Source organism: Cupriavidus sp. 2KB_3, assembly GCF_052115685.1.
Lineage (GTDB): Bacteria > Pseudomonadota > Gammaproteobacteria > Burkholderiales > Burkholderiaceae > Cupriavidus > Cupriavidus campinensis.
This window is the reverse complement of the sequence record NZ_JBFRHD010000018.1, coordinates 1-56,954: the sequence shown is the minus strand read 5'-3', so window position 1 is coordinate 56,954 and position 56,954 is coordinate 1. Positions and strand designations below refer to the sequence as shown.

Annotated in this window: 47 protein-coding genes and 1 pseudogene (1 of these 48 running past the window's edge); 37 read left to right on the top strand and 11 right to left on the bottom strand. The window is 69.5% G+C overall.

Annotated features, from left to right (window positions below):
• The 8 genes from AB4120_RS19490 to AB4120_RS19455 all read left to right on the top strand — a co-directional run.
• Positions 1-1,110: the 3' portion of an undecaprenyl-phosphate glucose phosphotransferase gene (locus tag AB4120_RS19490; protein ID WP_149138550.1), read on the top strand. Its footprint begins 297 nt before the window's first position; only the last 1,110 of its 1,407 coding nucleotides appear in the window; the start codon falls outside the window, past its left edge; it ends in the stop codon at positions 1,108-1,110.
• A gap of 175 nt (positions 1,111-1,285) precedes the next feature.
• Positions 1,286-1,528: an acyl carrier protein gene (locus tag AB4120_RS19485; protein WP_144201067.1), complete on the top strand. Its 243-nt coding sequence runs from the start codon at positions 1,286-1,288 to the stop codon at positions 1,526-1,528.
• Positions 1,528-2,721, top strand: a complete 1,194-nt coding sequence (locus AB4120_RS19480; protein WP_149138551.1) for an acyl-CoA dehydrogenase family protein — start codon at positions 1,528-1,530, stop codon at positions 2,719-2,721. The genes AB4120_RS19485 and AB4120_RS19480 overlap by 1 nt, the downstream gene beginning before the upstream one ends.
• Positions 2,722-2,745: 24 nt before the next feature.
• Complete coding sequence (locus AB4120_RS19475; protein ID WP_149138552.1) at positions 2,746-3,711, top strand: amino acid--[acyl-carrier-protein] ligase; 966 nt, start codon at positions 2,746-2,748, stop codon at positions 3,709-3,711.
• On the top strand, positions 3,712-4,692 hold the full coding sequence (locus tag AB4120_RS19470) for a DUF1839 family protein (RefSeq protein WP_149138553.1): 981 nt from the start codon (positions 3,712-3,714) through the stop codon (positions 4,690-4,692).
• Positions 4,689-7,238: a glycoside hydrolase family 2 protein gene (locus tag AB4120_RS19465; protein WP_149138554.1), complete on the top strand. Its 2,550-nt coding sequence runs from the start codon at positions 4,689-4,691 to the stop codon at positions 7,236-7,238. Before AB4120_RS19470 ends, AB4120_RS19465 begins: the two co-directional genes overlap by 4 nt.
• A gap of 377 nt (positions 7,239-7,615) precedes the next feature.
• Entirely contained in the window at positions 7,616-8,338 is a 723-nt protein-coding gene (locus AB4120_RS19460; protein WP_092294220.1) for a Crp/Fnr family transcriptional regulator, read from the top strand.
• Between the two features lie 86 nt (positions 8,339-8,424).
• Positions 8,425-10,089, top strand: a complete 1,665-nt coding sequence (locus tag AB4120_RS19455) for a glucosamine inositolphosphorylceramide transferase family protein (protein ID WP_441642719.1) — start codon at positions 8,425-8,427, stop codon at positions 10,087-10,089.
• Between the two features lie 63 nt (positions 10,090-10,152).
• On the opposite strand, the gene AB4120_RS19450 is transcribed toward AB4120_RS19455, so the two are convergent.
• Together AB4120_RS19450 and AB4120_RS19445 are read right to left on the bottom strand one after the other, a co-directional pair.
• On the bottom strand, positions 10,153-12,129 hold the full coding sequence (locus AB4120_RS19450) for a serine aminopeptidase domain-containing protein (protein ID WP_441642718.1): 1,977 nt from the start codon (positions 12,127-12,129) through the stop codon (positions 10,153-10,155).
• Entirely contained in the window at positions 12,116-13,132 is a 1,017-nt protein-coding gene (locus tag AB4120_RS19445; RefSeq protein ID WP_262389713.1) for a DUF1839 family protein, read from the bottom strand. The genes AB4120_RS19450 and AB4120_RS19445 overlap by 14 nt, the downstream gene beginning before the upstream one ends.
• Positions 13,133-13,542: 410 nt before the next feature.
• On the opposite strand from AB4120_RS19445, the gene AB4120_RS19440 reads away from it, so the two are divergent.
• The 14 genes and pseudogenes from AB4120_RS19440 to AB4120_RS19375 all read left to right on the top strand — a co-directional run bounded on the left by AB4120_RS19440 (position 13,543) and on the right by AB4120_RS19375 (position 33,264).
• Complete coding sequence (locus tag AB4120_RS19440; protein WP_187645210.1) at positions 13,543-14,028, top strand: GNAT family N-acetyltransferase; 486 nt, start codon at positions 13,543-13,545, stop codon at positions 14,026-14,028.
• A gap of 31 nt (positions 14,029-14,059) precedes the next feature.
• Positions 14,060-15,634, top strand: coding sequence for a mannose-1-phosphate guanylyltransferase/mannose-6-phosphate isomerase (locus tag AB4120_RS19435; protein ID WP_441642717.1), 1,575 nt, complete (start codon positions 14,060-14,062; stop codon positions 15,632-15,634).
• Between the two features lie 12 nt (positions 15,635-15,646).
• A complete protein-coding gene (locus AB4120_RS19430; protein WP_149138560.1) occupies positions 15,647-17,038 on the top strand; it encodes an undecaprenyl-phosphate glucose phosphotransferase in 1,392 nt (463 codons plus the stop codon).
• A gap of 96 nt (positions 17,039-17,134) precedes the next feature.
• The gene (locus tag AB4120_RS19425; protein WP_149138561.1) at positions 17,135-18,241 is read left to right on the top strand and encodes a glycosyltransferase; all 1,107 of its coding nucleotides are present in this window, start codon (positions 17,135-17,137) and stop codon (positions 18,239-18,241) included.
• Positions 18,235-19,425, top strand: coding sequence for a polysaccharide biosynthesis/export family protein (locus AB4120_RS19420; RefSeq protein ID WP_149138562.1), 1,191 nt, complete (start codon positions 18,235-18,237; stop codon positions 19,423-19,425). Before AB4120_RS19425 ends, AB4120_RS19420 begins: the two co-directional genes overlap by 7 nt.
• A gap of 21 nt (positions 19,426-19,446) precedes the next feature.
• On the top strand, positions 19,447-21,756 hold the full coding sequence (locus AB4120_RS19415) for a polysaccharide biosynthesis tyrosine autokinase (protein ID WP_441642716.1): 2,310 nt from the start codon (positions 19,447-19,449) through the stop codon (positions 21,754-21,756).
• 64 nt (positions 21,757-21,820) lie between these two features.
• On the top strand, positions 21,821-23,257 hold the full coding sequence (locus AB4120_RS19410) for an O-antigen ligase family protein (RefSeq protein ID WP_441642729.1): 1,437 nt from the start codon (positions 21,821-21,823) through the stop codon (positions 23,255-23,257).
• Positions 23,254-24,477, top strand: a complete 1,224-nt coding sequence (locus tag AB4120_RS19405) for a glycosyltransferase family 4 protein (protein ID WP_262389714.1) — start codon at positions 23,254-23,256, stop codon at positions 24,475-24,477. The genes AB4120_RS19410 and AB4120_RS19405 overlap by 4 nt, the downstream gene beginning before the upstream one ends.
• A 104-nt stretch (positions 24,478-24,581) precedes the next feature.
• Positions 24,582-25,751, top strand: coding sequence for a glycosyltransferase family 4 protein (locus AB4120_RS19400; protein WP_149138566.1), 1,170 nt, complete (start codon positions 24,582-24,584; stop codon positions 25,749-25,751).
• A 28-nt stretch (positions 25,752-25,779) separates the two neighbouring features.
• Positions 25,780-26,958: pseudogene (locus AB4120_RS19395) on the top strand (glycosyltransferase family 4 protein); the annotation flags it as partial.
• Between the two features lie 76 nt (positions 26,959-27,034).
• Entirely contained in the window at positions 27,035-29,314 is a 2,280-nt protein-coding gene (locus AB4120_RS19390; RefSeq protein WP_441642715.1) for a hypothetical protein, read from the top strand.
• Positions 29,311-30,831, top strand: a complete 1,521-nt coding sequence (locus tag AB4120_RS19385; protein WP_441642714.1) for an oligosaccharide flippase family protein — start codon at positions 29,311-29,313, stop codon at positions 30,829-30,831. Before AB4120_RS19390 ends, AB4120_RS19385 begins: the two co-directional genes overlap by 4 nt.
• Complete coding sequence (locus AB4120_RS19380) at positions 30,828-32,009, top strand: glycosyltransferase (RefSeq protein WP_149138570.1); 1,182 nt, start codon at positions 30,828-30,830, stop codon at positions 32,007-32,009. The genes AB4120_RS19385 and AB4120_RS19380 overlap by 4 nt, the downstream gene beginning before the upstream one ends.
• On the top strand, positions 32,002-33,264 hold the full coding sequence (locus AB4120_RS19375) for a glycosyltransferase family 4 protein (protein ID WP_149138571.1): 1,263 nt from the start codon (positions 32,002-32,004) through the stop codon (positions 33,262-33,264). Before AB4120_RS19380 ends, AB4120_RS19375 begins: the two co-directional genes overlap by 8 nt.
• Before the next feature lie 25 nt (positions 33,265-33,289).
• Here the strand turns inward: AB4120_RS19375 and AB4120_RS19370 are convergent, their stop codons facing one another.
• The 3 genes from AB4120_RS19370 to AB4120_RS19360 all read right to left on the bottom strand — a co-directional run bounded on the left by AB4120_RS19370 (position 33,290) and on the right by AB4120_RS19360 (position 36,455).
• Entirely contained in the window at positions 33,290-34,234 is a 945-nt protein-coding gene (locus tag AB4120_RS19370) for a glycosyltransferase family 2 protein (RefSeq protein WP_149138572.1), read from the bottom strand.
• Between the two features lie 174 nt (positions 34,235-34,408).
• The gene (locus AB4120_RS19365) at positions 34,409-35,299 is read right to left on the bottom strand and encodes a helix-turn-helix transcriptional regulator (RefSeq protein WP_149138573.1); all 891 of its coding nucleotides are present in this window, start codon (positions 35,297-35,299) and stop codon (positions 34,409-34,411) included.
• Between the two features lie 856 nt (positions 35,300-36,155).
• Positions 36,156-36,455 (bottom strand): YXWGXW repeat-containing protein, encoded by a 300-nt coding sequence (locus tag AB4120_RS19360; RefSeq protein ID WP_149138574.1) that lies wholly within the window; start codon positions 36,453-36,455, stop codon positions 36,156-36,158.
• 748 nt (positions 36,456-37,203) lie between these two features.
• On the opposite strand from AB4120_RS19360, the gene AB4120_RS19355 reads away from it, so the two are divergent.
• From AB4120_RS19355 to AB4120_RS19345, 3 genes are all read left to right on the top strand, one after another.
• Positions 37,204-37,341 (top strand): hypothetical protein, encoded by a 138-nt coding sequence (locus AB4120_RS19355; RefSeq protein ID WP_177219904.1) that lies wholly within the window; start codon positions 37,204-37,206, stop codon positions 37,339-37,341.
• Between the two features lie 51 nt (positions 37,342-37,392).
• Positions 37,393-37,836: a cyanase gene (cynS, locus tag AB4120_RS19350; RefSeq protein ID WP_092294258.1), complete on the top strand. Its 444-nt coding sequence runs from the start codon at positions 37,393-37,395 to the stop codon at positions 37,834-37,836.
• Positions 37,837-37,959: 123 nt separating this feature from the next.
• On the top strand, positions 37,960-38,643 hold the full coding sequence (locus AB4120_RS19345) for a class I SAM-dependent methyltransferase (RefSeq protein ID WP_244845123.1): 684 nt from the start codon (positions 37,960-37,962) through the stop codon (positions 38,641-38,643).
• 21 nt (positions 38,644-38,664) lie between these two features.
• Here the strand turns inward: AB4120_RS19345 and AB4120_RS19340 are convergent, their stop codons facing one another.
• On the bottom strand, positions 38,665-38,829 hold the full coding sequence (locus tag AB4120_RS19340; protein WP_187645211.1) for a hypothetical protein: 165 nt from the start codon (positions 38,827-38,829) through the stop codon (positions 38,665-38,667).
• A 311-nt stretch (positions 38,830-39,140) separates the two neighbouring features.
• Here AB4120_RS19340 and AB4120_RS19335 point away from each other — a divergent pair, with 311 nt between their 5' ends.
• Positions 39,141-39,887, top strand: coding sequence for a phosphoribosyltransferase (locus AB4120_RS19335; RefSeq protein WP_149138576.1), 747 nt, complete (start codon positions 39,141-39,143; stop codon positions 39,885-39,887).
• On the opposite strand, the gene AB4120_RS19330 is transcribed toward AB4120_RS19335, so the two are convergent.
• The 4 genes from AB4120_RS19330 to AB4120_RS19315 form a co-directional block, all read right to left on the bottom strand.
• On the bottom strand, positions 39,822-40,346 hold the full coding sequence (locus AB4120_RS19330) for a LeuD/DmdB family oxidoreductase small subunit (protein ID WP_149138577.1): 525 nt from the start codon (positions 40,344-40,346) through the stop codon (positions 39,822-39,824). The genes AB4120_RS19335 and AB4120_RS19330 overlap by 66 nt on opposite strands.
• 96 nt (positions 40,347-40,442) lie before the next feature.
• Positions 40,443-41,765, bottom strand: coding sequence for a 3-isopropylmalate dehydratase large subunit (locus tag AB4120_RS19325; RefSeq protein ID WP_149138578.1), 1,323 nt, complete (start codon positions 41,763-41,765; stop codon positions 40,443-40,445).
• Positions 41,762-42,832, bottom strand: coding sequence for a tripartite tricarboxylate transporter substrate binding protein (locus tag AB4120_RS19320; protein WP_149138579.1), 1,071 nt, complete (start codon positions 42,830-42,832; stop codon positions 41,762-41,764). Before AB4120_RS19320 ends, AB4120_RS19325 begins: the two co-directional genes overlap by 4 nt.
• Before the next feature lie 82 nt (positions 42,833-42,914).
• Positions 42,915-43,694, bottom strand: a complete 780-nt coding sequence (locus AB4120_RS19315) for a GntR family transcriptional regulator (protein WP_144201126.1) — start codon at positions 43,692-43,694, stop codon at positions 42,915-42,917.
• 694 nt (positions 43,695-44,388) lie between these two features.
• On the opposite strand from AB4120_RS19315, the gene AB4120_RS19310 reads away from it, so the two are divergent.
• From AB4120_RS19310 to AB4120_RS19275, 8 genes are all read left to right on the top strand, one after another.
• On the top strand, positions 44,389-45,981 hold the full coding sequence (locus AB4120_RS19310; RefSeq protein ID WP_149138580.1) for a hypothetical protein: 1,593 nt from the start codon (positions 44,389-44,391) through the stop codon (positions 45,979-45,981).
• 169 nt (positions 45,982-46,150) lie between these two features.
• The gene (locus AB4120_RS19305; RefSeq protein WP_149138581.1) at positions 46,151-46,606 is read left to right on the top strand and encodes a hypothetical protein; all 456 of its coding nucleotides are present in this window, start codon (positions 46,151-46,153) and stop codon (positions 46,604-46,606) included.
• Complete coding sequence (locus AB4120_RS19300) at positions 46,603-47,301, top strand: C39 family peptidase (protein WP_149138582.1); 699 nt, start codon at positions 46,603-46,605, stop codon at positions 47,299-47,301. The genes AB4120_RS19305 and AB4120_RS19300 overlap by 4 nt, the downstream gene beginning before the upstream one ends.
• Positions 47,302-47,315: 14 nt before the next feature.
• Positions 47,316-48,467: a hypothetical protein gene (locus tag AB4120_RS19295; protein WP_441642713.1), complete on the top strand. Its 1,152-nt coding sequence runs from the start codon at positions 47,316-47,318 to the stop codon at positions 48,465-48,467.
• 78 nt (positions 48,468-48,545) lie between these two features.
• The gene (locus AB4120_RS19290) at positions 48,546-49,997 is read left to right on the top strand and encodes an acetate kinase (RefSeq protein ID WP_149138583.1); all 1,452 of its coding nucleotides are present in this window, start codon (positions 48,546-48,548) and stop codon (positions 49,995-49,997) included.
• 180 nt (positions 49,998-50,177) lie between these two features.
• Complete coding sequence (locus tag AB4120_RS19285; protein WP_092294277.1) at positions 50,178-50,690, top strand: DUF1269 domain-containing protein; 513 nt, start codon at positions 50,178-50,180, stop codon at positions 50,688-50,690.
• Between the two features lie 323 nt (positions 50,691-51,013).
• Entirely contained in the window at positions 51,014-52,162 is a 1,149-nt protein-coding gene (locus AB4120_RS19280; RefSeq protein ID WP_149138584.1) for an ABC transporter substrate-binding protein, read from the top strand.
• A gap of 68 nt (positions 52,163-52,230) precedes the next feature.
• Positions 52,231-53,016, top strand: a complete 786-nt coding sequence (locus tag AB4120_RS19275; RefSeq protein WP_149138585.1) for an SDR family oxidoreductase — start codon at positions 52,231-52,233, stop codon at positions 53,014-53,016.
• Here the strand turns inward: AB4120_RS19275 and AB4120_RS19270 are convergent.
• Complete coding sequence (locus tag AB4120_RS19270; RefSeq protein WP_092294283.1) at positions 52,998-53,888, bottom strand: LysR family transcriptional regulator; 891 nt, start codon at positions 53,886-53,888, stop codon at positions 52,998-53,000. The two genes, AB4120_RS19275 and AB4120_RS19270, sit on opposite strands and share 19 nt — an antisense overlap.
• A 113-nt stretch (positions 53,889-54,001) precedes the next feature.
• Between AB4120_RS19270 and AB4120_RS19265 the strand changes: the two genes are divergently transcribed.
• From AB4120_RS19265 to AB4120_RS19255, 3 genes are read left to right on the top strand one after another with little or no spacing between them, the layout of a single operon-like run.
• Positions 54,002-55,363, top strand: a complete 1,362-nt coding sequence (locus AB4120_RS19265; protein WP_149138586.1) for an acyclic terpene utilization AtuA family protein — start codon at positions 54,002-54,004, stop codon at positions 55,361-55,363.
• Between the two features lie 12 nt (positions 55,364-55,375).
• On the top strand, positions 55,376-55,726 hold the full coding sequence (locus AB4120_RS19260; RefSeq protein ID WP_149138587.1) for an AtuA-related protein: 351 nt from the start codon (positions 55,376-55,378) through the stop codon (positions 55,724-55,726).
• A gap of 58 nt (positions 55,727-55,784) precedes the next feature.
• Positions 55,785-56,753 carry a Bug family tripartite tricarboxylate transporter substrate binding protein gene (locus AB4120_RS19255; RefSeq protein ID WP_149138588.1) on the top strand — a complete coding sequence of 323 codons (969 nt, stop codon included), beginning with the start codon at positions 55,785-55,787 and terminating at the stop codon, positions 56,751-56,753.
• The last annotated feature ends 201 nt before the right edge of the window (positions 56,754-56,954 follow it).

The following is a 56,954-nucleotide window of genomic DNA, read 5'->3' as shown; positions in this document are numbered from 1 at the left end:
TCCGCCTTCCTGCTGCACCAGGTGGCCGGCGTATCGCGGCTGTGGTCGGTGCTCTGGGTGGCGTGGTCGGCGGTCGGCCTGGTGGGTTCGCGCGTGGTGCTCTACGGCACCCTGAGCAGCGTGCGCCAGCAGGGCATCAACGCCAAGCGCGTGGTGATCCTCGGCTACGGGCCGCTCGGGCACGACATGTTCCGCCGCGTGGCGCAGATTCCCGGCGCCGGCTACGAGGTGGTGGGCATCTATGACGAAGCCGGCACCGACGATCTCCCTGAAGGCGTGGCCCCGCTGCGCTCGCTCGACCAGGTCTGCACCTTCGTGCACGCCCACCGCGTGCGCGAGATCTGGCTGACGCTGCCGATGGCGGCCTGCCGCGACCTCTACGACGTGGTCTTCCACTTCCGCAACGACCTGGTCGACATCCGCTGGGTGCCGGACATCATGTCCGTGGAGTTGCTCGGCCATCGCTTCTCCGAATTCATGGGCCTGCCCGTGATCGACCTCAACAGCCCGCCCGATTCCGGCGTGACCGGCCTGGTCAAGGCCAGCTTCGACCGCGTGTTCGCGCTGGCGGTGCTGCTCGGGCTGTCGCCGCTGCTGCTGGCCATCGCCCTCGCCGTGCGGTTGTCCTCGCCAGGTCCGATTCTGTTCCGGCAGGCACGGCTTGGCATGGACGGCCAGCCGTTCCATGTCTACAAGTTCCGGTCGATGGTGGCGCACACGGATGCCGGCGTGACCCAGGCCACGCCCGGCGACCCCCGCGTGACGCGCGTGGGCGCCTTCCTGCGCCGCACCAGCCTGGACGAGCTGCCGCAGTTCCTGAACGTGCTGCGCGGCGAGATGTCCGTGGTGGGCCCGCGCCCGCATGCCATCGAGCACAACGAGCTCTACAAGGAGATCGTGGACCGCTACATGCTGCGCCACCGCGTGAAGCCCGGCATCACGGGCTGGGCGCAGATCAACGGCTGCCGGGGCCGCACCGACACGGTGGAGAAAATGCGCCGGCGTACCGAGTTCGACATCTTCTACATCCGCAACTGGTCCTTCGTGCTGGACCTCCGCATCATCGTCCACACCGCCGTGCACGGCTGGACCGGCCGGGACGCCTACTGACGACTGACCCAGCCCGGCAATGTGACCTGTCGCGCGTGCCCCAGGGCGTTTGTTGGACACCGCACCGAAGCCGTACCCCCGCTGCGGCCCAATGGCACCGTGAGCAGGAAACGATCCGAAACAGGCGCCCGGCAAGGCCAGCGCCACACCCTGCCTTCTGACCAGGAGATACGCCATGAAGGAAACCATCCGACAGATCCTTGCCGAAGTGGCCCGCCTCGACGTCCCCATCGAGACGCTGGACGATCAGGCTGACCTCTACCAGGCGGGCCTGTCGTCGCTGGCCACGGTGCATGTGATGCTGGCCCTCGAGAACGCGTTCAACATCGAGATTCCCGATCACATGCTGACCCGTCAGCTCTTCAAGAGCGTGAACTCGCTCGCGGCGGCAGCCTCGCAACTGCAGGAGGCTGCGTAATGAACCCCGTTCTCGCCGCGGTGGACCAGGCGTCGCCGCATCCCGCGCCAGCGGACTCCGCCACCCTGATCGCTGCCGCCCAGGCCGCTGCCGCCGTCGCCGCCACGCATGCCGATGCGGTGGACCGCGACGCGCGCTTCCCGGACGAAGCCTTCGTCACGCTGCGTGAGCACGGCCTGCTCGGCGCGATGATCCCGACGCACCTCGGCGGCGCTGGCGCCGCGCTGGATACCGTGGCCGCCATCTGCCGTGTGCTGGGCGGCGCCTGCGCCGCCACGGGCATGGTCTACGCGATGCACCAGATCCAGGTGGCGTGCGTGCTGGAGCACGGCATGGGCAGCCCATGGCACGAGGGCCTGCTGTCCCGCGTGGCCGGCGAGCAGCTGCTGCTGGCCTCGGCCACCTCGGAGGAAGCCATTGGCGGCGCGCTGCGCAACAGCGGCTGCGCGGTCAACGCCGAGGGCGAGCGCTTCCACCTGCTCAAGATGGCGCCGACGATCTCGTACGGCGCGCACGCGGACGGCATCCTGATTACCGCGCGCCGCAGCGCCGACGCCGCGCCGTCCGACCAGGTGCTGGTCTGTGCGCTGAAAGCCGACTACACCCTCCAGAGCCTGAACACCTGGGACACGCTGGGCATGCGCGGCACCTGCAGCAACGGCTTCCGCCTCGAAGCGGCGGGCGATGTGGCGCAGATCCTGCCGGTGCCGTTCGGCCAGATTGCCGACGAGACCATGACGCCGGTGTCGCACATCGTCTGGAGCGCGCTCTGGCTCGGCATTGCCGGCGACGCCGTGCAGCGCGCCAAGACCTTCTTCCAGGGCCAGGCGCGCGCGCGTCCGGGCTCGATGCCGCCGTCCGCGCCGCGTGTGGCGGAGGCCGTGAGCCTGCTGCAGATGATCGAAGGGCGCCTGGACCTCGCGCTCGCGCACCAGCGCGAGCGGCATGTGGCCAAGGCGGTGTCGTCCTTCACGCTGGCCGCCGAGATGAACGGGCTGAAGACGGCCGTCTCGACCATGGCGCTGGACGTGGTGCAGCAGGCGATGCTGGTCTGCGGCATGGCTGGCTACAAGCACGGCACGCCGTTCAGCCTGGGACGCCATCTGCGCGACCTGTGGTCGGCGCCGTTGATGATCAACAACGATCGCATCCTGTCCAACACGGCCAACCTGCTGCTGGCCGACCGGACCTGAGAGCGGTCGGAACAAGGAGCTTCCATGGACGCCCAAACCGTAACGGCAGACGCGCACGCCCTCGGCGGAGCCGGTGGCAGCGCTGCCGCGCCCACCTTCCTCGAACAGCTGATCGAGGCCGGGCTGCTGATTCCCAGCGGCGTGCTCGGGCTGTATGGCCGCAGTGAGACCTTCGAGGCCATCGCCGAAAGCCTCAACCGCATGGTGAAGCGCCTGGGCGCCGATCACCAGGCCGAGACGCTGCGCTTCCCGCCGGCCATCGGCCAGCATGACTTCGAGACCAGCGAGTACCTGAAGAGCTTTCCGCAGCTGGCCGGCACCATCCACAGCTTCTGTGGCGATGACCGCGGCCATCGGCGCCTGCTGGCGCGGCTGGAGGACAAGGAAGACTGGACCGACCAGCAGCAGCCCACCGGCGTGGTGCTGACGCCGGCCGCCTGCTATCCGGTGTATCCGGTCATCGCGCGGCGCGGCCCGCTGCCGCCCGAGGGCAAGATCATCAACGTGATGTCGTACTGCTACCGGCACGAGCCCTCGCTGGAGCCCACGCGCATGCAGCTGTTCCGCCAGCACGAGTTCGTGTGCATCGGATCGCCCGAGCAGATCATCGCGTTCCGGGAGATGTGGATGGGGCGCGGGCAGGCCGCCGTGCAGGCGCTGGGCCTGCCGATGGAGCTGGACGTGGCCAACGACCCGTTCTTCGGGCGCGGCGGCAAGATCGTGGCGGACAGCCAGCGCGAGCTGAAGCTCAAGTTCGAGTTGCTGATTCCGGTGAACGACGGGCTGGGGCCCACCGCCTGCATGAGTTTCAACTATCACATGGACCACTTCGGCGCGCTGTGGGGCATCCGTACCGCCGATGGCGGCACGGCGCACACCGGCTGCGTGGGTTTTGGCATCGAGCGTCTCACCTTGGCGCTGCTCAAGCATCACGGGCTGGATCCGGCCCGTTGGCCGCAGTCGGTACGGGATACGCTCGGAGGCCAGTAAATGTACGGTGACGGCAGGCTTCGGCCGCGGGGCGGCCCGGCATTGCATGGTGGCAATCCGGTGTGGGCACACGCCAACCGCCATATCGATCTCTGGGTCGAGCTGCTGCATGGATGGGAACTGGAACCCGTGGCGGCCCTGCCGTTCGCCGTGACACAGGATTTCGAGGGCGACCAGTTCACGCTGGCGAGCTTTCCGCCCGGCGATCTTGAGCGCCTCTACGGCATTCACACCCACGAGCTGTCCACCTACGACAAGCTCGAGACCCACGTGGCCGCGCAGACCTGCCGGGGCAACGTGGTGCTGTTGGAGGTGGACGGCTTCTACCTGCCCCAGCCGCCCAATGCCTACCGCCGCCAGCACACGCGCTCGGCCATCGGCATCGACGTGCTGGTGCCGGAGGCCAACGCCGTGGGTTTCTATCATGGCGATGGCTACCACACCGCCAGCGGGGACGACTACGCGGCCATCTTCCGGCAGGCGAGCATCGCCCCCGAGTGGGAGGCGCCCGCGTTCCCCCACGCCGAGGTCGTGCGCCGGCGCTTTCCGGCGCAGGCGGGCGAGGCACTGGTCGCGGCCTCGCTGGAACTGCTGCGCCACCACCTGGCCTGCCGGCCCCGCCAGAACCCGATCACCGCGTTCCGCAGCGCCTTTCCCGGGCACCTGGAGCAGCTGATGGCGCGCGGCGAGCCCAACTTCCAGGTCTACGCGGCCAGCGTGTTGCGGCAGCTGGGCGCCAACTTCGAGCTGCTGGGGCGCTATCTGCGCTGGCTCTCGGAACACGGCCAGCCGTTGCCGGATGCGATCTGCGAAGCCTGCTACACGATGGCGTCCGAGGCGATGGTGATGCAGTTCCGCCTGATGCGCGCCGTCATCAGCCACAAGCCGGACCCGTGCCAGGACTGCCTCGACCAGCTCGAACTGTCGTACGAGGGCACCGTGCCGGCGCTGGCCGCCTATTTCGGGGAGACTGTCACATGACCGCGCGTGATCCGGAACCGGCGCTGCAACCCGTCCTGTGGTCCGGCGTGGCCGTGGGCGATGCGCGCCTGGAGGGCGACTGGACCTTCCTGGAGACGCTGGCCGGCGCGGCCACGCATCCGCGCGAACTGGGCGAGGACGGGCACTGGCTGCCCGCGCCGGTGCCGGGTACGGTGGCCAGTGCGCTGCGCGTTGCCGGCCGGTGGGACGATTCCGCCCCGCCGCCGCTGCACCAGCACGACTACTGGTACCGCCTCCATTTCGCCGGCAGCGGCCGCCGCGTGCTCCGCTGCAACGGGCTGGCCACGCTGGCCGAGGTCTGGCTCAACGGCGTGCAGGTGCTCACCACGCGCCATATGTTCGTCGCGCACCAGGTGGCGGTGCAATTGCAGGGCGCCGACAACGTGCTCCATATCTGCTTCCGCGCGCTGCATCCGTGGCTGCGCACGCAGCGCGGCGCGGTGCGCTGGAAGCCGCGCATGATCCAGCCGCCCACGCTGCGCGCGGTGCGCACCACGCTGCTCGGCCACATGCCCGGCTGGTGCCCGCCCGTGCACGCGGTGGGCCCGTGGCGCGATATCGAGCTGCTGCACCCCGAGGGCGCGGATGTCGTGCATGGCGCGCGCGCCGTGCTGGCCGGCCATCTCGATGGGCGCGACGGCGTGGTGGCGCTGCAACTCCACTTTCCCGGCCCGGCGCCGATGCAGGGCAGCTTCCGGGCCGAAGGGTCCGATGGCGGAGTCTGGCACGGCGAGCTGCGCCGCGTGGGCGCACACTCGCTGGCCGGCACCCTGCGCGTGCCCGATGCCCAGCGCTGGTGGCCCCATACGCACGGCGAGCCGGCGCTGTACCGCGTGCAGGCCGAGGTGGGCGGCCATGCCATCCCCTGCGGGCAGACCGGCTTCCGCACCATCACCGAAGACCGTGACGGCGAGCCCGGCGCGTTCGCGCTGCGCGTGAACGGCGAGCGCGTATTCTGCCGGGGCGCCTGCGTCTCCAGCCACGACCTGCCGGGTCTGGCCGACACCGACGAAGCCGTGGCCAGCTGGCTGCAACTGGCGCGCGACGCCGGCGCCAACATGGTCCGCGTCAGTGGCGTGACCTGCTATCCCGGCGAAGCGTTCTACCGCCAGTGCGACGCCCTCGGCCTGATAGTCTGGCAGGACTTCATGTTCGCCAATTTCGACTATGGCAGCGAGACCAGCGCCACGCCGGCCCTGATGGACGACGCCGCGCGCGAGGTGGCCCAGTGGCTCGCCGGCACACGCGCCCATGCCAGCCTGGCCGTGCTGTGCGGCGGCAGCGAGGCCGAGCAGCAGGCCGCCATGCTCGGCACGCCGCGCGGCGCGTGGCGCCAGCCCCTGTTCGACACGCTGATTCCCGCGCTCGTGGCCGAGCATCGCCCCGACGTGGTCTATGTGCGCAATTCACCCAGCGAAGGCGCCTGGCCGTTCCAGCCCGATACCGGCATCACGCACTACTACGGCGTGGGCGCCTACCAGCGCCCGCTGGCCGACGCCCGGCTGGCCAACGTGCGCTTCACCTCCGAGTGCCTGGCCTTCGCCAACGTGCCGTGCGCGCGCACGCTCACCGAGGCCGGGCTCTCGCAGCCGCTGCACGACCCGCGCTGGAAGGCACGCGTGCCGCGCGACGCCGGTTCCGCCTGGGATTTCGAGGACATTCGCGATTTCTACCTGCGGGCGCTGTTCGAGGTCGATCCGCCCCGCCTGCGCTACGAGCAGCCTGCGCGCTACCTGGCGCTCTCGCGCGCGGTGGTGGCCGAGATCATGACCGACGTCTTCAGCGAGTGGCGCCGCGCCGGCTCCACCTGCATGGGCGGGCTGGTCTGGCAGTTGCAGGACCTGTTGCCGGGCGCCGGCTGGGGCATCGTCGATGCCCGGGGCCGGCCGAAATCGGCCTGGCATGCGCTGCGGCAGGTCTGGCAACCGCTCCAGGTGCTGATCACCGACGAGGGCTTGAACGGGTTGCACGTGCACGTGGTCAACGAATCGGCCACGCCGCGCACGGTGCAACTGACCTTCCGCTGCCTGCGCGATGGCGAATTCGCCACCGTGCACGCCACGCAAACGCTCACGCTGGCCCCGCGCGAGACGCGCCGGCTCGTGGCGGCGGAGTTGATCGATCACTTTTTCGATTTCACCTACGCCTATCGCTTCGGCCCGCCCGCGCATGACGTGGTCCTGGCCAGCCTGCACGACCCGGCGGACAGCAACGCGTTGCTCAGCCAGGCGGCGTACCTGCCGGACCGCCGCGCCGCCGCGTTGCGCGCGCCAGGGCTGAGTGCCAGGGTGGAACAGGTGGATGGTGCGTGGTGGCTGACCGTCAGCGCCCAGCGGTTTGCGCGCTGGGTGCATATTGAGGACCATGCATTTCGCCCGGAACTCGACTGGTTCCACCTCGGCCCGGGGGAATCGCGCCGTATCCGCCTGATGAATGAGGGAGGGGGAGGAGGTGGGGGAGACGCCATTCCTTCAGGCGAGATCTCCGCCCTGAATGCGGAGCGCGCGCTCTCCTACGACGCCTGATCTCATCCTCTCAACCCCTGCCCGCTGCGCCATATGCGGCGCGGCAGGGCGCCATATCCGCCGGGCCCGGCCCGTTGCGCGTCATCTCCGCCTCTCCGCCGTTTGCCTCCCTCCTTCCCTCCCAAAGCATGACCGCCGCACCAGCCGTCTGCCTACTGTCGATTCTGATCTGCATGGCCCTTAATGGAGTCAACAACGAGACAGCAATACCCGGGGCCCGCCAGGCACCGGGAATAAGAGGGTGGCAGCTACGGGGCTGCCGGAGATCGCCAAAAACGCAAACGGGTGGAGCGGCGAGATCGGGTCACATCCCACACGGAGATTGCCGTGCGGGTGAGGACCGATGCTGCTCCCGGGTCAGAGGGAGGAGAATCACCATGATTACGCATCGGTCAGACTTGCATGTCAATCACCTGCTCAACGCGTTGCCGCGTCACGAATGGGAAACGCTCTCGCGGCATTTCGAACTGGTCCGGCTTCGCGCCGGTGAGCTGCTGACCGACTCGGGCCAGCGCATCGTCCACGTGTACTTCCCGACCACGTCGGTGGTCTCGCTGCTGTCGCTGCTCGAGGACGGCGCCACGGTGGAATTCGCGGCCGTCGGCAACGAAGGACTCGTCGGCATTCCCGTGGTCACCGGCGGCGACACCATGCCGAGCCGCGTGGAAGTGCGCAGCCCCGGCTTCGCCTACCGCATCCCCGCCCGTGCCCTGCGTGCCGAACTGGCCCACATGCCCGCCCTGCAACGCGTGACCCTGCTCTACGTGCAGGCCGTGCTGACGCAGATCGCGCAGACCGCCGCCTGCAACCGCCACCATTCGCTCAACAAGCAACTGTGCCGCTGGCTGCTGTTGGCGATCGACCGCATGAGCTCCAACGAACTGGTGATCACGCAGCAGGTCATCGCCAACATGCTCGGCGTGCGCCGCGAGGGCGTGACAGAAGCGGCCGGCAAGCTCGAAGACCTGGGCCTGATCCACCACAGCCGTGGCCACATCACGGTGCTGGACCGCTGCGGGCTGGAGAAGCACTCCTGCGAGTGCTACAAGCTCGTCAAGCGCGAGTACGACCGCCTGCTGCCGGCGCTGGTGCAAGCCTGATTCCCGCCAGGGCGATGCGGCGCGGTGTGATGCCGCGCCGCGCGCATTCCTGCCGAAGGATCCTTGCGCCAACCGGAGAGCCCGCCATGACGGTCACCTCGCTTGACCTGCCCGAACTCGATGCCAAGCCGGGCGGCGACGCCCAGGCAGCGGTCGTCCCGCTACGCATCGGCCTGCTGCTGGACAGCCCGCAGGCGCTGCACCACCTCTACCAGCTCGTGCTCTGGGCCCGCAAGCAGCCGGGCCTGGCCATCACCCATTTGATCGTGCACGCGCCCGTGCAGGGCGGTACCCCGCCGTGGGACCGCATGCTCGCGGCCATGCTGCGCGGCCTGATGCGGGCCGAAGGCATGGTGCTGCGCCGCACCTATCGCGGCCACCTGACCCGCCACGACCTCGCGCGCTCGATTCCCGAGCGCCTGGACATTGCCGCGCCCATGCCCGGCGCCAACGGCCATATCCAGTTCGACGTCGCCGCGGTGGACCAGGTGCGCGCCCTCGGGCTGGACCTGCTGCTCGGCTTCGGCCCCGCCACGGTCGATGCACGCATGGCGGCTGCCGCGCGCATCGGCACGCTATGGATGCGCTATGGCCGGGGCGGCGTGGCGCCAGCCGCCGGTTTCGACGAATGCCGGCACGCCGAGCCGGCCACCGGCTTTGCCATCGAACGTATCGACGGTACGCGCCGTGTGCTGCGCGCGGGCCGGGTGGGCACGCGCGTGAGCTACCTGGAAAACCAGGCCCACCTGTACCGCAAGGCCGATGTGCACCTGCGCGCGTTGCTCACGGGCATCGCTACGACGGGTACGCTGCCCTCGCCGGCCGGCGCGCCGGTTCCCGGGCTGGCCCGGCCCGCTGCGCGCGACCTCCTCGGCTACGCAGGCCGCCTGTTCAAGCGCGCGGCGATCAAGGGCACCCAGCGCGCGCTGCACATGCGGCGCAAGTTCGGTATCTCGATCCTGCAAGGCTCCTGGCGCAACGCCGACCTGCGGCAGGCCGTGGAGGTGACCGCGCCGCGCGGCCGCTTCTGGGCCGATCCGTTCCTGTGGACCGGCCCCGATGGCCGCGTGGTCTGCTTCGTGGAGGACTACCGCTACGCCACCGGCCGCGCCCATATCTCGGCGCTGGAGATCGTCGGCCATCGCGCGGTGGATCTTGGCGCGGTGATCGTGGAGCCGTACCACATGTCGTTCCCCTACCTGTTCGCGTACGAGGGGGCGCTGTATATGTGCCCCGAATGCTCGGGGTCCGGACAGATCCGCGTATATCGGTGCGCCGAATTCCCGCTCAAGTGGGAGTTGGCGGCTGTGCTCATGGACAACGTCTCCGCCGCCGACACCGTGCTGTTCCCGCGCGACGGCAAATGGTGGATGCTGACCAGCATGGACCCCGCCGACGTGAAGGACCATTGCAGCGAGCTGTACCTGTTCTCGGGGCCGTCCCCGCTCGGTACGGACTGGACGCCCTGCACGGCCAACCCGGTGCGGATCGACCCGGCGGGCGGGCGCAACGCTGGCCTGATCATGGACGGGGGGCGCATCTACCGGCTGGCGCAGCGCCAGGGCTTCGACCGCTACGGCGAGGGGCTGATCGTCAACGAGGTGCTGGCGGTCTCCGACGAGGCGTACCGTGAACGCGAGGTGCGCCGCATCGACCCGGACTTCGGCCGGCGGCTGATCGGCTCGCACCACATGACCAGCACCGGCACGGTCACCGTGGTGGACCACGTGCGGCGGGAGTTCGTGTTCTGAGTAACTTGGGCGCCCGGCTTCGGGCGCCCGTTCGACCGCCGTCTCCCTGCGATCCAGCGCAGTTCAGCGCAGCGCCGGCTCCGGATCGATGCCGGCGACGAGGGCGGCGATGGTGTCCGCATCCTCGCAGAAATGGGTACGCAGGTACTGGTCGAGCAGCGCGTAGACCGCCTCGCGCGCCGCGTAAGACCGCAGCGCGTGGTCCACTTCATCCGAAATCACACACTTCACATGACGATAGCGCCGCAGTTGCCGCCCGCGCGCGCCGAAGTGCGTGGCGAGTTCCCCAAGGCCCGGATCGTAGCCGCCGAAGACCAGCCACACCGGCACGCTGCGTTCATCGAGCCGACGAATGAGACCATGCACCTGACGCACCGGCGTATCAGCGTGAGTAATCCATGCGGCCAGCGTCTGCGCCCGCGTGCGCATACGGGCCATGATGCGGCGGCCCAGCTCCCATGCAATCGAGCCGATTTCCGCGTCGCCCTTGAAGACGCGTACCCATTTCTGCGTGTCCAGCGCAGCGGTCAGATACACACGCGTGGCGGCCTGGCGTGGGCTGGGGCGCTGCTGCACCACGTCCTGGATGCCGAGCCCTTCGGGCCACAGGAACTTCTGTACGTTGACCAGCACCGCACCGGCCACGTGTTCGCTGCCGGTGGCGGCGTGCAGGCCCACGAAGGCGCCCGAGCAGATGCCGAACAGCACCACGCGGCCAAAGCCCTGCGCGGCCAGCCATGCGGCGGCGGCGGTCACGTCGCGGCGCAGGTGGCTGCCGTAGGGCTGGAAGGCATAGCGGGGCAGCGCCAGCGAGACGCTGTCGCCAATCCCGCCCAGGTCCATCCGCATCGACGCAATGCCGCGCCGGGCGAGGTAGCGCGCGCAGAGCACGCCCATGCGCGCATCGCCCACATGATGGCCGGCGCCGGTGTTGATGATGAGCACCACCGGCGCGCCGTCGCCGCGCGCGGCCGCGGGCGGCTCGCACAGGATGCCGAACAGGCCGTCGGCGCCGTAGTGCGCGCGGCGCTCCACGAAGCGGTCACCGTGCAGCACGGGCGCGTCGTCGGCGGCCAGGCGGCGCACGCGCGCACTGTCGGGCTCGCGGACATCGGTCTCGGGCACGCCGGCCAGCCACGCCGTGGTGTGCCGGAACGCCTGCCAGGGCAGGTCGTTCAGCTCGGGATAGCTGACGTAGGTCTCGTATTCGTCGAACGGCGCCTGCGTTACGTCGCAGCCGAGTGCGGCGGCGGTCTCGGCCAGCCGGCCGGCGCCGTCGAGCGTGCTGGCCGACAGGATCAGCATGCGCGCGGCAGGGCGCTGGCGCAGCTGTCCGGGTTTGCCGAGGTCGCACGCCTGGATCGCGTCGATGGTGTCGCGGTAGAAGCGGTTGCCGACCACGGTCATGAAGTCTTCGGTCTCGGCCGGATCGAGCTGGTCCGCCGGGGACGACCGCGCGGTGCTCTGCAACGCGCGCAGTTCGCGCAGATGGTCGCGCCCCCGTACCACCGGGGCCAGCAGCACCAGCGCGTCGATCGCCTCCACCTCCATCTCCTGCGTGGCGAGGACGGCCAGCAGCGCGCCGAGGCGGATGCCGCACAAGGCCACGCGCGTCACGCCGGTACGCTCGCGCAGCACGCGCACGGCGGCCACGACGCTGGCCGTCCACGCCTGCAGCCGGGCGGGATCGCTCTCGTCGCCATCGGAATCGCCGGTGCCGTGATAGTCGAATCGCAGCGCCGGCATGCCGTTGGCGGACAACACCGTGGCGAGGTAGCGCCAGCCACGGTGCGTCATGATCGCTTCCTGCCCGAACGGGTTGCACAGCACCACGCCGCAGGCATCGGGCGAAAGTGGGGAACGGGGCACGATAGGCCGGTGCAGCCAGCCGTAGCACCCGTCGAACAGCAGCGGTTCCATCACGGCGTGCACCATCCCCGGGCCGTGCGGCCCGTGGCCGCCGTGTCCGTCCCCGTGTCCGTCCTCGTGCGGACCCTCGCCCGCGCCGCCCATGGCGCCGCCGCCCTCAGGCGCCCGCATGGACATGCACCGGCCCCGCCGCGCCGAACGTGGCCACCAGGCCAGACAGCGTGCGGTCGTAGGCGGACTCCAGCACATCCAGGCAGTCCGAGCAGGGGTCCTGCCGGCCCCGGGCCACCGCGCGCGCCAGCCGGAACTGCAGCACCTTGGCTTCCGTGGCGATGCTGTGTGTCGCGTCCACCACCGGCTCGGGCACCTTGTGGCCCTGCCGCGCCAGCCACGTCAGGTAGTGATGCAGCATCTCGAAGTTGGCGCCCAACTGGCGCGGCACGTTGAACGTGTACTGGTGGAAGTAGGCGTCGCCGCGCGCCAGCATCCGCTCCATATGCGACGGAAACACCGCACGCAGCCGGCTCACCGGGTTGGCGGCGGGGCGCCGCGCCAGATGCTCGCGCAGCAGCCGCACCGAGGCATCGGCCAGCATGCCCGGCGCCACCGGTGCGCGCACGCGCTTGGCGCACTCGGCGTAGGGGAACAGCAGGTCCGGGTTGCCGGAGAGTTCGGGCGTCAGGCGCAGCAGGCCCTCGTAGTCGTCGCCATTGACGGTGTGGTAGCCCAGGCCGTGGTAGTAGCCCAGCCGGCGCGCCTGCGCATCGATCATGTCCACGCCGATCGACGTCTTGACGTGTTTCTGCCGATAGGCGGTGGCCTTGGTGTCCGGCAGGTAGTAGCTGTCCACCTCCACCAGCACCGTGTGGCCGCGCCCGACCTGTTCGACGAGATGCGTCTCCAGCGCATCGTAGAGCGCCATCTCCTGCACCACCGTGCCGTACAGCCGCTCGATGTCGTTGGTCGGGTATTTGAAGAAGGTGAAGTGATCGCCCTCGAAATCCTGCGTGACGGTGAAGGGCAGCGCAGCGCGCGGCTCGAGCCCCCAGCCGTTGAGCAGTTCGATCCACAGGTCGATGTAGCAGTTGGTCTCCTGCCAGATCACGTCTTCGCCATGCAGCGCGTGCGGCGCGGGCTGTGGCGTGCTGCGTGCCAGGGTCGCCGTGACATTCATATGGATTCTCCTCCGCTGTGTAGGCATGCCGCGCCGTGCCGGGCGCGGCCAGACGGTCTCCATTACAGCCCCAACCGCACCAAAGATTGGTGCGCGAGGCAACACAGGCGACGCAGCAAGGTGCACGTTTGCGCGCATGCTGGCGGAGCACCGGCAGAGGGCAGGCCGCGTGCCGGCCGTCGCACTTTTCCCTGTTTTTTTGCGCTCTGATGGGCACGCCACCGCACGCCGGGCAAGGTGTGCGGAAGCGTACAGAGACGGCGAGGGGCCGTTCCTACACTGCAACTCATGGATTGGGACGCGTGCCGCCAGCGTTGCGGCGCGCGCATCGAGAGACAGCGGTGAGCACGGGGAGCGTGAGCGCGGCGCGCAGCGCCGTCCGTGCCTTTGGACAGACCAGGAAGACGGGCATGAACTGGGTGGACAAGGAATTCAGCGAGCTGACCACGCGGGAGCTGTATCAGATCCTGCGCGTGCGCAGCGAGGTCTTCATCGTGGAGCAGGGCAGCCTGCTGCTCGACGTCGACGGCAAGGACATCGTCGGCACGCACGTGCTTGGCGTGGAGCCGGCGGAGGACACACAGCAGGTGGTGGCCTACGCCCGCCTGCTCAAGGGGGAGGGCAGTGAGATCCGGATCGACAAGTTCCTCACGCGTATGTCGCGTCGCGGCGACGGCACGGCCGAGGCATTGATGCGCAGCGCGCAGGAGGCCATCCAGACGCGCTGGCCCGGTGCGCCGGTGGCCATCCAGGTGCCGTTCTACCTGCGCGAGTTCTGCGAGGGGTTCGGCTTCAGCAAACGCGAGGGCCCGTACCTGGAACACGGTACGCATTTCATCGGCATGGTCTGGCAGCCGCCCCGCGCGCGTGCCCGGCTGTTCCGCCTGACACGCTGAGCCGCATGCGGCTCGGCCGGGAGAGCATTCCATGAACCAACCGACTCCGGTGGGCCTGCCGCCCGTCACGCTCGGCGCAGCCCTCGCGCCGCCTGTGGCTGCGGCGCTGCCCGTCATCCAGTTCCCGATCCAGCCCGTGATCATGGCCGGGGGCGCCGGCACGCGCCTGTGGCCGCTCTCGCGCGAACAGTTTCCCAAGCAGCTGCTGAACCTGGTGGCGGAAGACACATTGCTGGAGGCCACCGCGCGGCGCTTCGAGGGCGTGGCGGTGCTGGCGGGCCGCCCGGCCGGCATCGAGCCGCCGCAGCTGGTGGTCTGCGGCGAGGAACATCGCTTCATGATCGCGGACATGATGAAGCGCGCCGGCAAGCCCGCGCGGCTGCTGACCGAGCCCTGCGGCCGCAACACCGCCCCGGCGCTGACCGTGGCGGCGCTGCACGCGGTGGCGGCTACCGGTGACGGGGGCGAGGGGGGCGATGTGGGTGATGTGGTGCTGGTGGTGACGCCGGCCGACCACAGCGTGACGGACCTGCCGGCGTTTCGCCAGGCGCTTGCCACGGCGGTGCGCCATGCCGATGCCGGCGCCATCGTCACGCTCGGCGTGGTGCCGGTCTCGCCGGAAACCGGCTACGGCTATATCCGCGCCGGCGGCACGGCGGTCGATGGCGCCTACACGCTCGAGAAGTTCGTCGAGAAGCCACACCTGGAGCTGGCCCGGCACTACGTGGAATCGGGCGGCTACTGGTGGAACAGCGGCATCTTCGTGGTGCGCGCGGCGGTGTGGCTGCGCGCGGTGAGCCAGCTCCAGCCAGAGATGTACATGCAGTGCCGCGCCGCCTACGAGGCCGGCGAGGCTGGTGAGGCCGGCGGCGATACGTTCCGGCTGAACCGCGAGGCTTTCGGCGCGTGCCAGTCGGACTCCATCGACTACGCCGTGATGGAGAAGCTCGAAAGCCTGCCCGACGTGCCCGCACGCGTGGTGCCGCTGGACGCTGGCTGGTCCGACGTGGGCTCCTGGGCCGCGATCTGGGATATCGCGCCCAAGGACGCCCTCGGCAATGCCGCGCGTGGCCGCGTGGTGTTCGATGGCGCGACGGCCTGCCTCGCCCACTCGGAAGGCCGGTTGATTGCCTGCGTGGGCGTGCATGACGTGGTGGTGGTGGAGACCGCCGACGCCGTGCTGGTGGTCGACAAGGCCCACGTGCAGGACGTGAAGAACGTGGTGCAGCGCCTGCGCGCCGAGCATGGCAGCGAGGTGGTCAACCATCGCAAGGTGCACCGCCCGTGGGGCTGTTATGACGCCATCGACCATGGCGACCGCTTCCAGGTGAAGCGGATCATTGTCGAGCCCGGCGCCAGCCTCTCACTGCAGATGCACTACCACCGCGCCGAGCACTGGGTAGTGGTGCGCGGCACCGCGCGCGTCACCTGCGGCGAGACCGTGAGCATCCTCAGCGAGAACCAGTCCACCTACATCCCCATCGGCACGCTGCACCGGCTCGAGAACCCCGGCAAGACGCCGCTGGAGATCATCGAGGTGCAGTCGGGCGCCTATCTGGGGGAAGACGACATCGTCCGCTTCGAGGACAACTATGGCCGCAAGTAAGGAGATGCCGCGATGACCGGGCTGCTTGCCTGCGCGCTGGACCTGCTGCTGGTGGCGGGCAGCGCGCTGCTGGTGCACCAGCTCATGCTGCCCCCGGCGTTGCCGGGCCATGGCCTGCCGCTCGTCTGGTCGGACACGCAGACCATGCTCGTGTCGTTCAACGCGCTGCTGGCGGTGGTGCTGTTCGCCGCCTTCGGCGTCTACGGCCAGTGGCGCGACCGCTCGCTCAGCCAGCTTACCCACCGGGTGCTGGCGGCCTGTGGCGTGGTGGCACTGGCCGGGCTGGCGCTGCTGTGCACGCCGCGCCTGGAACATGTGCCGACCTCGTGGTTCATCGCCGTGACCGCCGCCTCGGCGGGCATGTTGCTGCTGGCGCGGCTGGTGCCGGGCTGGGTGGCGCGGCGGCTCGGCCGGGCGGCCACGCGCACGCGCACGGTGGCCGTGGTCAGCACGCGCTCCCATGCGCGCAACATGCTGGCGCAGCTGGCCCATGCACCGGGCGCGCAGTACCGCGCCGTGTGTGTCTATGACGAGAGCGACGACGCCCCCGAGTGGCTGCACAACGTGCCGGTCTGCGCCAGTTTCCGCGACTTCGCCGGCATGGTCCGCGCGCGCGCCATCGACGAGATCTGGCTGGCGCTGCCGCTGGCGGACCAGCATCTGGTGCGCCGCTTCGTGCGCGAGTTCCGCAACGACTTCGTCGACATCCGCTACATGCCGGACCTGCGCGGCCTGCCGCACCTGCAATGCTCGGTGGACAAGGTGCTCGGCTATCCCACGCTCAATCTGGCCGTCTCGCCGGCCGACGAATACCAGCTCTGGCCGAAGGAAATCTTCGACCGCGTGGCCGCCGCGCTGGCGCTGGTGGCGCTGATCCCGCTGTTCGTGGTGGTGGCGGCGCTGGTCAAGCAGTCCTCGCACGGGCCGGTGTTCTTCCGCCAGCGCCGCAAGGGCTACGACGGCCGCGAGTTCGAGATTCTCAAGTTCCGCACGATGTGCCTGCACGACGAGGCGCCCGGCACGGTGACGCAGGCGCGGCGCGGCGATCCGCGCGTGACGCGCGTGGGCGCGGTGCTGCGTGCGCTGTCCATCGACGAGCTGCCGCAACTCCTCAACGTGCTGCGCGGACAGATGTCGCTGGTGGGGCCGCGCCCGCACGCGCTGGCGCACGACGAGCTCTACAAGAACCTGGTGGAGGGCTACATGCACCGCTACCGCATCCGTCCCGGCCTGACCGGCTGGGCGCAGGTGAACGGGTATCGCGGCGAGACGTCCACGGTGGAGAAGATGGAGACCCGGGTCAAGTTCGACCTGTTCTATATCCGGAACTGGTCGTTCTGGTTCGACATGCAGATCATCCTGCGCACGCCGGCGTGCATTTTGCTCCGGCGCAACGCCTACTGAGAGCGGCGCGGGCGGTATTGAGACAGGGTACGTGTAAGTGGCGGCAAGGCAGCGCGGCAATGGAGCCCGCCCGCTGATCCGCCGGGGGACGCCAAGATGGACCTATCGGTAATCATTCCCAGCTACAGGCGCTGCGACGACCTGGACCGCTGCCTCCGCGCGCTGGCGCGCCAGCAACGCCCCGCCGACGAGGTGGTGGTGGTGGCGCGCGCCGACGACGCACCCACGCTGGCGCTGCTCTCGCGCTGGCTCTCCACGGCCTGCCCCGAGACGCTGCCGGGCCTGCGCCTGGTGACGGTGGACGAGCCCGGCCAGGTGGCCGCCAACAACCGCGGCTTCGCGGCCGCGCGCGGCGACATCCTGTGCCTGACCGACGACGACGCCGCGCCGCATCCAGACTGGCTGGCGCGCATTGGCAGCCACTTCGCGCGCGATGCCAGCCTTGGCGGCGTGGGCGGGCGCGACCGCGTGCACGAGGGCGGCCGCATCCTGCAGGGTGCGGCAAGCTGCGTGGGCCAGGTGCGCTGGTATGGCCGGGTGATCGGCAATCATCACATCGGCGCCGGCGCGCCGCGCGACGTGGACGTGCTCAAGGGCGTGAACATGGCGTGGCGGCGCAGCGCGGTGGCCGGGCTGCGCTTCGATACGCGGCTGCGCGGCGCGGGCGCCCAGGTCCACAACGACCTCGCCTTCAGCCTGGCCGTGCGCCGCGCGGGCTGGCGGCTGCTGTACGACCCGGCGCTGTGCGTCGATCACTTTCCGGCGCCACGTGCCGATGCCGACCAGCGCGCGATCTTCAACGCCGAGTCCTACTACAACGCCAGCTACAACCTCCACCTGGTGCTGGACGAGCACCTGCACGCCACCGGCGTGCCGGCCAGCCGCCGGGCCATGGCGGGCGCGTGGCAGGTGCTGGCGGGCTCGCGCAACTATCCGGGCTGGCTGCGCGCGCTGGCGCTGTGCCTGGGCGGCGAGGGTGGCCGCGCGTGGCGGCGCATGGCGCTCGCGCAGCGCGCGCGGGCCGACGCCATGATCGCCCTGGCCGCCCTGCGGCGGATGCCCCACGTGGGGCCGCCCACGTCCGGCGTGCCGGAACGTGCGGAAACAGACGTCCGCCCCAATGCCGGCGGCGCTTCAATGACCCCCATCGGTATGCAGCAACAAGGGCGCGCAGGCGCCGACAAGGAGAAGCTGCCATGGTAATTCGATTCCTCCCCCGCCTCGCCGTGCTGGCCATGCTGGCCGCGCTGGGTACGCTTGGCGGCTGCACCTGGGCACCGGGGCCCGCGCTGGACAGCAGCCGCATGCAGGACGACCTGGCCGCCAAGACCGGTACGGACGTCTATCCGGTGAAGCTGATCACCGCCGACGTGGTGCGCGCCCAGCCCGATTCCATCGCGCTGGCCGCCGCCGTGCCCGATTCGCCGGCCCGCACCGGCAAGCTGGGCGCCGACCTCGACGCCTACGAATACCAGATCGGCCCGCAGGACCTGGTCGGGGTGACCGTGCTCGACCACCCCGAGATGAGCTCCGGCCTGATGACCGCCCCGGTTACCGGCGCCACCGCGCCCGTGCCTGGGGTGCCGCAGATCACGCCGACCGTGTTGCCGTCCGACCAGAGCGGCTACCGCGTGGACCGCAACGGCGAGATGTATTACCCGCCGGTGGGCAAGCTGCGCGTGGGCGGCAAGACCGTCGACCAGGTGCGCGGCATGATCACCGGGGCGATCAAGAACACCGTGCGCGATCCGCGCGTGGATGTGCGCGTCATCGCCTACCGCAGCAAGCGCGTGGACGTGACCGGGCAGGTCCGCACGCCCGGCATGCTGCCGGTGACCGACGTGCCGGTGACGCTGGTCAACGCCATCACGCGGGCCGGCGGCTTCGCGCCGGAGGCGGATGTGCAGAAGGTGCGCCTGACCCGCGACGACAAGCTCTACGAGTTCGACCTGGAAGCGCTGATCGAACGCCGCAACGGCGCGCATGACTTCCTGCTGCGCGGCGGCGATGTGGTCTACGTGCCGGACCGCCTGTCCAGCCGCGTGTTCGTGCTTGGCGAGGTGGCGCGGCCGCAGGCGCTGCTGATGAACAAGGGACGGCTGTCGCTGGCCGATGCGCTGGCCGGCGTGAACAGCATCGATATCCGCGCCGCCGACCCACGCCAGGTCTTCGTGGTGCGTGGCATGCGCGACAAGCCGCAGACGCCCGACGTGTTCCGGCTCGACATGACCCAGGTGGACTCGATGCTGCTGTCCACACAGTTCCGGCTCGAGCCGCTTGACGTGGTGTACGTCGGCACGTCCGACGCGGTGCGCTTCAACCGCGTGCTCGAGCAGATCACCCCAACCATCCAGACCCTGTTCTTCACCAAAGAACTGGCTCGCTAGCCGCACGCGTACGGAGCCGACATGAATACCCCTTTCCAGCGTCCCTACGGTACGCCACTGCCCCTGGAGGACGACGAGTTCATCCTGCGCGATCTGGTGCGCATGGTGCGCCAGCAGCTTGGCTGGGTGATCGGCATCACGGCCGTGGTGGCCGCGGTGGCCACGCTCTACGCCTACTCGCTGCCGGCAATCTACGCGGCGGACGCGCTGCTCCAGGTGCAGGCAAAGAACGCGGACAGCAACCCGCTGTCGCGTGCTTCGCAGATGATGGGCGGCAACTCGCCGCTGGGCACCGAGACCGAGATCGAGATCATCCGCAGCCGCTCGGTGCTTGAGCCGGTGGTGAATGCGTTCCGGCTCAACGTCTCGGTGTCGCCGGTGGTCATGCCCTACCTCGGCAACCTGGCGCGGCGCTTCGCCAAGGCGGGCGAGCCCGCGCCGGCCTGGTTCGGGCTGTCGCGCTACGCCTGGGGCGGCGAGCAGATCGACCTGGAGCTGCTCGGCGTGCCGCCGGCGCTGGAAGGCGTGCCGCTGACGCTGCGCGCGCTCGGCAACGAAAGCTTCGCGCTGTACGACCCCGAAGGGGTGAAGCTGCTGAGCGGACAGGTGGGCGAGATTGTCGACGACGGCCCGCTGCAGATCCGTATCGGCAAGCTCGTGGCCCGGCCCGGCACGGAGTTCACCGTCACGCGTGCGAACCAGCTTGCCGCCATTAGCGGGCTGGCCAAGTCGCTGCTGGTGCTGGAGCAGGGCAAGCAGACCGGCATCGTGCAGATTTCGATGGAGAGCAGCGACCGCGTGCGCGCCATGCAGATCGCCAACGCGGTGGTGCAGTCCTACGTGCGGCAGAACCTGGAGCGGCATCAGGAGGAAACCGCCCGTACGCTCGACTTCCTCAACGCCGAGGTGCCGCGCGTGCGCGCCGACCTGGAGAAGGCCGAGGACGCGCTGGCCGCGTTGCAACAGCGCCAGGGCGCGGTGAAGCCGACCTCGGAAGCCCAGTCCTACCTGGCGGGCGGGCTGGAGCTGGATCGCCAGATTGCCCAGCTGAACCTGCAGCGCACGCAGCTGCTGCAACGCTTCATGCCGGGCCATCCGCAGGTGCAGACCATCGACACGCAGCTCGGGCAGCTGCGCGCGCTGCAACAGAAGCTGGAATCGCGCTTCCACGACATGCCGGCGTCCGAGAAGGCCGGCGTGCGCATGGAGCGCGACGTGAAGATCGCCCAGGAGATCTACATCTCGCTGCAGAACAAGACGCAGGAGCTGATGATCAACCGTGCCGGCATGGTCGGCAATGTGCATGTGCTGGACGAGGCGCTGGTGCCGTCGTCGCCGGTCAAGCCCAAGCGGGCGCTGATCATCGCCGCCGGGCTGATCCTGGGGCTGGTGCTGGCGGTGCTGACGGTGTTCCTGCGCCGCGCGGTGTTTGGCCGCATGCACGAGATGGAGGAGATCGAACGGCGCCTGGCGCTGCCGATGTTCGGCGAGATTCCGTTCAGCCCGGCGCAGAGCTGGCTGGAGGACTACTCGCGGCTCGAAGCCACGACCCCGCCCGAGTTGCCGCTGCCGGTGGAACTGGCCGGCGCCGAGCACGTGCCGGTGACGCCCGAGCGCGCCGAGGAATGGCTGCCCGCCGCCACCCGTCCGGTGCTGGCGGAGAGCCGGCCGCACGACGAGGCCATCGAGGCGCTGTGCGGCATCTGCACGCAGTTCCAGTTCACGCTGGAGCAGATGGGCCACCGCGTGGTGGCGATGGTCGGGGCCACCTCCGGGGTCGGCAAGAGCTTCGTCACGTCGAACCTCGGCACGCTGCTGGCCAAGTCGAACCGCCGCGTGCTGCTGATCGATGGCGACCTGCGCCGCCAGCGCCTGTCCGGCTACTTCAACCGCGCCGCCGGCATGGGGCTCTCGGAAATGCTGGGCGGCCGCATCGACGCCAACCAGGCGGTGGTGCCCACGGGCGTGTCGAACCTCTGGATCGTGCCCGCCGGCAACTTCGGCGCCACGCCGGCCGAGCTGCTGATGAACACGCGCTTCCGCCAGGCACTGGACACCTACGCGCGCACCTACGACCTGGTCATCATCGATACCCCGCCGGTGCTCGATCACAACGATGCGATGGCCGTCTCCGCGCTGGCCGCCGCCACCGTGATGGTGCTGCGCGCGGGTGCTCATACCGAGGAACAGATCGTCGATGCGGTGAAGCGGCTCAAGCGCGCCGGCGGCAACGTGGTGGGGGGCATCCTCAACACCGTGGTCGGCGAAGCCGTGCCGCAGTCCGACAGCCTGAGCGACACGCTCGCGCGCGCCGCCGGGCAGCCCGCGTGATGCGCCGCCCTGCCCGTCATACGCGCCACACGCGTCTCGCACGCCTCCCGGGAGCCCGCCCGTGATGACCCTCGCCCTCGACGGCCCCCGCCGCGCCAGCCGGCAGCTGCATCCCGCGCTGGTGCCGGGGCTGTTCTTCGCCTTCGTGCTGGTGCTGATCCTGCTCAGGCTGGGCCGCGTGGTGGAGCTGGCGTACCCGGTGGGCGCCGTGCTGGTGGGGCTGATGTGCTACCGGCGCAACCCGGCCGAGTATGTGTCCTTCATGTGCTGGCTCTACTTCCTCTCGCCCGAGGTGCGCCGCATCGCCGACTTCTTCAACGGCGCCTACAACCCCATCAGCCCGATCCAGATGGCGCCGGTGCTGGTGGCCATCCTCAGCGGCCTGACCGTGCTCACCCACTACCGCGTGGTGGCGACCAAGCGCGCCTTCCCGTCGCTGCTGATCGTGCTGGCGATGACGTATGCGCTGGTGGTGGGGTGCATCCGCAACTCGGTGCCGTCCGCGCTGTTCTCGTTCGGCTACGCCATCATCCCGGTCTTCGTCGGCTTCCATGTGCTGGCCACCTGGAAGCACTTCCCGGTCTATTCACGCGTGCTGGTCTCCACGTTCAGCTGGGGCATGTTCGTGATCGGCATCTACGGGGTGATCCAGTACGTGCTGATGCCGCCCTGGGACGCCATGTGGATGCTGAAGTCCGGCATCGGCTCGGTGGGCGAGCCGCTGCCGTTCAGCTTCCGCGTGTTCAGCACGCTCAACTCGCCGGGGCCGCTCGCCACGGTGCTGATGGGCGGACTGCTGTTCATGCTGGCCGGGCGCGGCAAGGTGGTCTGGGTGGGCGCGGTGTCCGGGCTGGTGGTGCTGCTGCTGACGGCCGTGCGCTCGGCCTGGGGCGGACTGATCATCGGCGGGATCTACGCGCTGGCCTGCATCGACGCCCGCACGCGCGCCCGGGTGATCCTCGCCATCCTGATCGTCTCCGCGCTGTCCGTGCCAATGTTCGCCGTCGAGGAATTCGCCAAGCCGGTACTGGACCGCATGGAGAGCGTGACGTCGATCAAGGACGACCGCAGCTTCCAGATCCGCATGCGCTTCTACGAGTCCTTCCTGGCCGTGGCGACCAGCGACATCGCCGGGCAAGGCATGGGCGCGGTTGGCATCGGCACCAAGCTCGACTCCGCCACCAGCCAGCTCGGCAAGTTCGGCGTGTTCGACAGCGGGCTGATGGAGATTCCGTTCGTGATGGGCTGGCCCGGCACGCTGCTCTACCTCACCGGGTTGATGTGGATGATTGGCCGCGCGATGAAGCGCGGGCTGGCGATGAAGTCCAACCGGCTGCTTGCCGCCGCCGTGGGCACCGCCATCGCGCTGGTCTCGATGCTGGTGTTCAGCAACACGCTGAACGCGTTCGACGGCATCCTGTTCCAGCTCGGCGTGACGCTGCCCGTGATCGGCCACCGCTATGCACGCATGCTGGCGGCGTCGGGCGGGACCACGCCATGACGCCGGCCTCCGCCGCAGCGGCGCCCGGCGTGCCGCCGCTGCGTGTCGCCATCGTCACGCACGTGGTGGACCGCAACGACGGGCAGGGCCGCGTGAACCACGAGATCGTGGCGGCGGCGCTGGCGGCGGGCTGCGAGGTGACCCTGGTGGCCAGCCAGGTGGCGGCGATGTGGCGTGAGCATCCGCGCGTGCGCTGGCACGCCGTGCCCGAGGCGCGGCTGCCCTCGGCGCTGCTGCGCTACCAGGCCTTCGCCGTGGCGAGTGGCTGGTGGCTGGCGCGACACCGGCGCCAGTTCGACATCGTTCACGTGAACGGCTTCATCACCTGGGCCCATGCCGATGTGAACACGGCGCACTTCGTGCACCACGGCTGGCTGCATTCCGGCTACTACCCGTACCGCCTGCGCGGTGGCGCGCGCGCGCTCTACCAATGGGTCTATACGCGGCTCAATGCCCGGCTGGAGCGTATGGCGTTCCGCCGCGCGCGGGCCGTGGTGGCGGTGTCGCCGCGCATCGTCGCGGAGCTGCGGGCGACCGGCGTGCCGGTGGATGGCATCGAGGTAATCCCGAACGGCGTGGACACCGCCGAGTTCGCCCCGGGCAAGGTCTGCCGCGCGCGCTTCCGGCTGCCGGTGGGCGTGCCGCTGCTGCTGTTCGCAGGCGACCTGCGCACGCCGCGCAAGAACCTGGACACCGTGCTGGCGGCGCTGGCCCAGGTGCCGGAGCCCGTGGCGCTGGCCGTGGCCGGCAGCGCCGAAGGCAGCCCCTATCCGCAGCGTGCCCGCGAACTCGGGCTGGCTGACCGCGTGCACTTTCTTGGCCACGTGGCCGACATGCCCTCGCTGATGCGCAGTTGCGACGCGCTGGTGTTTCCGTCGCGCTATGAGCCGATGGGCCTCGTGGTGCTGGAGGCCATGGCCAGCGGCATGGCCGTGCTGACCGCGCGCTCCACGGGCGCCGCCGGGCTGGTGCCGGACGGCGCCGGCATCGTGCTCGACGACCCTGACGACGCCGTGGCGCTGGCCGCCGCGATCCGCCGCTTCACGGCCGACCCCGGTGCGCTGCGGCGCATGGGGCAGGTCGGCCGCGCTGCCATGCTGGCGCAGGGCTGGGACGCGATGGGCCAGCACTATCTCCAGCTCTATCGCCGCCTGGCCGTGCGGCCCGTACCCATCCGATCGCAGGAAACCGACATGACGCTGAAGGGAGAGACCCGATGAACGCACCCTGGGCGATGGGCGACACGACGGCGTTGCAGCCCCCCGGGGCGCTGCGCACGCAGCCGGGCGCGAACGATGCCGGACCCGAGTCACTCGCGGTGCAGATGGCCGAGGCCGCACGCGCGCCGCTGACCGCGTTCCAGATCGGCATGCACTGGTTCCCCGAGCGTGCCGGCGGGCTGGACCGCATGTACCACGCGCTGGCCGGCGCCCTGCCCGATGCCGGCGTGGCCGTGCGCGGCATGGTGGCCGGCACTGGCGCGGCGGCGGCGGACACCCACGGTGCCATCGCCGCCTTCGCCCAGCCGGGGGCCAGCGTGCCGGCCCGGCTGCTGCGCGCGCGCCGCATGCTGCGGGAGCGGCTCGCCCGCGAGAAACCCGACGTCATCGCCTCGCACTTCGCGCTCTACACGCTGCCCGGGCTGGACCTGATCCGCGACTATCCCAAGGTGATGCACTTCCACGGCCCCTGGGCCGCCGAGAACACCGCCGAGGGCGTGGCCGACCTCGCCAGCCGCATCCAGCATCACGTGGAGGCGGCGGTCTACACGCGCTGCCAGCTGCATATCGTGCTGTCGATGGCCTTCGGCCGGGTGCTGCAAACGCGCTATGGCGTGGACCCGGCGCGCATCCGCATCGTGCCGGGCTGTGTCGATGCGGGGCGCTTTGGCGTGGCGATGGATCGCCGCGCGGCGCGCCAGGCGCTGAACCTGCCCACCGACCGGCCGATCGTACTGACGCTGCGGCGGCTGGTGCGGCGCATGGGGCTGGAAGACCTTGTCGATGCCATGGCGACCGTGCGCCGCAGCGTGCCGGATGCGCTGCTGCTGATCGTCGGGCGCGGCACGCTGGATGCGGAGCTGCGCGAGCGCATCGCGGCGATCGGCCTCCAGGACCACGTGCGGCTGCTTGGCGCGCTGCCGGATGCCCAGTTGCCGCTGGTCTACCGCGCGGCGGACCTGAGCGTGGTGCCCACGCTGACGCTGGAGGGCTTCGGCCTGACCACGGTGGAGTCGCTCGCCGCCGGCACGCCGGTGCTGGTGACCCCGGTGGGCGGGCTGCCCGAGGCGGTGCGCGAGCTGTCCGAAGCGCTGGTGCTGCCGGCCAGCGGGCCCACCGCGCTGGCGGCCGGCGTGACCGACGCGCTGCGCGGCACCCTGCGCCTGCCCGACGCCGAAGCGTGCCGCCAGTACGCACGTGAGCGGTTCGACGTGCCGGTCATCGCCGCGAAGGTGGCGCAGGTGTACCGCGAGGCGGTCAATCGATGCGAATGAACCAGCGAGCAGGATCGAGGGAGCGAAGATGAAAGTTGCAGTGGTCCATGACTGGCTGGTGGCGTACGCCGGCGCTGAACGGGTGCTCGAGCAGATCCTGCGCTGCTATCCCGAGGCGGACGTGTTCAGCCTGATCGACTTCGCCGAGGAGCGCGCCTTCCTGCAGGGCCGGCCTGTCACCACCTCGTTCATCCAGCGGCTGCCGTTCGCGCGCACGCGCTATCGCGGCTACCTGCCGCTGATGCCGCTCGCCATCGAGCAGCTCGACGTGTCCGGCTACGACCTCGTGATCTCCAGCTCGCACGCGGTGGCCAAGGGCGTGCTGACCGGCCCTGACCAGCTCCATATCAGCTACGTCCACACGCCGATCCGCTATGCGTGGGACCTCCAGCACCAGTACCTGCGCGAGAGCAACCTGCAATACGGGCTGCGCTCGGTGCTGGCGCGGATGCTGCTGCACTACATCCGCAACTGGGACGCCCGCACGCGCGATGGCGTGGACCACTACATCGCCAACTCGGCGTTCGTGGGGCGGCGCATCCGCAAGATCTACGGCCGCCATGCCAGCGTGATCCATCCGCCCGTGGACGTGGAAGCCTTCGTGCCGGGCGGCCCGCGCGAGGACTACTACGTCACGGTGTCCCGGCTGGTGCCCTACAAGCGCGTGCCGCTGATCGCCGAGGCCTTCGCGAAGATGCCGGACCGCAAGCTGGTCATCGTTGGCACCGGGCCGGAGCTGGACAAGGTGCGCCAGGCGGCGGGGCCCAATGTGCAGGTGATGGGCCACCTGCCGTTCGAGGCCATGCGCCGCACCATGCAACACGCGCGCGCCTTCCTGTTCGCGGCCGAGGAGGACTTCGGCATCTCGGTGGTGGAGGCGCAGGCCTGCGGCACGCCGGTTATCGCCTATGGGCGCGGCGGCGCACTGGAGACGGTGCGCGACGAACAAAGCGCCATGCCCACCGGCCTGTTTTTTGCCGAACAAAGCGTGCCGGCGATCATCGACGCCGTGGAGCGCTTCGAGCGCCAGCCCGAACTCTTCCGCCCCGAGTATTGCCGGCTCAACGCCGAGCAGTTCTCGGCCGACCAGTTCCGCGAGGCGCTGCTGGGCTTCGTGGCGCGGGCGCAGGCCATGGCCGCCGGGGGGAAGTCGTCCGGCGGCGGGGGCGACGATGCGTCCCGGCCCGTGCGTGACGACCAGCTCGACGGCTTTGCGGGGTGGCGCGATGGCTGATGCGCACCGGGTGCCGCCCGCGTGCGTGCCCCGGCCAGGCCAGACACGTTTGGGTTCCTTCCTCGCCACGCTGGGGCTGATCGCCCTCCTGCTGCTGTGCGCGCCCGTGGCACCGGCCGGGGCGGCTGGGCTCGACTACCGCACGTCCTGGGTCGGCAACACGCTGGGGTTTGGCAATGGCCGCTGGGTGCCCAACGCCGTGGAGGACATCGTCGTCACGCCGGAAGCCGTGGTGCTGACCAACACCGAGTGGGACGAGGCCGGTGGCGAAATCACGCTGATCCGCGACGGCAAGGTCGAGGGCGTGGGCGACCACACGCACGGCTGGGGCAACTTCGGCGGCGACGCGATTGCCGTGGGCGACGGCTACGCCTTCACGGCGGCGCGCATCGAGAATGCCGGCGGCAAGCTGGCCAACCGGCCCGGCTATCCGGAGAAGAACACGGTCTGGTTTGGCCTGATGCGGCGCGAACTCGACCGCCTGCAGCGCGGCGCGCCGTTCGAGGGCGGCGTGGGCAATTCGGACGACGTGAACCCGAGCCCGGTGCTGAACAGCTTCCTGCGCATCACCGCCGTGCGCGAGGGCGAGGACGCCGCGGTGCGCGGCCTGGCCGTGCAGAACAACGTGCTGTACGCGGCCACGCCGCTGCGCAACCGCATCGACCGCTTCGACACCCGCACCATGCGCCGGCTGGGCGCCTGGGAGGCCGAGCAGCCGGGCAAGATGGCGCCGGACGGCGCCGGCAACCTGTGGGTGATCCTGCGCACGACGGGCACGCAGGGCCGGCAGGTGGTGCGCTTCGATGCCGACGGCAAACGCACCGCGCAGGTGCCGCTGCCGGCTGGCACCGTGCCGGTGGACGTGGCGGTGGGCGTGGACGGCCGCCTGCTGGTGGCCGACAACGGCCCGAACCAGAACCTGCTCTGGTTCCAGGTGGAGGGCAACACGGTGACCCCGGCGGGCGAGCTGGGCGAGCGCGGCGGCGCCTATAGCACCCGCAACGGCGCGCGCGCGGGCAGCGTGGGGCCGCTGCGTTTCCAGGGCCTGACCAGCGTGGGGCTGGATCGCAAAGGCAATATCTACGTGGCGATGAGCGGCATGGGCCCGCGCCCGGTGGGGCATCGCCCCTACCACTTTGGCGCCGTGATCGAGAGCTACACGCCGGACGCCAAGCCGCGCTGGCGGCTGGAGGGCCTGCTGTTCCTCGATACCGTGCACGTCGATCCCGCCGACCCCGGCTGGGCCTACACCGGCACACGGCGCTTCCGGCTCGACTTCGACCACATGGACCCCGGCAGCGAGTGGCGTTATACCGGCATCACCCAGGACCCGTTCCGCTACCCGCAGGACGCCGCCTTTGCGGCCGGCCCCGAGGGGCGCGGCTTTCCGCTGATGCGGCGCATCCAGGGCCGGCTGTTCGGCTTCTTCACGGACCGCCACGCCAAGTACCTCAAGATCTATCGCTTCGATCCGGCACGCTCGGAGCTTGCCGTGCCGGCTGGCTTCATCTCGACCCGGCGCATCGAGGGCGCCTGGCCGCCGTTCCAGCCGCCGTCCGGTGAATGGATCTGGCACGACGACAACGGCGATTCCCGCTTCCAGGCCAACGAGTTCGAGCGCAACGGCGGCCGCGACGCCCCGGCGATGCAGGCCTGGTGGGTGGACGACCGGGGCGACGTCTGGGCCGGCTCCTACGACCAGGGCATCCGCCGCTTCCGCCTGCGCGGGCTGGATCGCCAGGGCAACCCCGACTACAGCTTCGACACCGTGGAGCGCGAGCCGATGCCGGCGCCGTTCACCAAGGTGCAGCGCCTGCAATATTTCCCGGAGACCGACACCATGTACCTGACCGGCGCCACGGCCGCCAAGCCCTATGACCCCGGCCAGTGGGACTCTATCGGGCGCGTGGTGGCGCGCTACGACAACTGGCGCGGCACCAGCCGCAACACCGTGCGCAAGCCGCGCTACGTGGTGGAGCTGGACAGCCTTCCGGGCCGGCGCCCCACGCAGGGCATCGAGGGCATTGCCGTGGCCGGCGACTACATGTTCCTGGTCGAGGCCGAGAAGGCCCACGTGCGGGTGCTGGACAACCGCACCGGCCGGCATATCGGCGTGATGACGCCCGGCGGCGAGGTGGGCGGCGAGAGCGGCTGGGTCGATGTGCCGATGGGCATCACCGCGCTGCGCCGCCCCAACGGCGAGTACGTGGTCTTCGTCGAGGAAGACGCGCGTGGCAAGAACCTGATGTACCGGTGGCGCCCGGCGGCGACGCCGACACCGGCATCGGCATCGGCATCGGCATCGGCCGGGGAGGCGAAACGCCCATGATGGACGTGACGCTGCGGCGCAACCTGCTGATCAACCTGACCGGGCTCGCCTTGCCGACGCTGGTGTCGCTGGTGACCGTGCCGCTCTATATCAAGGTGCTGGGCGTGGATCGCTTCGGCGTGATGACGCTGGTCTGGGTGCTGGTGGGCTATTTCACGCTGTGCGACTTCGGCATCAGCCTGGCGGGCGAGAAGCGCATCGCCCGCGCGCTGGCCACCGCCGACCGTGCCGACATCGCCCTGACGTTCTGGAGTGCGCTCTGGACCAGTCTGGTGACCGGGCTGATCGGCGCGGTGATCCTCTGGGGCGTGGCCGGCGCCTATTTCCATTGGGCCACGCACGCGCCCGAGGCGCTGCTGAACGAGGTGACGCGGGCACTGCCGTGGATCGCGCTGTCGATCCCGGTCGGCAACGTGGCGCTGGTCTTTGCCGGGGCGATCAGCGCGGCGGAGCGCTTCTCGGTCTTCAACATCAACCAGACCATCGGCACGGTGATGTTCCAGGTGCTGCCCGTGACGGCGGCGTTCGTGCTGGCGCCGACCCTGGAGGTGGCGCTGTGCACGGCGGTCATCGCCCGGGCCGTGAGCGCGCTGATGCTGGGCGTGGCGGCGGTGCGCGTGCTGGAGATCGACACGGTGCAGCGGGCCCAGCGCGCCTGCGTGCGCGCCCTGTTCGGCTATGGCCGCTGGCTGCAGCTGACCGTGGCGGCCAACATGATCGGCGAGTCGCTGGACCGCGTGGTGGTGGGTGCGCTCCAGCCGCCGCGCTTCGTCACGTACTACGCGGTGCCGCAGAACCTGGTCTCGCGGCTGAACCTGCTCTCGGGTGCGCTCTCGCGCACGCTGTTCCCGCGCCTGGCCGCCGCGCGGCGCGAGGAGGCGGTCGAGATCGCCCATCACGCGCTCGGCTTCCTCCAGACGCTGCTCACGCCGGTGACGATTGGCGCGCTGTTCGTGCTGGAGCCGTTCCTGCACGCATGGGTGGGGCAGGAGCTGTCGGCCAGCTCGGGCGAGATCGGCCGGATCATGGTGCTGGGTGTGTGGCTTGGCGGACAGACGACCGTGGCGCGCAACCTCATGCTGGCCCAAGGCAAGGAGGCGGGTGTGGCGCACGTGTCGCTGCTGCTGCTGCCGGCGTTTGCGCTGCTGCTGTGGGGCGGGGTCTACCTGTTCGGCATCCAGGGTGCGGTGATGGCGGTGCTGGTGCGCGGCGTGGCCGAGTATGCGGCGCTGCTGCGGCTCTGCGGCATGCGCGCACGGCCGCTGGTGCACGAGATGGCGCCGCATCTGGTCTTCGTCGCGCTGGCGCTGCTGCTGGCATCGCACGTGAACGGCTGGCTCCCTTGCCTGGCGGCGGGCACGGCGCTCGCCCTTTGCAACATGGGATGGTCGCTGCACAGCTCGGCCACGTTCCGGGATGTGGCGAAATCGGCCTGGCGGCGCGTGTCGCCGCGCCCCACGCCTGACAGCGCGGCACCGGATGTCGCCGCGCCCGCTAACCACGAAGGGAAGACATGAGGATCCTTCACCTGGCCAACCACGCCCGCGATGTCGGCAACGGCATTGTGAACGTCATGGTGGATCTGGCGGTGGCGCAGGCCGCGGCCGGGCACTCGGTCACCATCGCCTCCGCCGAATGCGGGTTTGGCGAGCTGCTGGCCGGCTCGGGCGTGCGGCACGTGACGCTGGCGCAGCGCAAGCCGCTCGCCCTGCCGCTGGCGGTGCGCGAACTGCGCCGGCTGACGCGCGAGATGGCACCCGAGATCGTCCATGCGCACATGGTGTCCGGGGCACTGGTCGGCGCGCTGGCGCGCCGCGCGGGCGGCGGGCCCTACGCGCTGGTGACCACGGTCCACAACGAATTCCAGCGCAGCTCGGACCTGATGCGCCTGGGCGACCGCGTGGTGGCCGTCAGCGGCGCCGTGGCGGCGTCGATGATCGGGCGCGGCATTCCGAGGGACAAGATCCGCGTGGTGCGCAACGGCACCATTGGCTCCGCCAGGCTGGCGCGGCTGCCGGCGGCGCCGAATGCGCTGAAAGCGCTCGCCGGCCCGTCGATCGTCACGGTATCCGGTCTCTATGCGCGCAAGGGCGTGCTCGACCTGATCGATGCCTTCGCCGATGTGCACCGCGCCGTGCCGGGTGCGCAGCTTTATCTGGTCGGCAACGGCCCGGACCGCGCGGCCTGCGTACAACTGGCGGAAGACCTGGGCGTCAGCGACGCCGTGCACCTGCCCGGCTTCGCGCGGGACCCCCGGCCGTGGATGCGGGCCGCCGACGTGTTCGTGTTGGCCTCGCACTCGGAATCGTTCCCGCTGGTGCTGAGCGAAGCCCGCGAGGCCGGCTGCGCCATCGTCGCCACGGCGGTGGGCGGCGTGCCCGAGGCGCTCGGCTACGGTGCGGCGGGCCTGATCGTGCCGGCCCAGCGGCCCCGCCTGCTGGGCGAGGCGCTGTCCAACCTGCTGCGCGATCGCGCCACGCTCGACGGCTGGCGCGCGCGCGCCGCGCAGGACATCGACTGGCTGCGCGTGGACCGCGTGGAACGCGACTACGGCGCCATCTATACAGAATTGCTGGCCGAGGTGCGCCAGCCCCAGCGCACCCCGCCCGCCCAATCCGCCCAATCCGCCCAACCCGCCCCGCTTCCCGTTGCCGGCGTGACCGAGCCCACCAAGGAGCTGGCGCGCCATGGCTGAACAGGACCCCCCACGCATGCTCCACGTCAACCTGCTGGCGCACGGCACCGAGGCCACCCGCCCGGCGCAATCGGCCCGCCAGCGGGTGCTCTTCGTCGACCAGAGCGGCCAGATCGGCGGCGCGCAGCTGAGCCTGCTCGATATCGCGCGGCATCGTAGCCATGACAGCGAAGTGGTGCTGCTCGATGACGGCCCGTTCCGCGAGCGGCTGGCGGCGCATGGCGTACGCGTGCATGTGGAAGCCGGCGGCGCCGTGGGCGCGCTGCGCCAGCGCGGGTTTGGCACGGGCGCGCTGCGCGGTCTGCTGGCGCTGCCCTCGCTGGTGCGGCGCGTGGCCCGGCGCGCGGCGTGCGCGGACGTGGTCTACGCCAACACGCAGCGGGCCATGGCGGTTTGCGTGCTCGGCAAGTGGCTGCACCGGCGCCCGGTGGTCTGGCACCTGCGCGATATCGTCGATGACAGCTTCTTTGGTCGCACCCAGCGCACCGCCATCCGCCTGCTGTCGCGCGGGCTGACCCGCGTGATCGCCAACTCGCAGGCCAGCGCGGATGCGTTCCGCGCGCTGGCCGGCAACGGTGTGCCCATCGAGGTGGTGCACAACGGCATCGATCCCGCGCCCTTCGACGCCGCGCTGCTGCGCGACCGCCTGGCGCTGCGCGTGGCCAACGGCCTGCCATCCACCGGACTGCTGGTCGGCCTGTTCGGCCGGCTGACGCCGTGGAAGGGCCAGCGCGTGCTGATGGAAGCCGTCGCGCGCATGCCCGGCGCGACCATGGTGCTGGTCGGCGCGCCGCTGTTTGGCGAACACACTTACGAGGCAGCGCTGCGCGCGCGCGCCGCCGAGCCGGATCTGGCCGGGCGCGTGCACTTTCTGGGCTTTCGTGCCGATGTGGCCGAACTCATGCACTGCATGGACGTGGTGGTGCATGCCTCAGTCTGGGCCGAGCCGTTCGGGCGCGTGGTGGTGGAGGGCATGCTGGCGGCGCGTCCCGTGGTGGCCACGGCGGCGGGCGGCGTGAAGGAAATCGTCGATGACGGCGAGACCGGCATCCTGGTCTCGCCCGATGACGCGCCGGCACTGGCCAGCGCCCTGACCCGGCTGGCCGACGAGGCCGAGCGCGACCAGATGGGTGTCCGCGCGCGCGCGGCAGCGGTGGCGCGCTTCTCCCCGCTGGCCATGCTCACGGCCGTGGACCGCATCGTCGCCGACGTGGCACGCCGCGACGGCGTGGCGCAGGACGCGCCCGCCGTCTGACTTCCCTTTCCTGATTATCTGGATATCAGCGTGGCGTGACGGTCGCCGATTCGGCGGCGATCGGCGTCACGCCGCCGGTCGTGCCCGCGCCGCGCGCATGCCGGTGGATATAGCCGCAGGCCAGCCACGTGGTGCGCCACGCCTCGGCCACGCCGCGCAGCCCCTGCCGGCGCACGTTGTGGGCCAGGTTGTGAGACACCGCCACCATCAGGAACACCGCGGCCTTGGCCGGGCGGCGCTCGCTCCAGCCATAGCGCTTGAACGTGGTGTAGATGCGCGAGGCGTGCAGGAACGGCCGGTAGTAGTCGCGGTTGGCCGGCGACGGGAAATGGTGATTGGCCGCGCTGGCCAGCCATTCGATGCGGAAGCCGTGCTTGAACACCGCCCGGCTGGCCAGGTCGATCTCGTCGTAGCCATAGACCAGCTGCTCGTCGAAGGCCACGTGGTCGAACAGTTCGCGCGGAAATACGGTGCTGTTGATCACGATCGAGTACATGCGCTCGCCGCAGCGGTAGTTGTGCTGCTGGAAGCCCAGGAAGGCGCCCTTGTGCGGGCGCACGCGCTCGCCGTGGCAGACCTCGGTGCCGGTCAGGATCAGCCGGTTGGCCGGCCCGCCAGCGGCCACGTGGTGCACCTGGTCGTCGAGCAGCCGTTCCGCCATCTGCTGGAGGAAGGTCTGGCCCAGCGTGGCGTCATCGTCGATAAACAGCACGTGCGTGCCCGTGGCGGCGGCCAGGGCGCGATTGCGGTTGGCGCAGAGGCCGCGGCGTGGCCCTTCGAGATAGGTGATGGCCGGGAACTCGCCCAGCATCATGTCGCGCGTGCGGTAGTCGGTGCTGTCGTCGGAGACGATCAGCTGGTGCACGGGCGTGGTGGAGGCCTGGACCGATTGCAGCGCGCGGCGCAGGTCGTCGGGCCGGTTTCGCGTGCAGATGCACAGCGAGAACGTCGGCAGGAAGCTGGCTGACATGGCGATTTCTCCCGTCGGGCTGGTGCCCGTATCGTCGTTTGCAGCCTGTGCGGCTGTCTGCGTCAGTCTGGGAGGCGCGGCTGGCGGGGTCTGTACGCTCGCTCACCCACTCCCGCACCTCCGGGTGCCCGCCGCGCCTGCGCGGGGGGCCCCGGGAGGGGGAGCGAACGCGGCTCAGAGGCCGGGCTGCGTGGGGAACGATGCGTCGCGCCGTACCGCCGGCGCCGCACGCGTGGCGCGCTCGTCGCCGCTGACCCAGTCCAGCGTGGCGCCGCGTTGCAGCGCGGCGTAGACTGCTTCGCCCTTGTTCTTGACCTTAAGGCGTTGGTACAGCGTGCAGGCGTGGCTCTTCACCGTGGCCACCGAGATATTGAGCATGCGGCTGACCGTCTTGATCGGATAGCCGCGCGCCAGCAGCACCAGCACCTCGTACTGGCGCGGCGTGATCTTGAGCATCTCGGCCTCGTCGTAGCTCGGTTCGTCCTCGGTCAGCGGCTGGGCCGTGGCACGCAGGGCGCCCATCGCGGCGCGGGGCGTGACGGCGCAGGCGGCCAGCGCGTGCGGATCGGTCTGTACCGTGGCGGTCAGCGGCAGTGGCGCGGCCGAAGCCAGGGACGTCGTGGCCGGCAGTGCCGAGCGCGAGGCGGCCGGGGCGGTTGCCATGGCGGCCGGCACGGCATCGCCCGCGAACATCAGGCCCTGCACGCTGGAGACGGCCAGCCGGATGGCGGCTTCGATCACCGCCAGCGAGGCCGATTTCGGCAGGCAACCGCAGATGCCCCGCGCGGCATCCGCCGTGGGCGCATGCAGCGGCAGCTGGTCGGACAGCACCAGGATGCGTTGCGGCGCAAGCCGTTCGCGAGCCAGCTCCAGCTGCGTCCAGCCGGCAAACTCGTCGGCGGGCATGCCGAAGACCAGCAGGTCGGCGTTGCGGTAAGGGGTATCCAGTTTGCCGATGTCGGCCGGCGCAAGCGCCAGTACGTGTCCGGATTCCTGGATGGTTTCGAGCATCTGCAACAGCCCGAGGCGGAGCAACGGATGCTCCTCAATCAGCAAGGCGTTCATTATTCTTCACTCCCCGTTTGGCGGGTGAGATGCGGGCGCTTTGCTTAAGGGAATGTCACCGGCAGGGCGGCCACCCATGACAGATGCCGCGAAGACCGCTTGAACCCCGTGCTTCCGTGTCAGTCGATGTCCAGTTGTGAGATTGGACTTCCCGCGCGACCGGAAGGTTGACCCGAACCCTAACCCGAAAAAAATCGCTCCTAAATTCGGCTTAAATTCATCTTATGGGCTGGTTCATCTGAAAGCAAGCGGGTGGAATTCAGCGTCTGCTGAGGTGGAATGAAAACGAACTCATAATCCATGGCTAAACCGAGCCATGCCTCATGCGTTTGGGCGGCGATGTTCGTCAAGCGCCATCTGGCACGGGCTGGCCGGGCCGTTGCAGGCCTGAAACAGGGTGTCTGGAATATGTTTCATCATTGCAACCATATTGAATAAACGACACACGATTAATGGGAAAGCGTCACCCGACTGGGGGGTGCGGCATTAACGAATGGCTGCTTTATGCGCCAGTTTTGAAACCATTACAAAATCACTGGTGGATGGCGGCGAGGGCAGTTCTCCTTTCGTGGGGAGTCTCGTGGCCTAGTGCAAAAGGATGAGAGTGAAATCCCACCTCGGGAGGAAAGTAATCAGGGGTGTTAAGGGGGCGGCGCCCGGCTTGCCACCCACCTTCGTGGGGATACACCCCACCGACAGGGGGAGGGCTGAAAGCCTGATGGCCTAATGGCCAAATGGACTGATTTGGCAGAATCGGAAAAGGAAGGGAAACCGAAACCGAAACCGAAACGGGCCGGACCACATGCCCATGGTCCGGCCCGTTGCCATTGATCAGTCGCTACGCTCGGCGTGCGCCTCAGCGCGCCCAATACCCGGGACGCCTGACCCAACCGTGCGGGCCCTGCACCCAGCGGTCCGGCACATAGCGGTAGCCGGGGCGCGCCGCCTGGTAGTAGCCGCCGCGCCAGGCGTAGTTGCCCTGCACGCGGTCATAGTGGCCGGGCACCCAGACCTTGCCCGGGCGCGGCGCCGGGCGCACTTCATGGCGCGGCGGGGGCGGGCGGCCGTCATAGCCATGGGCCTGGGCGGGCGACATCAGCCCGAAGGCACTCCCGGCGGCAAGGACGGCGGCAGCAAGCATCAGTTGGCGTTTCATGGTGGTTCTCCTTCTACCGGGTCATCCGGTCGGGCAAAGCAGGCTGTGGATGTGGGGTTGTTCGATGAAGTCCGACGCCGTGGCCGATCGGCCGATCAATAGCGGCCGCGGTCGTGGTAGTGGTAATGGCCGCCGCGCGGCGGCACGACGATGCAGGCTGAAAGCAGGGCGCTCGTGGTGGCCAGCAAGAGGGTCAGGGCGATGGCGCGTTTCATGTGGGGGACTCCGTATGCGATTCGCTCGGTGGCGGTTCGCGTTGAACACGGCTTCACTGTAGCGACGCACCCCGGCTCCGCGCGGTTGCACTTGTAAGGCTGTCTTCGCGCCGGATGCGGCGAAAAAGCCTCCCGGAGACCTTCTCCCATCGCCCGCCAGCCCTTGTCTGGCAAGGCCTGGCGGCGAAGTGACGCCTACGCCCGCGCCGCGGTCCGCCGGCAGGCCCAGGGTAATGTGGCGTTACATCGGAAATGTCTGCTGCAAAGATTTGCTAGGGCAGCGGCGTGCACCGGGCGCCGATCGAAGGCTGTCAGCCTTGATCGATGCCGCCACGTTTTGCGCAGAAACGGGTACGCTTCAACCTGTGCGCCCCGCGCTTCGGGCTTCCCCGCAACGGTGCGCACCCCGCGCCGACGCCCTCGGCGGTCTCCGAAAACGCCCCACGGTGCGTCATCGGCAGCCGATTCCGGGGCCGCGCGCGTGGCACGAAGCTTGCGCCAGTCTGTTCGCCGTATTCCCGAGGGAGGACGTCATGCCGGTCATGTTCATCGTGCTGATCCTGCAGGCGCTCGAAGGCCTGAGCCCGCTGTCGGTGCCGCGTTTCGCGCGGATGCAGTTCGAAGACAGGGGCGATGCCGTCGCGGTCATGGAGCGCTCCAGCGTGCCGTGACCTCATCCGCCGTTCTCTCCGGGGCGAATTCCAACGACCAACGGAGGGAACATGAATCGCAGTGACGTGACCGATCTGATCATCGAAGCCAAGGTCAGGCGCGGGATTTCCTGGGCGCAGGTGGCCGAGCGCGTGGGCAAGAGCAAGGAATGGACAACGGCCGCGTGCCTGGGCCAGATGGTGTTCGACGAAGCCGGCGCCCGCGCCGTGATGGAGATCTTCGACCTCCCCGCCGAAGCCGAACCGTGGCTGCGCACCGTGCCGTACAAGGGCTCGCTGCCCACCCAGGTCCCGACCGATCCGCTGATCTACCGCTTCTACGAGCTGGTCAGCGTGTACGGCACCACCTTCAAGGCGCTGATCCATGAGGAGTTTGGCGACGGCATCATGAGCGCCATCGACTTCCGCATGGACCTCCAGCGCGAAGCGGACCCCAACGGGGACCGCGTCCGCATCGAGATGTCCGGCAAGTTCCTGCCCTACAAGACGTATTGAAGGGCGCCGGGGCGGGCAGGCCGCCCCGGCATTTCCGTGTGTCGGATCGCACAGAGGCCGCGCGCCTTCCCTCGCCAGAATGCAGGAAACTGCCATGCGGCAACCCTGGGGGAGACACGGGCCATGCAGATCACCTACGACAAGCAGACCATCAACGCGTCCAACCCGCTGGCGCGCTTCGCGCACCGGAGCCGGATCGCGCTGGGTCTCGGCATGGTGTCCGCCCGCTGCCCGCACGGCGGCACGGTGGTGGACTTTGGCGCGGGGCCGGGGCTGTTCCTGCACCGGCTCGGGCAGGCGCGGCCTGACCTGTCGCTGGCCGGACTCGACCCCTACAAGACCCCGGACTACCCCGAGATCCGCTATCTGGCGGAGATGGACGCCCAGCCCAGCGACTCGGTGGACATGCTGACCGCCTTCGAAGTCTGCGAGCACCTCTATGCGGACGAGGTGGACACCTTCCTCGACGACGCCCTGCGCATCCTGCGCCCCAGCGGTACGCTGATCATCTCGGTGCCGGTGATGTACGGCGTCGCCATCGTGCCGAAGCTGCTCAACGGCATGGTCAGCGAACGCACGTTACGCATGGATCATACGCCGGGCGAGGCGTTGCGGGCGCTGGTGGGACTGCCGGTCACACGGCCCGACAATCCCCGCCATACCCACAAGGGTTTCGACTTCCGCAAGCTGCGTGCGCAGGTGAGCACACGCTTTGACGTGGAAGCCGAATCCACCAGCCCACTGCGTCAGCTGCCGTGGTGGCTCAGCTCGCAATACTTCATGATCTGCCGGCCGCGCGAGGCCTGATCCACAAGCCCCGGCTCAATTTCAGCCGAAGAACTCGTTGTAATAGCGGGTGCAGTGGCCGGATTGCCGGAAGGTGTAGGGCAGTTCTGCCATGGCGGCTGCGTCGAGCGAGCCGAAGGGGATGTCCAGGTCCAGGTCGTGATGGGCGGTCTGGTCGTCGGTGCGGGAGGTCTGTTGCGGATTCACGGTAACGCTCGCTCAAGTCGATGGCGCGTTCTGGGCGCCGGGATGTCTGGAAGTTCGATGGGCGGGATCGCCGCCACGGATTGCATCCTACCCAAGCCATGCGTGCGGATCATCGGCGCGCGCCTCAAAACACTATTTCACGATCGCCATCAATCGTCGTGGGCTATCGGGGCGATAGGGTCCACCCTTCCCCCACAAAGCGCCGCCGCCTTCCCGTGACGGGTCTATAGTGGGCTGGGGAGCCGCACCGTCGCGGCGCCCATCCCCTTCTGTTCCCTTCCCCTCACCGCCAACGCCTGCGGGAGCACGCCATGACACTACCGCCGTGCTATGCCGACCGCCGCGAGGCGGGCGCGTATCTGGGCCGTCACCTCGCGGAACGCGGGCTGGGCCATACCGATGATGGCCAGCCGGTGCTCGTGCTGGCGCTGCCGCGCGGTGGCGTACCCGTGGCTTTCGAAGTGGCGCGCGCGCTGGATGGCAAGCTCGACGTGCTGCTGGTGCGCAAGATCGGCGCCGCCGGCTATCCGGAACTGGCGCTGGGCGCGGTGGTGGAGGGCGATGCCAGCGGCGGCGAGCCGCACACCGTGGTCAATGACGATCCGTGGGCGCGCCGCTCGGTGGAGTCCGGCGCCTTCGACGCCGAGCGCGGCCGCCAGCTCAACGAGATCTGCCGGCGCCAGCAGCGCTATCGCGGCGGGCAAGCCGTCACGCCGATGCAGGGGCGGCAGGTGATCGTCGTCGATGATGGCGTGGCCACCGGCGCCACCATGCGCGCGGCCCTGCTCGCGGTGCGGGCCGCCGGCGCGGCGCGGGTGGTCGCGGCGATCCCGGTCGGGGCGGCGGACGGGCTCGATACGCTGCGCGAAGTGGCAGACGAGGTGGTGTGCCTGAAGACCCCGGACAGTTTCGGCGCCGTGGGCGCCTTCTACCTCGACTTCACGCAGACCAGCGACGAGGAGGCGCTGACGCTGCTGCGCCAGGCGCAGATGTCAGCCATTCCCGGCACGGGCAGCCAGCCGGGCCTTCAGGTGCGGCACCAGCCCACCCGCCCGTAGCAGCGCGCGCAGGAAGTCCGGCATCGGCTCGCACGCCAGGTGCGTGCCGTCCTCGAGCCGGATGCGTGCGCCGTCCAGGTCCAGCGTGGCGCGCGTGCCATCGGCCAGCAACGCCGCCTGCGCGCACACCATCACCGGCAGGCCAAGATTGAGCGCGTTGCGATAGAACAGTCCCGCGAAGGACGGCGCGATGACGGCGGCCACGCCGAGGTGGCGCAGGGCCTGCGGGGCCTGCTCGCGCGAGGATCCCATGCCGAAGTTGTTGCCGGCCACGACGAGGTCGCCGGGGCGCACGGACGCCGGAAACTCCGGCCGCAGCGCGGCCAGGCAATGCTGGGCGAGTACGTCGATGCCGGCCTTCATATAGGTACCGGGCGCCATGGCGTCAGTATCGACATCATCGCCAAAGCGCCAGATCCGGCCGGCGTGCGGCAGGGAGAATTCGGGGGCGGGGGGCATGTGAAACGTTGTCTGTCTTCGGTTTTCTGGTTCTTTTTGGGGACGACGGAAACGACGGGAACGACGGGAACGACGGGAACGACGGATACGGCGTGTTCAGGCGAGCAGCGTGCGTGGGTCGGTAATGCGCCCGGTCACCGCGCTGGCCGCCACGGTCAGCGGCGAGCCCAGCCAGACTTCGCTGCCGGTATCGCCCATGCGTCCCGCGAAGTTGCGCGCGGTGGAGGCGATGGCGTGGCTGCCGGCCGGGAAGCGGCTCGCGCCATAGCCGGCGCAGGCGTTGCAGGCGTTGGGCAGCAGGGCCGCGCCGGCATCGGTCAGCACCTGCAGCGTGCCCTCGCGCGCGGCCTGCTCCTGGTCTCGCAGGGAGGCCGGGGCCACGCGCAGCGACACGCCAGGCGCCACCTTGCGCCCGCGCAGCACGCTGGCGGCCAGGCGCAGGTCTTCGAGCTTGGCGCCGGTGCAGGCGCCCAGGTAGGCAATCTCCACCGGCTGGCCTGCGCTGAGCTCCACCGGTGCGCTGTTGGCCGGCGAATGCGGCGCGGCCACCTGGGGCGCGAGCGTGCTGGCATCGAAACGATGGGTGGCCCGTACCGGCGCGCCGGCATCGCTGCGCAAGTGGCGGATGTCGATGGCGGCCAGCGTGGCGGCATCCACGCCGGCTTCGGCCAGCCACGCCAGGGTGGTGGCGTCCGGCGCGACCAGCCCGGTCTGCGCGCCCAACTCGGTACTCATATTGCAGAGGGTCATGCGCTCCTGCATCGGCAGGGCGGTGACGGCGGCGCCGGTGTACTCGATGGCCTCGTAGTGGCCGCCGGCCATGCCGAGCTGGGCGCACAGGAACAGCATCATGTCCTTGGCGCAGACGCCGGTGCCCAGCGCGCCGCGCCAGTCGATGCGGATGGTCTGCGGCACGCGCAGCCAGATCTCGCCGGTGGCCAGCACGCCGGCCATTTCGGTGGCGCCGATGCCGAACATGTAGGCGCCGAACGCGCCGCCGGTGGGCGTGTGGCTGTCGCCGCCGACGATGAAGCGCCCCGGCAGCACGTGGCCCTGCTCGGGCAGCACCACGTGGCAGATGCCCTGGCCATCGATAAAGTTCGAAATACCGGCCTCACGGACCCAGTCGCGCGTGAAGCGGACGATGGCTTCGGCGTCGGGGTCGGCGGCCGGCACGTAGTGGTCGGTCACCACCACGAAGCGCGAGGGGTCCCACACCTTGACACCCAGCTCGCGCAGCAGCGGCGCCACGCGGCGCGGGCCGCTGGAATCGTGCGCCATCGCCAGGTCGACCTGGCACATCACCACCGTGCCCGGCGTGACGTGCGCCACGCCAGCGGCGCGGGCGACGAGCTTCTGCGCCAGCGTGGCCGGCGGGGGCGTGGGAGGCTCGGCGGCGTGGCCGCTCGGGCGCGTCATTCCGGCTGGGCCCCCGAATACTTCACCACGCTGGCCCAGCGCTTCACGTCCTGCTTGACGAAGGTGGCGAAGGCGTCCGGCGCCATCGCGCTCGGCTGGGCGCCGTCGTTCTCGAGCCGCTTGCGCACCGCTGGCGACTCCAGCCCATGGCGCGCGGCCTGATACAGCGCCTGGGTCACCTTCGGCGGCAGGTTGGCCGGCCCGAACAGGCCGAACCACGCGCTGGACTCGAAGCCCTTCACCGTCGCGCCAATCGGCTGCGCGCCCGGGAACTGGGGCAGCGGGGCGGGGCTGGTCACGCCCAGCACCTTGAGCTTGCCCGCCTTCACGTGCTGGGCGACGTTGAGCGTGCTGGCGAACATCAGGTCCACCTGCCCGGCCAGCAGGTCCGTGATGGCCGGCGTGGTGCCCTTGTAGGGGATGTTGACGATGTAGGTGCCGGTCATCATCTTGAACATGTCACCGGCCAGATGCACCGACGAGCCGACCGAGCCGATGCCGAAATTGAGCTTGCCCGGTTCGGACTTGGCCAGCCGGATCAGTTCGGGGATGTTGTTGGCGGGCAGTTTCGGCGTGGCCACCAGCACGCTCGGCACCGTGGCCACCAGCGTGATCGGCGTGAAGTCCTGGATCGGATCGAACGGCAGCTTCTTGTAGAGCGTGGCGTTGATGGTATGGCTGGTGAAGCTCATCAGCAGCGTGCTGCCATCGGGCGCGCTCTTGGCCACCATGTCCGCCGCGATATTGCCGCCGGCGCCGGGGCGGTTCTCCACCACCACCGGCTGGTCCAGCGACTGCGACATTTCCTGGGCGATGGTGCGCGCCAGGGTGTCCGTGGTGCCGCCGGCCGGCGCACCCACGAGGATGCGGATCGGCTTGCCGCCGGCCACCGCGGCGTGCGCGCCGGCGGGCAGGGCGAGCGCCACGCACAGCGCCGCCGAGGCCGAGGCCATCAGCGCGGCGGGGGTGCGGAACAGGCGGGAAGTCAGGCGAAGAACAGCAGCGCGGGCGGGCGGACAGGCAGGCTGGCAAGCGGGCTGGTGCGCGCGCGGGCGGACGACTGGCATGACGGTAGCTCCTCGACAGTGTGATCAGGAGTGCGCAGTATCGCCCGGAATCCGCCGCGCGCGGCAGTGGACAGGAGGGGGGTCAGTCGCGCAGGCCGGTGCGGGTCTCGTTTTCCACCCACACGTTGGCGCTGTCTCCGCCCATCGGCGACAGGTCCATGCGGTACTCATAGCGGTCGGGCCGGTACTGGCCCAGCAGCAGTTGCACCGGGCGGCCGGCCTTGTCCAGCACCACGCGGCGCACGGCCAGCAGTGCCCCACCCACGGGTACGTCGAGCAGCGGGGCCACCACTACGTCGGCCAGGCGCGCGGTCAGCACCTGGCTGGCGCGGCCAAGCTCCACGCCGGCGGCTTCCAGCAGGCGCAGGATCGGCGTGCCCTCCAGGTCCTTGCGCTGCAGCGGGCGGCCCAGGTCCACGGGCAAATAGACAGTGATATGCGAGAGCGGACGGTCGCGGTAGTGGCGCACGCGCACGATCTTCACCACGGGGTCGCCCGGCTCGAGCTTGAGTGCCTCGGCCACATCGGGGGTGGCGTGCACTTCGTCGATCGAGATCACCTTGACGGCGGTCTTCTCGCCCATGTCAATGATGTTGCCGAGCAGGCTGGTGGTGCGCTCCTCGGTGGCGGCCGGCTTCACCGGATGCGGGTTCACGAAGGTCCCCAGGCCACGGTGACGCCGCACGAGACCTTCCTGCACCAGGCGGTCGAACACGCGGCGCATGGTCACGCGGGAAGCGTGGAACTGCTTGGCGAGGTCGATCTCGCCCGGCAGCGGGCCCTGCCCGAAACGGCCTTCCACGATCTGCTGGCGGAGGACTACGTAAATCTGGTGATACAGGGGAACGACGGCTTCACTCATGGTTTCCCTTGCGGATGCGCTGACAAGTCCTAGACGAGACTAATGTACGTTAAATCAGACATAGAGCCTAGCATGAAACAGGCCGGCGGCGCTCTGCGCACTCCGCGCGCCCGCATTTGTTGCGGTCCCGCATCGTCGGCGCGGCGCGCGCAAGAAAGACGTGCCGCCGGGCGGGATTCCCTCTGAAAGCCGGTGCTCACGTCGCACTGACGCGGTCACCCGGGGCGGGATTCCTATCAGGGATTGCAATTCTTGACATATCCGACACTTCGCGCAGGCCATGTGATTGCGTAGCGGTCACCTCGCCCGGGCTGTTTCACCGCCGCAACGGGGCGCTGCGCTGCGGGGTTCCCCTAGGCACCGTGCCAAGCTGCTGAAAAATCACGGTTTTTTCCGGTTCGCACGGAGCACCCACGCTGCTATGCGGCTAGCGGTGTCTCAACGCTGTGACATGTCTACTGCGGTTCACAGCATCGCAGCATCATCGGCGATGGGTTGCCGCGCGAAAAGTTCCCTGTCACCGGGTTGTAGCCCTTGTATTTCAAAGGATTACACGGCGCGACGCGCCCGCTGGCACTGTTTGTGCGCAAGGGGAGGCTGGTCTGGCCCCGTGCCGGACCTGAACCTCCAGCCGATGTTCTCGAGAGCGCCGGCCGGAGGCTGAGCCGCAGCACAAACTTCCTGGGAGCATCGTATGAAAAAGACTTTACTGGCGTCGGCGATTACATTGGCCTTCTTTGGTAGCCAGGCCTATGCGAACCCGACAACCAACAATGACTCGGGCGAGGGCGACAACACGCAGACCGCCACCGCAACTTCCACCCAAGGCGATGGCGCCAACGCCAACGAGAATTCCACTGCGACTCAGGACAACAGCACCACCACCACCAACAAGACTTCCAACAAGACGGCCACGCTGACGTCCAACAGGACGTCCACCCGCGTCAGCACCCGCGTGACCCAAAGCGTGGATGGCTGGGGTAATGCGGCGGCGGCCAACGGCGGCACGGCCACGTCGTCGATCGCCAATTCCTTCAACTCGACCAAGGCCATCGCCGTCAGCCGACTCAGCGGCACGGTGTCCGGCAATACCATCAGCAACATCGGCAACTATGCCACCAACAGCGGCAATGCCAATGGCGCTGCGGGTGGTGCGGGCGGCCGTGGCTATGGTGGCACGGGTGAAGGCGGCAGCGGCGGCAATGGCGGCAACGGCGGCAACAGCGGCAATGGCGGCTCGGGCGGTTCGGGCGGCAGCGCCACCAACGGCAGCGCCACGGCTGGTGCGGCCACCAACGGCGGCGCAACCGCCGGTGACGGCGGCCGCGGCGGCAACGCCAGCGGCTGGGCCGGTGATGGCGGCAACGCCCGCTCGAGTGGCGGCAGCTCCCTCAGCGCCAGCCTTGGCGTGGGTGGCCGTGGCGGCTCGGCCCTTGCGGGTGCCGGCGGCGGCTACAGCGGCGCGATTGGCGGCGACGGCGGCCGTGGCGGTGGCGCACTGGGCGCTGGCGGCAGTGCATTGGGCGCCGGTGGCAAGGCGCTGGGCGCTGGCGGCAGTGCACTCGGCGGCAGCGCAGCCCTGGGCGGCAGCAGTGGTGCGGGCTCCAGCTCGGGTAACGAGAAGGGCGGCGGCGCAGGCAGCACCAGCTCGGCCACGGCCGGCGCTGGCGGCGCAGGCTCTGCCGGTGCCGTAACGGCGAGCGGCGGTGCCGGCAGCGGCACGGGCGGCTCGGGCTCCGGCACGGGCGGCTCCGGCACGGCCACGGGCGGTGCAGGCGCAGCGGGTGGCTCGGGCACCTCGACGGCAGTGGGCGGAACCTCCACGGGTTCGGGCGGCGCCGGCGGCGCAGGCACGGGCGGTGCGGCAACGGCCACGGCTGGCGCGGCAACGGCCACGGGCGGCGCGGGCGGCACGCAAACCAGCACTGCCGGCAACGGCGGCGCGGGCGGCACGGCCACCAATGGCAGCTCGAGCACCCTTGCTTCGAACGGTAGCGCCACGGCCGGCAGCGGCGCAGTGGGCGCCGCATCGGGCACGGGCGGCGCAGGCGGCGCAGGCGGTGTGGGCAATGGCGGCACGGGCGGCACCGGCAACGGTGCAGTCGGCGGCGCTGGCGGCAACGGTGGCTACAACATCGTCGATGCCGGCACCTTCAACATGTCCAACACCATGACCAGCGTCGGGCAATCCGCCGCAGGCGTCATGATCGCCAGCCAGAACAGCGGTATGGCGTCGCTGGTGCAGCAAAGCGTCAACGTCCAGGCGAACGTGAATGCCGGTCGCTAAGTCCGAGTGAGTCCTCCGGCTTCGGCCGGAGGCTTGCACGGTTGGCATTCGAGATGACGGTATCCCGGCGCCTGCAAGGGCCGGGATGCCTGTTTGTCGAGGTGCCTGGGAGGTCCGGCGGCGCGGCCCGGGTGGGAGCCGCGAGGTCGGAACAAGAGGGAGACGCACCATGTGTTCGCATCGCTCCGCTGTCATGGCAGTTACGACAGCTCTCCTGGCCTGGCCGTTCGCCCAGGCCGTGGCAGGACCACCGACCGCCGAGGCATCGGCCGTGGCGGTGGCCAGCAGTGAATCTGGCGCAGCCACCGCGGTGGCCGGCGCAGCGGCGAGCGTCACGGCGGTCCAGCCGGACGCGGCACCCAGGAACAATCTGTTCGGCTCCACGGCACGCGCGGTTGGCAGCGACAAGCTGGACGGCGTACGCGGCGGCTCCGAACTCGTCGTCAACGACATGCGTCTGCACGGCACCGTGGCGGACAACGCCGCCATCAACACGCTGTCTGGCAGCAACATCGTTTCCGATGGCGCGTTCTCGAACGCGGCGGGCCTGCCCACCGTGATCCAGAACTCGGGCAACAACGTGCTGATCCAGAACGCGACCATCCTCAACGTCCAGTTCAAATGATCATGCGCCGCCTGTTGCTGGCCGCCGCCACCGTGGCGGCGACGCTGGGGAGCTTTTCCGCTGCCCGCGCCGACTACATCAACGTGCCCGCCGACGGCGGCAAGAGCTACAACGTGCCGGTCACCAGCCTCCGCGAGGCCCGGTATCGCAGCACCATCCGCCAGCAGTTCGACTTCAGTTGCGGCTCGGCCGCCGTGGCAACGCTGCTGACCTACCAGTATGGCTACCCGGTTACGGAGCAGGTGGTCTTCGCCAACATGTATGTCAACGGCGACCAGGCCAAGATTCGGGCCGAGGGGTTCTCGCTGCTCGACATGAAGCGCTTTCTGGAGTCACGCGGGTTCCTGGCCGATGGCTACGAGCTGCCGCTCTCCAAGCTGGAGGAAACGCAGGTACCGGCGATCGTGCTGATCGTCGAGAACGGCTATCACCACTTCGTCGTGGTGAAGGGCGTGAGGGGCAACCGCGTGCTGATCGGCGATCCGGCACGGGGCACGCGCTCGCTGGAGCGGGAGCACTTCGAGCGGATCTGGGACAGCCAGCTGCTGTTCGTGATCCACAACCGCACCGAAAACGCGCGATTTAATCTGGTGTCCGACTGGCGCGTCGCGCCAACCGGACCCTACTCTTCGGGGATCAACCGCGACAGCCTGTATTTCACCGTCATGCCCAAGCATGGCGTGAACGATTTCTGAGTCGAGGAGCAGTCATGGTCCTGACAACCGCTTCACCCGCACTCCGGCGCAGAGCCGGCAGTGCGGCGGCGATGGCACTGCTGGGCGCGGGTCTGGCCTGCGCCGGCAATGCCTGCGCCAGTATGGATGTACCCATGCCGGATACGGCGATCGACATCGCGCTGAGCGCGACCGCCGATGGTCCCACCGCGCCGCAACTCCCGGCCGTGGCCGTGTCCCATGCCATCGATCTGCCAGCGATGCCCACGCAAGTGGAGCTGGCCGCCGATATCCCCGTGCCGCCACCTGTCGAGCGCGTAGCGGCACCTCCCGTTAATCCTGTTAGCCCCCTTGCCCAAGCGCCTGCGTCCGAGGAACCGGTGGCCAGGGCCCCCGCGGCGAAGCACCGCGCCGCCAAGGATCCGCTGGCAACGGCCATGACCGTTGCCACGCGCGAGCCCGACGCGCCGGTGACCGATGCGCGCGGCGGCATGGCCAAATGGAAACCGGTGGCGCAGGCGCGGCTCGACAAGCAGCGCGGCGGGTTTGACGTCGGCGGCCTGCAGGTCAGCTTCGGCATCGACCGTGCAGTGTTCGTCAACGGCGCGCTGGCCGTGGCCACCAGCATCAACATTCCCGATGTGAGCCGCATCACCGCCGCGCAGGCGCAGCAGCTGCAAGCCACGCTGGGCGGCGTGGCGGCTGCCGTGGCCAACGCCAATACCGCAGCCAACGGCGCCGTGGCGGCCGCCAATGCCGCAGCCGCCAATGCGCAGGGTGCGGCGGGTACGGCCGGGCAGTCGGCCACCGCCACGGCCAATGGCGCGGCGGCCAGCGCCCAGGGGGCGGCGGGCACGGCCCAGGCGGCGGCCAACGCAGCCGCGCAGGGTGCCAATGCCACGGCGCAGGGCGCGGCGGGCATGGCCTCGCAGGCCGTGGCCACGGCCACCGGCACGGTGGTCACCAACGGCATGACGAACATCGTGCAGAACGGTGCGGGCAACACCGCCAACGTTGGTGCGATGGCGAACATGCCGAGCACGGTGATCCAGAATACGCTTAACAACCAGAGCATTCAGAGCCTGATGACAATCAACGCCAGCGTGAACACGCTGGCGGCGTTCCGCACGCAGATGGCAAATACTGCGCTGAACAGTGTCATACAAAGGTCAGCCAGCATGAGGTAAGTCGCGAATACGCGGACAAGCGGTACAGGTTGCGGGCTCCTGCGAGACAGCCCGCCGTCCCCGGGGGAGGAAGACGTCATGAAGAAGCGTTCGCTGCAGGGCATCCGTTTTGCCGGCTGCTCGACGATGCTGTTGCTGGGTGGCATGAGCCACGCCCAGACACCGCCGGATGCGGGGCCACCGGCCGCCGCCCGGCTGGAGACGCTGCAGAAGGAACTGTCGGAGCAATCCCGGCAGCTCGAAGCAATGAAGCGCGCGCTGGCGGAGCAGGAAGCCACCATCCGCGAGCTGCGCAACACCATCAGCCCGGACGCCCTCGCGCGCAAGCGCGGCGGCCAGCGTACCGGCGCCGATGTGTCCACCAACTCGGCCGCGGCGGCCGCCGGCAGCAGCGCCACCCAGATCAACAACACGGTGCAGCAGGGCATGCAGCAGCAGGCCCAGCAGCAGCCTGCGGGGCCGGGCGACCCGCAGAACCAGGCCCCGCCAAACAACGTGGCGCAGGGCGCCCAGCAGGGCGAGTCCCTCGCCGGCGCCGAGGAGCCGGTGGGCCGTGCGCCGGTGTCGGACGGCCGTCCGCCCGAGATCGCCCCGATCTTCGACCAGCCTGGCGTGCTGACGGCCCAAGGCAGCCTGGTGGTGGAGCCGAGCTTCCAGTACGGCTATTCGTCGAACAACCGCGTGGCGCTGGTCGGCTACACGGTGATCCCGGCCGTGCTGATCGGCCTGATCGATGTGCGCGAGGTGAAGACCACCACCTACCTCAGCGCCGTGGCGTTCCGCTACGGCCTGACCAAGCGGCTCGAGATCGAAGCCAAGATCCCTTACGTCAGCTCGAAGTCGCAGACCGTGAGCCGGGAAGTCTTCACCGGCAGCGCGTTCGACAACGTGTTCAACTCCAGCGGCAGCGGCCTGGGCGACGTGGAGGCGACGCTGCGCTACCAGCTCAACTACGGCAACGAGAAGATGCCGTACTTCATCGGCTGGCTGCGCTACAAGTCGAACACCGGGCGGGATCCGTTCGAAGTGGTGACCGATTGCGTGACGCGCTGCGTCAGCAATACCACCGGCACCGGCCTGCCGCTGGGCATGCCGACGGGCACCGGCTTCCAGGCGATCCAGCCGGGCGTGACCTGGCTGCTGCCGACCGATCCGGCGGTGTTCTTCGGCACCTTCAGCTACCTGCACAACTTCGCGCGGGACAACGTCAGCCGCACCGTGCTGAACGGCGAGACCGAGTCGCTCGGCAAGATCGCCCCGGGCGATATCTTCCAGTTCAACTTCGGCATGGGCCTCTCGCTGAACGAGCATGCCTCGTTCAGTATCGGCTATGACCAGAGCATCATCTGGCCGACCAAGCAGAACGGGCAGACCATTCCGGGCTCGGTGCGCATCACGCAGGGCACGCTGCTGGTGGGCTATTCGTACCGCTTCAATCAACGCTATACGCTGAACCTGTCGGTGGGCGCCGGCCTGACCCGCGACACCCCCGACCTGACCGTCACGCTGCGCCTGCCGATCACATTCTGACGCAGGCAACTACCGTGAGTGACGCGCGGCGCGCATGCGCGATGTTTCAAGCGCGCGTCACCACGGAGCGTGCCGCGGCGCGCCTTGCACTCGATCCGCGAACGGAGTAGAACGAACCTATCCCGTCCCGCCGACGGATACCCAAGCCGGGGCGGCCTGAGCCTGAAGAGGAGACAAGCCATGCGCAAACGCATCTTCTGGTTGTTGCCCGACCTGCCAAGCGCCCGCCGCACCATGGACGACTTGCTGCTGGCCCGCATCGAGAATAGCCACATCCATTTCGTGGCGCGCGATGGTTCCGACATGACCGGATTGCACGAGGCGAACCTGTTCCAGACCTCCGACATCGTCCACGCCGCCGAGATGGGGCTGATGGTGGGCGGTGGCGTGGGGATCGTGGCCGGCGTGGTGGTGGCGATGTTCCCCATCGTCAGCGACACGCCGCAGTGGGGCCTGGTCGGCGTGCTGGCCGTGCTGGGCGCCGTGTTCGGGGCCTGGGCCTCGAGCATGATCGGCAGCTCGGCCCCCAACAGCCGGCTGCGTGCCTTCGAGAAGGACATCGAGGCGGGCAAGCTCCTGCTGATGGTGGACGTGCCGCGTGGCCGCATCGAGGAAATCGAGATGCTGCTCCAGCGCGCCCATCCGGAAGCCCGCTTCGCCGGGATGGACCCCGCAGTGCCGGCGTTCCCCTGAGCGCATCCAGGGACCTTTCCCGGGACGCTTCCCGGGACGCTTCGCTGCATTGCAACGCTTAGCCTGCGCGCCCCCGTGGCGCGCCACGGCGCACGGCTTGTCGTGCGCCATGCTGCGGCCACACCCGCGCCGTCACCCGGAGCATTCCGGCAAACGGTGTGCTGCCGCAGCAACACCCCTCCCAACCCTCCCCGCCTGAATGTTTGAACATTTACCCCCGTTGAGGTAAGTTGCGGGCATCGCACGGCCGTCCCTACGGGGCGCGCCGCGTGCCGCAGCGGCAAAAAATTACTAGTCAGCCAGCAGCTTTTGGAGGGGTCACAATGAACGCAAGGAGCTTTGCGTGCGGCATGCTTGCCGCCACGCTGGGGTTGGTCGCGCCCGTGGCGGTGCACACCGCGCACGCGGAACCGGGGATCAGCAAGGGCACCATCCGCATCGGCCAGTCGGCTGGCGTGACCGGCCCGGTGGCCGGCTCGGTCAAGGAGCAGATCGCCGGGGCGCAGGTCTACCTGAAGACCATCAACGCCAACGGCGGCGTGGCCGGGCGCCGCATCGAACTGGTGACCTACGACGATGGCTTCGACGCCAAGCGCACGCCGGACAACGTCCGCAAGCTGATTGCCGAGGACAAGGTCTTCGCGCTGTTCATGGTGCGCGGCACGCCGCAGAACGAAAGCATCCTGCCGATCATCGGCGCGGAAAAGGTGCCCCTGGTGGCCCCGCTGACCGGCGCCATCACGCTGCACCGCCCCGTCAACCGCTACGTGTTCAACGTGCGCGCCAAGTACCAGGACGAGGTGGCCCGCGCCATCAACCACCTCGCCACGTCCGGCATGAGCCGGATCGCCATCTTCTACGCCAACGACGGCTTCGGGCAGGACGTATTCGAAGGCTTCACCACCGCGCTCCAGGCGCGCGGCGTGCAGCCGGCGGCGTCGGCCTCGTTCAACCGGCCGATGGGCGATATCGGCCAGGGCGTGGCCAACGTCCACAAGGCCAATCCGCAGGCGGTGATGGTGATCGGCTCGGGCTCGGAAGCTGCGCGCATCATCAAGGAGCTGAAGCGCGCCGGCAGCGAGTCGCAGTTTGTCACGCTCTCCAACAATGCCGCCGACTCGTTCATCAAGGAACTGGGCGACGACGGGCGCGGGCTGATCATCACGCAGGTGGTGCCGGGCATGAACTCCAGCCAGATGAGCATCGCCAGCGAGTACCGCAGCATGGCCAAGGCCCAGAACGTGGAGCCGAGCAACGCGGGCATGGAAGGCTTCATGTCGGCCAAGGTGCTCGTGGAAGGGCTGCGCCGCGCCGGGCCGGAGCCCACGCGCGAGAAGCTGGTGGCCGCGCTGGAAGGGCTGCGTGACTACGACCTCGGCGGCATCCTGATCAGCTACAGCCCCACGCGCCACACCGGCTCGTCGTTCGTCGAGATGTCGATCGTCTCGTCCACGGGCAAGCTGATTCGCTGACGCATCAGAGACCCCCGGCGCCATGCCGGGGTGTTTTTCCGGCTGCTGCGCTGCGGTATAGTCGCCGCATGCCGATTTCCACCGCAGTCTCTCCGTCCCCATTTTCGCTCGATGGCCGCGTCGCGCTGGTCACCGGCGGCGCGCAGGGCCTTGGCCGCGCGATTGCCGCCGGCCTCGCCGCCGCGGGCGCCCACGTGCTGGTCTGCGCCCGCAGCGCCGACCGCGTGGCGGACACCGTGGCGCAGTTGCAGGCCAGCGGCGGCAGCGCCGAGGCCCTGCCGCTCGACATCACCGACGAGGCAGCCGTCGCCGCCACCTTCGCGGCCCTCGCCACCCGGCCGGGCCGGCTCGACATCCTGGTCAACAACGCCGGCACCCGCAACCGCGCCTCCATGGCCGACCTCGACGCCGGCGACCTGCGCGCGATGCTCGAGACCAACCTCGTCGCCCCCTACACGCTGTGCCGTCACGCCGCGCAACTGATGCAGCGCGGGCAGTACGGGCGCATCGTCAATGTCTCGTCGATCGCCGGACAGGTGGCGCGCGCCAACGACGTGCTCTACCCGGCCACCAAGGGCGGGCTGGACGCCCTCACGCGCGCCATGGCGGCAGATCTGGGCCGCCACGGCATCACTGTCAACGCCATCGCGCCCGGCTATTTCGCCACCGAGCCGAACCAGTCGATGGTGGCCGACGGCACGGTCGCCGAATGGCTGCGCAACCGGACTTCGCTGGGCCGCTGGGGCCAGCCGGACGAAGTGGCCGGCGCGGCGGTCTTCCTCGCCTCACCGGCCGCGTCGTACGTCAGCGGGCAGGTGCTGGCCGTGGACGGCGGCTACCTCGGCCACTTCTGACGCAGGCAGTCGATCATCGCCGCGGCGGCGGCTGAATCGCCCCGCTCCTTGAGCCGCACCAGGCAGATGTCGCGCACCAGCGACGGCATCTGCAATGGCCGCACCGCCAGCCCCTCGCGCCGGAACTGGAACAGCGCCAGCGCCGGCACCACCGACACCCCCAGCCCCGCCTCCACCAGCGCCGCCACGGTGGCCAGGTGCTCCACCTCCATCACGCCATTGACCCGCAGCGGGTGCAGCGCCGCATCCAGATGCTGGCGCACGCTGCTCGTGCGTGACAGCTGGATGAACGGCAGCCCGGCCAGCGCCTGCGGCGCGATGCGCCGCTTGGCCGCGAGTGGATGGTCGGCCGGGCAGACCAGATGGAAGTTGTCGTGCACCAGCGGCTCGATGCGCAGGTCGGCATCCTGGGCCGGCGCCGGGGCCAGCGCGAAGTCCGCCTGGCCGCGCCGCACGAGGTCGATGCAGCCATCGGCCAGCTGGTCGTGCAGTTCCAGCGAGATGCCCGGGTAGCGGCGATGGAAGTCGGCGAGCAGCGGCGGGAGGTCGCCGCCCGCCAGCGAGGGCAGGGCGGCGATGGCAACGCGGCCCTTGCGGCGCTCGGCGTGGTCGCGCAGGTCCTCGAACGCCGTCTCGAAATCGGCCAGCAGCCGGCGCGCCACTTCCTCGAAGCGGCGGCCATCCGCGCTCAGCTCCACATGGCGCGTGGTGCGCTCGAACAGCCGGCTGCCGGCCTGCTCCTCCAGCGTCTGCACCAGCGTGCTGAAGGCCGACTGGGAGAGGTGGCACGCCTGCGCCGCGCGCGTGAAATTGCGGTGCGTGGCCAGCGCCACGAAGGCGCGCAGGTGCTTGACCGACAGGTTCGGGATCATGGCGGGCTGGATTTATCCACGGAACCGATAGATTAATCCAAATGATCTGTTTGATGGTGGGGCTGGCGCAGCCTAGAATCGGATCGCCTTGTCCCCTCTTTTCGCGATCGCCCATGACTGCTCCCCTGCTGATCGGCTCCGGCGCCGGCTTCTCCGGCGACCGCACCGATGCCGCCCTGCCCGTGGTGCGCACGCTGATTGCCGCCGGTGGCCCGGCGGCGCTGATTTTCGAGACGCTGGCCGAACGCACGCTGGCGCTGGCGCAACTGGCGCGGCGCAGCGATCCCGAGCACGGCTACGAGCCGCTGCTCGACCAGCTCCTGACGCCCGTACTCGGCCTGTGCCTGGCCAACGGCATCCCCATTATCGGCAACTTTGGCGCGGCCAACCCGCGCGCGGCGGCGCGGCGCATCGGTACGCTGGCGGCGCAGCTTGGGCTCGAAGCGCCCCGCGTGGCCGTGGTGGAGGGGGATGACCTCTCGCACGACGCCGGCCGCGCCGTGCTGCGCGGCATCGTGGGCGCGTCCTTCCCGGAAGCGCGCTTTGTCTGCGCCAACGCCTATATCGGCGCGCGCGGCATTGCCGATGCCCTGCGCGACGGCGCCCAGGTCGTGGTCTGCGGCCGCGTGGCCGACCCCGCCCTGGCGGTGGGGCCGGCCATGGCGCACTTCGGCTGGGCCTGGGACGACTGGGACCGCCTGGCCGCCGCCACCATGGCCGGCCACCTGCTGGAATGCGGCGCCCAGGTCAGCGGCGGCTACTTTGCCGATCCGGGCATGAAGGACGTGCCGGACGTGCACGCGGTAGGCTTTCCCATCGCCCAGCTGGACGCCGACGGCGGCATCGAGATCTTCAAGGCGGCCAACACCGGCGGCTGCGTGGACCTTCGCACGGTGAAGGAGCAGCTGCTGTACGAAGTCCACGACCCGAGCGCCTACCTGACGCCGGACGTAGTGGCCGACATCGGCGCCGTGACCGTGACCCAGCTCGGCCCGGACCGCGTGGCGGTGCGCAACATCCACGGCCACCCCCGGCCCGAGCAGCTCAAGGCCAACCTGTTCTATCAGGGCGGATGGTTCGCCGAAGGCGAGATTTCCTACGCGGGGCCCAACGCGGCGGCGCGCGCCCGGCTGGCGGCCGACATCCTGCGCAAGCGGATGCAGGGCCTCGGCCATGACGTGCCGATCCGCTTCGACCTGATTGGCGTGCTGAGCGTGTTTGCCGACGATGGCGGCGCCATGCTGGCGGCGCCCCAGCCGGGCGAGGCCGCCGCGCAGGACGTGCGCCTGCGCGCCGCGCTCGCCCACGAGGACAAGGCGGTGGCCCAGACGCTGCTGCGCGAGGTCAACGCGCTCTACACCTGCGGCCCGGCCGGCGGCGGCGGCGTGCGCACCGCGCTGCGCGCGCGGCTCAATGCGATGTCGTGCCTGGTGCCGCGCGATGCGGTGTCGCCCACCCACGTCCTCGTTGCCTGACCGGAGACCGCCATGACTGCCACCGCTACCGCTCCGCTCTACCAGTTTGCCCACGGCCGCACCGGCGACAAGGGGGATCGCTCCAACATCAGCGTCATCGCCTACGACGCGCGTGACTTCGATCACCTCGTGACCCATGTGACCGAAGACGCCGTGCGGGCCCTGTTCGCCCACCGCCAGCCCACGGCGGTGAAGCGCTACGTCGTGCCGTCCATCCAGGCGATGAATTTCGTCATCGATGGCGTGCTCGACGGCGGCGTCAACGACGCCCTCAATCTCGACACCCACGGCAAGGCGCTCGCGTTCCTGCTGCTGGGCCTGCCGATTCCCGTGCCGCCGCGCCTTTGCGTCGGCACTTCCTGATCGATTTTTCGCTTCCTTCTGATCCAGCGACCTCTTACAACAAATCGAGGAGACAACGATGTACGGATTCCGCAGCCCGCTTACCCTGGTCGCGCTTGCCTGCCTGGCCCTGCCGGCCGGTAGCGCCTGGGCCGACTACCCCGACAAGCCGATCCGCTTCGTCGTGCCGTTCGCGGCCGGCAGCGCCACGGACCAGCTTGCGCGCGCCGTGGGCCAGGCCGTCACCGTGGACAGCAAGGTCACCGTGGTGGTGGACAACAAGCCCGGCGCCAACGGCTTCATCGCCGCCAGTGACGTGGCCAAGGCCAGCCCGGACGGCTACACGGTGCTGATCACCACCAACACCACCCACGCCGCCAACGAGCACCTGTTCAAGAAGCTGCCCTACGACCCCGTGAAGGACTACGTGCCCGTGACGGCGCTGGGCCGGGGCGGCCAGATCATGGTGGTGAACCCGCAGGTGCCGGCCAAGACCGTGGGCGAGTTCATTGCGCTGGCCAAGAAGGAGCCGGGCAAGCTGAGTTTCGGCAGCGGCAGTTCGTCGTCGCGCATCGCGGGGGAGCTGTTCCAGCAGATGGCGCACGTGCAGCTGCTGCACGTGCCGTACAAGAGCAATCCGCTGGCGATTACCGACCTGCTCGGCAACCAGATCCAGATGATGATTACGGACACCGCCACCGGCCTGCCGCAGGTGAAGTCGGGCAAGCTGCGCGCGCTGGGCGTGTCGGGCAAGGCGCGCTCGCCGCTGGCGCCGGACGTGCCGACCATCGATGAGGCGGGGGTGAAGGGCTACGAGATGAGCTACTGGTTCGCGGCCTACGCACCGGCCGGCACGCCGCCGGCGGTGGTGACCAAGCTCAACCAGCTGCTGGTGAAGGCGGCGAAGAGCGACACCGCGTCCACGTTCTATCAGTCAACCGGGACCGAGGTATTCACGAGCACGCCGGCCGAACTGGCCAAGTTCCAGGGCCAGGAATCGGCCAAATGGGGCCGGATCATCAAGTCGGCGAACATCCAGCCGGAGTAATCCGCTCACGCAGAAACGAGTACGCCCGATGTTAAAAAAGACGCCCGCCATCGTGAACTGCACCCCAAAAGTTGGACACCAACTTTTGGGGTGTTTTTTCATGTATCGGTACTCGGAGCAGTTCAGGCTGACAGTTATCCAGAGCTACCTGGACGGTCAGGCAGGCTATGGTGAGATCGCCAAACGCCATGAAATAGACAG

What these genes read in the sequence shown, in the direction of transcription:
- AB4120_RS19380 (WP_149138570.1), top strand. Translation starts at nt 30,828, where the DNA reads ATGAGGATCCTTCACCTGGCCAACCACGCCCGCGATGTCGGCAACGGC.
- AB4120_RS19315 (WP_144201126.1), bottom strand. Translation starts at nt 43,694, where the DNA reads ATGAGTGAAGCCGTCGTTCCCCTGTATCACCAGATTTACGTAGTCCTC.
- AB4120_RS19480 (WP_149138551.1), top strand. Translation starts at nt 1,528, where the DNA reads ATGAACCCCGTTCTCGCCGCGGTGGACCAGGCGTCGCCGCATCCCGCG.
- AB4120_RS19445 (WP_262389713.1), bottom strand. Translation starts at nt 13,132, where the DNA reads ATGAATGTCACGGCGACCCTGGCACGCAGCACGCCACAGCCCGCGCCG.
- AB4120_RS19440 (WP_187645210.1), top strand. Translation starts at nt 13,543, where the DNA reads ATGAACTGGGTGGACAAGGAATTCAGCGAGCTGACCACGCGGGAGCTG.
- AB4120_RS19310 (WP_149138580.1), top strand. Translation starts at nt 44,389, where the DNA reads ATGAAAAAGACTTTACTGGCGTCGGCGATTACATTGGCCTTCTTTGGT.
- AB4120_RS19300 (WP_149138582.1), top strand. Translation starts at nt 46,603, where the DNA reads ATGATCATGCGCCGCCTGTTGCTGGCCGCCGCCACCGTGGCGGCGACG.
- AB4120_RS19285 (WP_092294277.1), top strand. Translation starts at nt 50,178, where the DNA reads ATGCGCAAACGCATCTTCTGGTTGTTGCCCGACCTGCCAAGCGCCCGC.
- AB4120_RS19420 (WP_149138562.1), top strand. Translation starts at nt 18,235, where the DNA reads ATGGTAATTCGATTCCTCCCCCGCCTCGCCGTGCTGGCCATGCTGGCC.
- AB4120_RS19410 (WP_441642729.1), top strand. Translation starts at nt 21,821, where the DNA reads ATGACCCTCGCCCTCGACGGCCCCCGCCGCGCCAGCCGGCAGCTGCAT.
- AB4120_RS19280 (WP_149138584.1), top strand. Translation starts at nt 51,014, where the DNA reads ATGAACGCAAGGAGCTTTGCGTGCGGCATGCTTGCCGCCACGCTGGGG.
- AB4120_RS19265 (WP_149138586.1), top strand. Translation starts at nt 54,002, where the DNA reads ATGACTGCTCCCCTGCTGATCGGCTCCGGCGCCGGCTTCTCCGGCGAC.
- AB4120_RS19465 (WP_149138554.1), top strand. Translation starts at nt 4,689, where the DNA reads ATGACCGCGCGTGATCCGGAACCGGCGCTGCAACCCGTCCTGTGGTCC.
- AB4120_RS19260 (WP_149138587.1), top strand. Translation starts at nt 55,376, where the DNA reads ATGACTGCCACCGCTACCGCTCCGCTCTACCAGTTTGCCCACGGCCGC.
- AB4120_RS19270 (WP_092294283.1), bottom strand. Translation starts at nt 53,888, where the DNA reads ATGATCCCGAACCTGTCGGTCAAGCACCTGCGCGCCTTCGTGGCGCTG.
- AB4120_RS19425 (WP_149138561.1), top strand. Translation starts at nt 17,135, where the DNA reads ATGGACCTATCGGTAATCATTCCCAGCTACAGGCGCTGCGACGACCTG.
- AB4120_RS19385 (WP_441642714.1), top strand. Translation starts at nt 29,311, where the DNA reads ATGATGGACGTGACGCTGCGGCGCAACCTGCTGATCAACCTGACCGGG.
- AB4120_RS19405 (WP_262389714.1), top strand. Translation starts at nt 23,254, where the DNA reads ATGACGCCGGCCTCCGCCGCAGCGGCGCCCGGCGTGCCGCCGCTGCGT.
- AB4120_RS19435 (WP_441642717.1), top strand. Translation starts at nt 14,060, where the DNA reads ATGAACCAACCGACTCCGGTGGGCCTGCCGCCCGTCACGCTCGGCGCA.
- AB4120_RS19365 (WP_149138573.1), bottom strand. Translation starts at nt 35,299, where the DNA reads ATGAACGCCTTGCTGATTGAGGAGCATCCGTTGCTCCGCCTCGGGCTG.
- AB4120_RS19415 (WP_441642716.1), top strand. Translation starts at nt 19,447, where the DNA reads ATGAATACCCCTTTCCAGCGTCCCTACGGTACGCCACTGCCCCTGGAG.
- AB4120_RS19325 (WP_149138578.1), bottom strand. Translation starts at nt 41,765, where the DNA reads ATGACGCGCCCGAGCGGCCACGCCGCCGAGCCTCCCACGCCCCCGCCG.
- AB4120_RS19290 (WP_149138583.1), top strand. Translation starts at nt 48,546, where the DNA reads ATGAAGAAGCGTTCGCTGCAGGGCATCCGTTTTGCCGGCTGCTCGACG.
- AB4120_RS19330 (WP_149138577.1), bottom strand. Translation starts at nt 40,346, where the DNA reads ATGCCCCCCGCCCCCGAATTCTCCCTGCCGCACGCCGGCCGGATCTGG.
- AB4120_RS19335 (WP_149138576.1), top strand. Translation starts at nt 39,141, where the DNA reads ATGACACTACCGCCGTGCTATGCCGACCGCCGCGAGGCGGGCGCGTAT.
- AB4120_RS19455 (WP_441642719.1), top strand. Translation starts at nt 8,425, where the DNA reads ATGACGGTCACCTCGCTTGACCTGCCCGAACTCGATGCCAAGCCGGGC.
- AB4120_RS19450 (WP_441642718.1), bottom strand. Translation starts at nt 12,129, where the DNA reads ATGCGGGCGCCTGAGGGCGGCGGCGCCATGGGCGGCGCGGGCGAGGGT.
- AB4120_RS19320 (WP_149138579.1), bottom strand. Translation starts at nt 42,832, where the DNA reads ATGCCAGTCGTCCGCCCGCGCGCGCACCAGCCCGCTTGCCAGCCTGCC.
- AB4120_RS19370 (WP_149138572.1), bottom strand. Translation starts at nt 34,234, where the DNA reads ATGTCAGCCAGCTTCCTGCCGACGTTCTCGCTGTGCATCTGCACGCGA.
- AB4120_RS19485 (WP_144201067.1), top strand. Translation starts at nt 1,286, where the DNA reads ATGAAGGAAACCATCCGACAGATCCTTGCCGAAGTGGCCCGCCTCGAC.
- AB4120_RS19375 (WP_149138571.1), top strand. Translation starts at nt 32,002, where the DNA reads ATGGCTGAACAGGACCCCCCACGCATGCTCCACGTCAACCTGCTGGCG.
- AB4120_RS19305 (WP_149138581.1), top strand. Translation starts at nt 46,151, where the DNA reads ATGTGTTCGCATCGCTCCGCTGTCATGGCAGTTACGACAGCTCTCCTG.
- cynS (WP_092294258.1), top strand. Translation starts at nt 37,393, where the DNA reads ATGAATCGCAGTGACGTGACCGATCTGATCATCGAAGCCAAGGTCAGG.
- AB4120_RS19430 (WP_149138560.1), top strand. Translation starts at nt 15,647, where the DNA reads ATGACCGGGCTGCTTGCCTGCGCGCTGGACCTGCTGCTGGTGGCGGGC.
- AB4120_RS19460 (WP_092294220.1), top strand. Translation starts at nt 7,616, where the DNA reads ATGATTACGCATCGGTCAGACTTGCATGTCAATCACCTGCTCAACGCG.
- AB4120_RS19295 (WP_441642713.1), top strand. Translation starts at nt 47,316, where the DNA reads ATGGTCCTGACAACCGCTTCACCCGCACTCCGGCGCAGAGCCGGCAGT.
- AB4120_RS19255 (WP_149138588.1), top strand. Translation starts at nt 55,785, where the DNA reads ATGTACGGATTCCGCAGCCCGCTTACCCTGGTCGCGCTTGCCTGCCTG.
- AB4120_RS19360 (WP_149138574.1), bottom strand. Translation starts at nt 36,455, where the DNA reads ATGAAACGCCAACTGATGCTTGCTGCCGCCGTCCTTGCCGCCGGGAGT.
- AB4120_RS19345 (WP_244845123.1), top strand. Translation starts at nt 37,960, where the DNA reads ATGCAGATCACCTACGACAAGCAGACCATCAACGCGTCCAACCCGCTG.
- AB4120_RS19275 (WP_149138585.1), top strand. Translation starts at nt 52,231, where the DNA reads ATGCCGATTTCCACCGCAGTCTCTCCGTCCCCATTTTCGCTCGATGGC.
- AB4120_RS19475 (WP_149138552.1), top strand. Translation starts at nt 2,746, where the DNA reads ATGGACGCCCAAACCGTAACGGCAGACGCGCACGCCCTCGGCGGAGCC.
- AB4120_RS19470 (WP_149138553.1), top strand. Translation starts at nt 3,712, where the DNA reads ATGTACGGTGACGGCAGGCTTCGGCCGCGGGGCGGCCCGGCATTGCAT.
- AB4120_RS19355 (WP_177219904.1), top strand. Translation starts at nt 37,204, where the DNA reads ATGCCGGTCATGTTCATCGTGCTGATCCTGCAGGCGCTCGAAGGCCTG.
- AB4120_RS19400 (WP_149138566.1), top strand. Translation starts at nt 24,582, where the DNA reads ATGGCCGAGGCCGCACGCGCGCCGCTGACCGCGTTCCAGATCGGCATG.